Source organism: Brevibacillus sp. MCWH (assembly GCF_013096935.1).
Taxonomy (GTDB): domain Bacteria; phylum Bacillota; class Bacilli; order Brevibacillales; family Brevibacillaceae; genus Brevibacillus; species Brevibacillus aydinogluensis.
The window spans coordinates 1-56,403 of record NZ_SDLF01000002.1; the positions used below are offsets into that span (position 1 = coordinate 1).

At 57.0% G+C, this 56,403-nt stretch carries 57 protein-coding genes and 1 pseudogene (1 of these 58 only partly in view); 18 read left to right on the forward strand and 40 right to left on the reverse strand.

Annotation, left to right across the window (positions count from 1 at the left end):
• Window positions 1–224 precede the first annotated feature (224 nt).
• Window positions 225–725 (reverse strand): GNAT family N-acetyltransferase, encoded by a 501-nt coding sequence (locus tag ETC00_RS01535; protein WP_171564209.1) that lies wholly within the window; start codon window positions 723–725, stop codon window positions 225–227.
• Window positions 726–798: 73 nt separating this feature from the next.
• Window positions 799–1,116 carry a hypothetical protein gene (locus ETC00_RS01540; RefSeq protein WP_171564210.1) on the reverse strand — a complete coding sequence of 106 codons (318 nt, stop codon included), beginning with the start codon at window positions 1,114–1,116 and terminating at the stop codon, window positions 799–801.
• Window positions 1,117–1,250: 134 nt separating this feature from the next.
• Between ETC00_RS01540 and ku the strand changes: the two genes are divergently transcribed.
• Together ku and ETC00_RS01550 are read left to right on the forward strand one after the other, a co-directional pair.
• The gene (gene ku / locus ETC00_RS01545; protein ID WP_171564211.1) at window positions 1,251–2,177 is read left to right on the forward strand and encodes a non-homologous end joining protein Ku; all 927 of its coding nucleotides are present in this window, start codon (window positions 1,251–1,253) and stop codon (window positions 2,175–2,177) included.
• A gap of 47 nt (window positions 2,178–2,224) precedes the next feature.
• Window positions 2,225–3,359, forward strand: a pseudogene (locus ETC00_RS01550) (cation:proton antiporter).
• Here the strand turns inward: ETC00_RS01550 and ETC00_RS01555 are convergent.
• Complete coding sequence (locus ETC00_RS01555; protein ID WP_171564212.1) at window positions 3,356–4,837, reverse strand: YcdB/YcdC domain-containing protein; 1,482 nt, start codon at window positions 4,835–4,837, stop codon at window positions 3,356–3,358. The pseudogene ETC00_RS01550 and the gene ETC00_RS01555 overlap by 4 nt on opposite strands.
• A gap of 144 nt (window positions 4,838–4,981) precedes the next feature.
• Window positions 4,982–5,860, reverse strand: a complete 879-nt coding sequence (locus ETC00_RS01560) for a cation diffusion facilitator family transporter (protein WP_171564502.1) — start codon at window positions 5,858–5,860, stop codon at window positions 4,982–4,984.
• Window positions 5,861–6,296: 436 nt separating this feature from the next.
• Here ETC00_RS01560 and thiC point away from each other — a divergent pair, with 436 nt between their 5' ends.
• The 3 genes from thiC to ETC00_RS01575 all read left to right on the forward strand — a co-directional run bounded on the left by thiC (window position 6,297) and on the right by ETC00_RS01575 (window position 9,388).
• Window positions 6,297–8,078 (forward strand): phosphomethylpyrimidine synthase ThiC, encoded by a 1,782-nt coding sequence (gene thiC / locus ETC00_RS01565; RefSeq protein WP_171564213.1) that lies wholly within the window; start codon window positions 6,297–6,299, stop codon window positions 8,076–8,078.
• 51 nt (window positions 8,079–8,129) lie between these two features.
• Window positions 8,130–8,300 carry a hypothetical protein gene (locus tag ETC00_RS01570; RefSeq protein WP_171564214.1) on the forward strand — a complete coding sequence of 57 codons (171 nt, stop codon included), beginning with the start codon at window positions 8,130–8,132 and terminating at the stop codon, window positions 8,298–8,300.
• Between the two features lie 137 nt (window positions 8,301–8,437).
• Window positions 8,438–9,388 (forward strand): ATP-dependent DNA ligase, encoded by a 951-nt coding sequence (locus tag ETC00_RS01575; RefSeq protein WP_171564215.1) that lies wholly within the window; start codon window positions 8,438–8,440, stop codon window positions 9,386–9,388.
• Window positions 9,389–9,392: 4 nt separating this feature from the next.
• Here the strand turns inward: ETC00_RS01575 and ETC00_RS01580 are convergent, their stop codons facing one another.
• The 4 genes from ETC00_RS01580 to ETC00_RS01595 are packed head-to-tail and all read right to left on the reverse strand — an operon-like array spanning window position 9,393 to window position 13,780.
• The gene (locus ETC00_RS01580; protein WP_171564216.1) at window positions 9,393–10,751 is read right to left on the reverse strand and encodes a GerAB/ArcD/ProY family transporter; all 1,359 of its coding nucleotides are present in this window, start codon (window positions 10,749–10,751) and stop codon (window positions 9,393–9,395) included.
• 12 nt (window positions 10,752–10,763) lie between these two features.
• Window positions 10,764–11,000, reverse strand: coding sequence for a hypothetical protein (locus ETC00_RS01585; RefSeq protein WP_171564217.1), 237 nt, complete (start codon window positions 10,998–11,000; stop codon window positions 10,764–10,766).
• Window positions 10,993–12,156, reverse strand: coding sequence for a Ger(x)C family spore germination protein (locus ETC00_RS01590; protein ID WP_171564218.1), 1,164 nt, complete (start codon window positions 12,154–12,156; stop codon window positions 10,993–10,995). Before ETC00_RS01590 ends, ETC00_RS01585 begins: the two co-directional genes overlap by 8 nt.
• 4 nt (window positions 12,157–12,160) lie before the next feature.
• Window positions 12,161–13,780 (reverse strand): spore germination protein, encoded by a 1,620-nt coding sequence (locus ETC00_RS01595; protein WP_171564219.1) that lies wholly within the window; start codon window positions 13,778–13,780, stop codon window positions 12,161–12,163.
• A 161-nt stretch (window positions 13,781–13,941) separates the two neighbouring features.
• Between ETC00_RS01595 and ligD the strand changes: the two genes are divergently transcribed.
• A complete protein-coding gene (ligD, locus tag ETC00_RS01600) occupies window positions 13,942–14,847 on the forward strand; it encodes a non-homologous end-joining DNA ligase (RefSeq protein ID WP_171564220.1) in 906 nt (301 codons plus the stop codon).
• A 116-nt stretch (window positions 14,848–14,963) separates the two neighbouring features.
• Complete coding sequence (gene lgt / locus ETC00_RS01605; protein ID WP_171564221.1) at window positions 14,964–15,764, forward strand: prolipoprotein diacylglyceryl transferase; 801 nt, start codon at window positions 14,964–14,966, stop codon at window positions 15,762–15,764.
• A gap of 266 nt (window positions 15,765–16,030) precedes the next feature.
• Here lgt and ETC00_RS01610 read toward each other — a convergent pair whose 3' ends face one another.
• From ETC00_RS01610 to ETC00_RS01665, 12 genes are all read right to left on the reverse strand, one after another.
• Window positions 16,031–16,816 carry a 2-keto-4-pentenoate hydratase gene (locus ETC00_RS01610; protein ID WP_171564222.1) on the reverse strand — a complete coding sequence of 262 codons (786 nt, stop codon included), beginning with the start codon at window positions 16,814–16,816 and terminating at the stop codon, window positions 16,031–16,033.
• Between the two features lie 13 nt (window positions 16,817–16,829).
• Window positions 16,830–17,858 carry a 4-hydroxy-2-oxovalerate aldolase gene (gene dmpG / locus ETC00_RS01615; protein ID WP_065066727.1) on the reverse strand — a complete coding sequence of 343 codons (1,029 nt, stop codon included), beginning with the start codon at window positions 17,856–17,858 and terminating at the stop codon, window positions 16,830–16,832.
• A gap of 22 nt (window positions 17,859–17,880) precedes the next feature.
• Window positions 17,881–18,768 carry an acetaldehyde dehydrogenase (acetylating) gene (locus ETC00_RS01620; protein WP_171564223.1) on the reverse strand — a complete coding sequence of 296 codons (888 nt, stop codon included), beginning with the start codon at window positions 18,766–18,768 and terminating at the stop codon, window positions 17,881–17,883.
• Window positions 18,761–19,546, reverse strand: a complete 786-nt coding sequence (locus ETC00_RS01625; RefSeq protein ID WP_171564224.1) for a 2-keto-4-pentenoate hydratase — start codon at window positions 19,544–19,546, stop codon at window positions 18,761–18,763. The genes ETC00_RS01620 and ETC00_RS01625 overlap by 8 nt, the downstream gene beginning before the upstream one ends.
• Before the next feature lie 26 nt (window positions 19,547–19,572).
• Entirely contained in the window at window positions 19,573–21,042 is a 1,470-nt protein-coding gene (locus ETC00_RS01630; RefSeq protein WP_171564225.1) for an aldehyde dehydrogenase, read from the reverse strand.
• 11 nt (window positions 21,043–21,053) lie between these two features.
• The gene (locus ETC00_RS01635; protein ID WP_171564226.1) at window positions 21,054–21,515 is read right to left on the reverse strand and encodes a RidA family protein; all 462 of its coding nucleotides are present in this window, start codon (window positions 21,513–21,515) and stop codon (window positions 21,054–21,056) included.
• Window positions 21,516–21,517: 2 nt separating this feature from the next.
• Window positions 21,518–22,528, reverse strand: a complete 1,011-nt coding sequence (locus ETC00_RS01640) for an amidohydrolase family protein (protein WP_171564227.1) — start codon at window positions 22,526–22,528, stop codon at window positions 21,518–21,520.
• Window positions 22,513–23,058: a 3-hydroxyanthranilate 3,4-dioxygenase gene (locus ETC00_RS01645; protein WP_171564228.1), complete on the reverse strand. Its 546-nt coding sequence runs from the start codon at window positions 23,056–23,058 to the stop codon at window positions 22,513–22,515. Before ETC00_RS01645 ends, ETC00_RS01640 begins: the two co-directional genes overlap by 16 nt.
• Window positions 23,055–23,264 carry a tautomerase family protein gene (locus ETC00_RS01650; protein WP_171564229.1) on the reverse strand — a complete coding sequence of 70 codons (210 nt, stop codon included), beginning with the start codon at window positions 23,262–23,264 and terminating at the stop codon, window positions 23,055–23,057. The genes ETC00_RS01645 and ETC00_RS01650 overlap by 4 nt, the downstream gene beginning before the upstream one ends.
• A complete protein-coding gene (locus ETC00_RS01655; protein ID WP_171564230.1) occupies window positions 23,251–23,808 on the reverse strand; it encodes an NADPH-dependent FMN reductase in 558 nt (185 codons plus the stop codon). The genes ETC00_RS01650 and ETC00_RS01655 overlap by 14 nt, the downstream gene beginning before the upstream one ends.
• 36 nt (window positions 23,809–23,844) lie before the next feature.
• Window positions 23,845–25,323 (reverse strand): 4-hydroxyphenylacetate 3-hydroxylase family protein, encoded by a 1,479-nt coding sequence (locus tag ETC00_RS01660; RefSeq protein WP_171564231.1) that lies wholly within the window; start codon window positions 25,321–25,323, stop codon window positions 23,845–23,847.
• 167 nt (window positions 25,324–25,490) lie between these two features.
• Entirely contained in the window at window positions 25,491–26,831 is a 1,341-nt protein-coding gene (locus tag ETC00_RS01665; protein ID WP_249178835.1) for an MFS transporter, read from the reverse strand.
• Between the two features lie 267 nt (window positions 26,832–27,098).
• On the opposite strand from ETC00_RS01665, the gene ETC00_RS01670 reads away from it, so the two are divergent.
• From ETC00_RS01670 to ETC00_RS01685, 4 genes are all read left to right on the forward strand, one after another.
• Window positions 27,099–27,929 (forward strand): methyl-accepting chemotaxis protein, encoded by an 831-nt coding sequence (locus ETC00_RS01670; protein WP_249178834.1) that lies wholly within the window; start codon window positions 27,099–27,101, stop codon window positions 27,927–27,929.
• A gap of 46 nt (window positions 27,930–27,975) precedes the next feature.
• On the forward strand, window positions 27,976–28,623 hold the full coding sequence (locus tag ETC00_RS01675; RefSeq protein WP_171564233.1) for a Crp/Fnr family transcriptional regulator: 648 nt from the start codon (window positions 27,976–27,978) through the stop codon (window positions 28,621–28,623).
• Window positions 28,624–28,688: 65 nt separating this feature from the next.
• Window positions 28,689–29,318, forward strand: coding sequence for a Crp/Fnr family transcriptional regulator (locus ETC00_RS01680; RefSeq protein ID WP_171564234.1), 630 nt, complete (start codon window positions 28,689–28,691; stop codon window positions 29,316–29,318).
• Window positions 29,319–29,499: 181 nt separating this feature from the next.
• Window positions 29,500–29,739, forward strand: coding sequence for a hypothetical protein (locus ETC00_RS01685; protein WP_171564235.1), 240 nt, complete (start codon window positions 29,500–29,502; stop codon window positions 29,737–29,739).
• A 69-nt stretch (window positions 29,740–29,808) separates the two neighbouring features.
• On the opposite strand, the gene ETC00_RS01690 is transcribed toward ETC00_RS01685, so the two are convergent.
• The 3 genes from ETC00_RS01690 to ETC00_RS01700 form a co-directional block, all read right to left on the reverse strand.
• Window positions 29,809–30,828 (reverse strand): inorganic phosphate transporter, encoded by a 1,020-nt coding sequence (locus tag ETC00_RS01690; RefSeq protein ID WP_171564236.1) that lies wholly within the window; start codon window positions 30,826–30,828, stop codon window positions 29,809–29,811.
• A complete protein-coding gene (locus ETC00_RS01695) occupies window positions 30,821–31,438 on the reverse strand; it encodes a DUF47 domain-containing protein (protein WP_171564237.1) in 618 nt (205 codons plus the stop codon). Before ETC00_RS01695 ends, ETC00_RS01690 begins: the two co-directional genes overlap by 8 nt.
• Window positions 31,439–31,642: 204 nt before the next feature.
• Entirely contained in the window at window positions 31,643–32,287 is a 645-nt protein-coding gene (locus ETC00_RS01700; RefSeq protein ID WP_171564238.1) for a GGDEF domain-containing protein, read from the reverse strand.
• A gap of 345 nt (window positions 32,288–32,632) precedes the next feature.
• Here ETC00_RS01700 and ETC00_RS01705 point away from each other — a divergent pair, with 345 nt between their 5' ends.
• From ETC00_RS01705 to ETC00_RS01715, 3 genes are all read left to right on the forward strand, one after another.
• Window positions 32,633–33,886 carry an MDR family MFS transporter gene (locus ETC00_RS01705; protein WP_171564239.1) on the forward strand — a complete coding sequence of 418 codons (1,254 nt, stop codon included), beginning with the start codon at window positions 32,633–32,635 and terminating at the stop codon, window positions 33,884–33,886.
• Between the two features lie 159 nt (window positions 33,887–34,045).
• Window positions 34,046–35,110 (forward strand): type III polyketide synthase, encoded by a 1,065-nt coding sequence (locus ETC00_RS01710; RefSeq protein ID WP_171564240.1) that lies wholly within the window; start codon window positions 34,046–34,048, stop codon window positions 35,108–35,110.
• Between the two features lie 7 nt (window positions 35,111–35,117).
• Window positions 35,118–35,627, forward strand: a complete 510-nt coding sequence (locus tag ETC00_RS01715) for an isoprenylcysteine carboxyl methyltransferase family protein (RefSeq protein WP_171564241.1) — start codon at window positions 35,118–35,120, stop codon at window positions 35,625–35,627.
• A gap of 186 nt (window positions 35,628–35,813) precedes the next feature.
• On the opposite strand, the gene ETC00_RS01720 is transcribed toward ETC00_RS01715, so the two are convergent.
• The 3 genes from ETC00_RS01720 to ETC00_RS01730 all read right to left on the reverse strand — a co-directional run bounded on the left by ETC00_RS01720 (window position 35,814) and on the right by ETC00_RS01730 (window position 37,135).
• On the reverse strand, window positions 35,814–35,987 hold the full coding sequence (locus ETC00_RS01720; protein ID WP_171564242.1) for a DUF4025 domain-containing protein: 174 nt from the start codon (window positions 35,985–35,987) through the stop codon (window positions 35,814–35,816).
• A gap of 123 nt (window positions 35,988–36,110) precedes the next feature.
• Window positions 36,111–36,632 (reverse strand): hypothetical protein, encoded by a 522-nt coding sequence (locus ETC00_RS01725; RefSeq protein WP_171564243.1) that lies wholly within the window; start codon window positions 36,630–36,632, stop codon window positions 36,111–36,113.
• 80 nt (window positions 36,633–36,712) lie between these two features.
• A complete protein-coding gene (locus ETC00_RS01730; RefSeq protein WP_171564504.1) occupies window positions 36,713–37,135 on the reverse strand; it encodes a MarR family winged helix-turn-helix transcriptional regulator in 423 nt (140 codons plus the stop codon).
• Between the two features lie 395 nt (window positions 37,136–37,530).
• Between ETC00_RS01730 and lepB the strand changes: the two genes are divergently transcribed.
• The gene (lepB, locus tag ETC00_RS01735; RefSeq protein ID WP_171564244.1) at window positions 37,531–38,097 is read left to right on the forward strand and encodes a signal peptidase I; all 567 of its coding nucleotides are present in this window, start codon (window positions 37,531–37,533) and stop codon (window positions 38,095–38,097) included.
• Between the two features lie 149 nt (window positions 38,098–38,246).
• On the forward strand, window positions 38,247–38,585 hold the full coding sequence (locus ETC00_RS01740; protein ID WP_171564245.1) for a hypothetical protein: 339 nt from the start codon (window positions 38,247–38,249) through the stop codon (window positions 38,583–38,585).
• Between the two features lie 174 nt (window positions 38,586–38,759).
• Here the strand turns inward: ETC00_RS01740 and ETC00_RS01745 are convergent, their stop codons facing one another.
• From ETC00_RS01745 to ETC00_RS01775, 7 genes are all read right to left on the reverse strand, one after another.
• Window positions 38,760–39,743 (reverse strand): hypothetical protein, encoded by a 984-nt coding sequence (locus tag ETC00_RS01745; protein ID WP_171564246.1) that lies wholly within the window; start codon window positions 39,741–39,743, stop codon window positions 38,760–38,762.
• Window positions 39,734–40,267, reverse strand: coding sequence for an RNA polymerase sigma factor (locus tag ETC00_RS01750; RefSeq protein ID WP_230077118.1), 534 nt, complete (start codon window positions 40,265–40,267; stop codon window positions 39,734–39,736). Before ETC00_RS01750 ends, ETC00_RS01745 begins: the two co-directional genes overlap by 10 nt.
• A gap of 216 nt (window positions 40,268–40,483) precedes the next feature.
• Entirely contained in the window at window positions 40,484–41,491 is a 1,008-nt protein-coding gene (locus ETC00_RS01755) for a M15 family metallopeptidase (protein ID WP_249178833.1), read from the reverse strand.
• A 269-nt stretch (window positions 41,492–41,760) separates the two neighbouring features.
• Complete coding sequence (gene ggt, locus ETC00_RS01760) at window positions 41,761–43,791, reverse strand: gamma-glutamyltransferase (RefSeq protein WP_171564247.1); 2,031 nt, start codon at window positions 43,789–43,791, stop codon at window positions 41,761–41,763.
• Window positions 43,792–43,992: 201 nt separating this feature from the next.
• On the reverse strand, window positions 43,993–45,072 hold the full coding sequence (locus tag ETC00_RS01765; protein WP_171564248.1) for a phosphodiester glycosidase family protein: 1,080 nt from the start codon (window positions 45,070–45,072) through the stop codon (window positions 43,993–43,995).
• Complete coding sequence (locus ETC00_RS01770; RefSeq protein ID WP_171564249.1) at window positions 45,053–45,568, reverse strand: coiled-coil domain-containing protein; 516 nt, start codon at window positions 45,566–45,568, stop codon at window positions 45,053–45,055. The genes ETC00_RS01765 and ETC00_RS01770 overlap by 20 nt, the downstream gene beginning before the upstream one ends.
• Window positions 45,569–45,674: 106 nt before the next feature.
• Window positions 45,675–46,496 (reverse strand): RDD family protein, encoded by an 822-nt coding sequence (locus ETC00_RS01775; RefSeq protein ID WP_171564250.1) that lies wholly within the window; start codon window positions 46,494–46,496, stop codon window positions 45,675–45,677.
• 89 nt (window positions 46,497–46,585) lie between these two features.
• Between ETC00_RS01775 and ETC00_RS01780 the strand changes: the two genes are divergently transcribed.
• Complete coding sequence (locus ETC00_RS01780) at window positions 46,586–47,566, forward strand: stage II sporulation protein M (RefSeq protein WP_171564251.1); 981 nt, start codon at window positions 46,586–46,588, stop codon at window positions 47,564–47,566.
• Here the strand turns inward: ETC00_RS01780 and ETC00_RS01785 are convergent.
• Genes ETC00_RS01785 through ETC00_RS01805 form a run of 5 tightly spaced genes read right to left on the reverse strand, consistent with a single transcriptional unit; the run spans window position 47,533 to window position 52,378 of the window.
• Window positions 47,533–48,903 (reverse strand): DUF58 domain-containing protein, encoded by a 1,371-nt coding sequence (locus tag ETC00_RS01785; RefSeq protein ID WP_171564252.1) that lies wholly within the window; start codon window positions 48,901–48,903, stop codon window positions 47,533–47,535. The genes ETC00_RS01780 and ETC00_RS01785 overlap by 34 nt on opposite strands.
• The gene (locus ETC00_RS01790; protein WP_171564253.1) at window positions 48,854–49,774 is read right to left on the reverse strand and encodes an AAA family ATPase; all 921 of its coding nucleotides are present in this window, start codon (window positions 49,772–49,774) and stop codon (window positions 48,854–48,856) included. The genes ETC00_RS01785 and ETC00_RS01790 overlap by 50 nt, the downstream gene beginning before the upstream one ends.
• Before the next feature lie 7 nt (window positions 49,775–49,781).
• Window positions 49,782–50,918: a DUF4350 domain-containing protein gene (locus tag ETC00_RS01795; RefSeq protein WP_171564254.1), complete on the reverse strand. Its 1,137-nt coding sequence runs from the start codon at window positions 50,916–50,918 to the stop codon at window positions 49,782–49,784.
• The gene (locus ETC00_RS01800; protein WP_171564255.1) at window positions 50,902–51,546 is read right to left on the reverse strand and encodes a DUF4129 domain-containing protein; all 645 of its coding nucleotides are present in this window, start codon (window positions 51,544–51,546) and stop codon (window positions 50,902–50,904) included. The genes ETC00_RS01795 and ETC00_RS01800 overlap by 17 nt, the downstream gene beginning before the upstream one ends.
• Window positions 51,530–52,378, reverse strand: coding sequence for a DUF7847 domain-containing protein (locus ETC00_RS01805; protein WP_249178832.1), 849 nt, complete (start codon window positions 52,376–52,378; stop codon window positions 51,530–51,532). Before ETC00_RS01805 ends, ETC00_RS01800 begins: the two co-directional genes overlap by 17 nt.
• Before the next feature lie 343 nt (window positions 52,379–52,721).
• Between ETC00_RS01805 and ETC00_RS01810 the strand changes: the two genes are divergently transcribed.
• A complete protein-coding gene (locus ETC00_RS01810; protein WP_171564257.1) occupies window positions 52,722–53,219 on the forward strand; it encodes a hypothetical protein in 498 nt (165 codons plus the stop codon).
• 292 nt (window positions 53,220–53,511) lie between these two features.
• On the opposite strand, the gene ETC00_RS01815 is transcribed toward ETC00_RS01810, so the two are convergent.
• Both ETC00_RS01815 and ETC00_RS01820 read right to left on the reverse strand, forming a co-directional pair.
• Entirely contained in the window at window positions 53,512–54,651 is a 1,140-nt protein-coding gene (locus ETC00_RS01815) for a glycosyltransferase family 4 protein (RefSeq protein WP_171564258.1), read from the reverse strand.
• A 135-nt stretch (window positions 54,652–54,786) separates the two neighbouring features.
• Window positions 54,787–56,403, reverse strand: partial view of a CotS family spore coat protein gene (locus ETC00_RS01820; protein WP_171564259.1) — the 3' portion only. Its footprint extends 363 nt past the window's final position; only the last 1,617 of its 1,980 coding nucleotides appear in the window; its start codon lies beyond the right edge, outside the window; its stop codon occupies window positions 54,787–54,789.

Consider the following 56,403-nt stretch of genomic DNA (forward strand, 5'->3'; position numbering starts at 1 on the left):
ATCTGATAACGACCTTCGGCCTGTTGCTTGTTCAGCATGCTTCCACCTCTACAAAGTGTTGAATGTCATGTTTATTCGACAAAAAAGCGTGTAGACCTTGTACCTTTGGTACTTTGTCTACACGCTGAGCCAGCCGTACGTAAGAAACGGCTGGCTTTGTATTGAAAATCGGATGGGTGATGATGCTCCGCTGCCTGGGAAATGTTCCTTTCGTAAAGCGTTTGTCAGGTTTGTTCCCACGCGTATACGTGCACCAGTTTCTCCTTGAAGACAGTCTCTTTTTCCCGGAACATTCCGATCTTTTGGGCAACTCGTGCGGATGCAGCGTTTCCCGGTTGAATCAGGCAGATCAATCTCCTCAGCCCTTTCGCCGCTGCTCCGTACTCGCGAAACGCCACCGCCGCTTCGGACGCGTAGCCGTTTCCCCAGTATTCCTTCGCCATCCAGTAACCGATCTCTGTCTCCGGCTTCCCGTCCACCGTCTGCGGCACCAGTCCCGCATGGCCGATGGGCCGCATATCCTGTTTCCGCACCGCCACCATCAGCCCCAGGCCGGAAGCGTAGGACCGCTGCACCCAATCGTAAAAGCGGGCGACCTCTTCATCCGTTCTCGGCCTGCCGTGCCCGATGAAGCGGACCACGTCCGGGTCTTTCAGCAGACGAGCAAGAAAAGGAAGATCGTCCGGACAATACGGGCGAAAAAACAATCGGTCGGTTTCCAGCATGCGAAATAACACTCCTCCTGTTATGGCCGGGCGTGCACCTCCCCTGCTCACCGCGATGTACAGGTGGGCGCTGTTACTGGTTGGCCACCGCTTTTTTGAGCAGGCGAATATCCGTGTCGTGCTCTTTCACCAATTCCTGCAAATCGCGAATAACGCCCTCCGACTCCGTGTTACGAGCGACCTGCGCTTTGATCAGCACCACCTGGTCCTTGATCTCGCGCACGTCGCTTTCGATGATGTCCAAGCGGTGCTCAAACCGGTCCATTCGCTGCTCAAGCCCGCCCATTCGCTTCTCAAGCCCGCCGATCCGCTGCTCAAGCCCGCCGATCCGTTCGTCCAGCCCTCTCAACTGCTGCCCCAATCCCGCGATCATGCTTTTCAGCTCGTCCATCGCTCTTCCCCCTTTTGCTTTCACTGTACAAAAAGAAAGCATGCCTTGTCGAGTAAAATGACCTGCATTTTCCTCCCGCTCGCTGACTCGTAGTGCAAATACTACGGACAGCAAACCCTGACAGGAGGACTGCCATGCACACGGTCTGGAAAGGTTCGATCAGCTTTGGCCTGGTCAATATCCCGGTGCGGATGCATACCGCGACGGAAGAGCGGGACATCCGCTTTCGCCAGCTTCACAGCGAGTGCCACACGCCGATCAAGTACGCCAAAATGTGCCCGCACTGCCAGCGGGAAGTGGACGCGTCGGAGATCGTGCGGGGATTTGAATACGAAAAGGGCAACTTCGTGATCATTCGCGACGAGGATCTGGAAGCGATTGCCCCGGAAACGCGGAAAGCGATCGAGATCCTCGATTTTGTCGATCTGAACGAAATCGACCCGGTTTACTTTGACAAAAGCTATTTTCTCTCCCCCCAGGACACCGGAGAAAAAGCGTACGCCCTGCTCCGGGCAGCGATGGAGGAAACGGGGAAAATTGCCGTTGCCCGCGTGACGATGCGCAACCGCCAAAGTCTGGCGGTGGTCCGGCTGTACGAACACTGCATCATGCTGGAAACCATCTTTTATCCCGACGAGGTTCGCCCCGTCTCACAGGTGCCGTCGCTTCCCGAAGCGGACGTCTCGCTGGCTGACAACGAGCTGAAGATGGCAGCGGAGTTGATCCGCAACATGACGACGCCGTTTGATCCGGCCAAGTACAAAGACGAATACCGCAGCCAACTGCAGGCGGTGATCGAGAGCAAGCGGAAAGGAGAGGAAGTGGCTGTCGCTCCGGCGGCTCCACGCGCCAACGTGATCGATTTGATGCAGGCGTTGAAGGAGAGTCTCGCCGCAACCGGCGGCGCGTCTGCTCCCGCCAAGCTGGAGCCGGAGCCGACGCCGGCCGCGCCCGCCAAAAAAAGGACGGCGGCGGGCAAAGAGCCCTCTCAGGATCCGGCTGCCGGCGCCACCACGACGACCACCAAGAAACTGAGGCGCAAAAAGGCGAAGTCGTCCTGATCCGCCGCATGTCCGTCCGTATTCCCTTGGAGAAAGGATGAGCGAACGTGCTCTTCTCCCTTCAAGTGTTCATCATCCTGCTGGTGACCAAGCTGGCCGGCGAGTACAGTGTGCGCCTGGGGCAGCCGGCCGTCCTCGGCAAGCTGCTCAGCGGCATCCTGATTGGTCCGGCCGTGCTGGGGGTAATCGAGCGTACGGAAGTGCTGCATGAGCTGAGCCAGGTAGGCGTCCTGCTTCTCATGTTCCTCGCTGGACTGGAAACCAATCTGGACGATTTGCACAAAAACCGGAACGCCTCCGTGGCCGTTGCCGTCGGCGGGATGCTGGTGCCGTTTGCAGGCAGCTATCTGACTGCCCGTTTTTTTGGCCTGGAGCCAATCAACGCCGTCTTTCTCGGCCTGCTGCTGTCGGCCACATCGGTAAGCATCTCGGTCCAAACCATAAAGGAGCTGGGCAAGCTGCACACGCGCGAAAGCACGACCATTCTCGGCGCGGCGATTGTGGACGACATTCTGGTGGTCGCAGCCCTGGCGATCCTGATGAGTGTTCTCGGCGGCGCGGAAACGCCGCTGCTTCTCGTCCTCGGCAAGAAAGCGGCGTTTTTTGCCGTCATCATCCTGCTGGGCTGGAAGGTTGTCCCCTGGGTGATGAAAAAGCTGGCCCCATTGCGCGTGGAAGAGGCGGTAATCAGCGCCGGGTTGATCGTGTGCTTCTTTTTTGCCTGGCTGGCCGAATCCCTGGGTGTAGCCGGCATTATCGGCGCGTTTGCCGCCGGGCGGTCCATCTCCCGGACCGATTTCAAGGAGGCGGTGGAACACAAGCTGGAACCGATCGCCTACGCGATCTTCGTGCCCGTCTTTTTCGTCAGCATCGGGCTGTCCGTATCGTTTGCAGGCATCGGCGGCCAGGTGTGGCAGATCGTCATCCTCTCCGTCATCGCCGTCCTGACGAAACTGGTCGGCGCCGGAGCGGGCGCACGTCTTACCGGTTTTTCCCGGCCGTCCGCCTTCGCCGTCGGCAGCGGCATGGTGTCGCGCGGGGAGGTGGCCCTGATTCTGGCCGCCATCGGTCTGGACAAAGCTGCTGCCGGCCGGCCAGTTTACGGCGCTGTTGATTGTGGTGATTGTGACGACCATGGTGACGCCGCCGATGTTGAAGCGCGCCTTTGCCAAAGCGCTCTAACCGTGCCGCCTTTCGCAAATCACCTCACCGCTGCAGGCGTCAACGAGGCGGACCGGCAGTCCCGACTCCTTGTGAACGGCCGCATACTGCAGGCGGTAGAGGGACTGGCCGCCATCTCGGCACCGCTCCCACTGCAGGCGAAATACGGTTTCCTCCCGGAGACGACGCAGGGCTTCTCGAGGCGGCAGGGCGGGAATGATCGGCGCCTGAATCAAGCCGTTTGGAGGCGCATCGAGCCCGGAAAAACGTTCGATCCGCCCTGTTGAGGAATGAACCGTGACGAAGAGGAACCCCGGTTCGCAGGGGATGCCGCCTCTTCGGACGCGAAACCGAAAATGTTCCCGTTCGCGGCGCTCGTCCCCTCCCTCGTCCGGGACATCCGATGCCAGTTCCAGCAGGGGCAGCAGTTCCGGCACCGCCCGCCGCAGGAAGGAAACGGCCCGCTCCAAACACTCCTCACGGGACAGGCGGAGCGTACCTGCTTCCTCTTCCCACCACCAAAAGCTCATCAAACGTTCCGTGTTCGCATCAATGCGGGCCATTACCGCACGTTCTTCCTGCCGCCTGCGGAAAAACTCCTCAATCGAGCGCTCCTGGCGATCGGGCTCCTGCGAGACACGGTCGCTACGGCCCCAAACCACAGCCGTCTGGTTCTCCGCGGCGAACAACGCGGTCTGCTGAATGCGTTCGTAGTGGACAGGGTCAATCCCGATCAGTTCCTCCAGCGATTCGACGCCTTGTTCACAAGCTGAAACGGCTTCAGCCGACAGGGGGAGCCAGTTCACATTCTCTTCGTCCGCCGCCGCTTTTGCCTGCGGGCCTGTTTCCGCCGAAAAAGTCAGGCAGACCGGCTCCGGTTCATACACCAGCCGCCACGTTCCTCCCCCGCCAGCGAATACGCTCTCCGGAAGCAGCTTCAGCACGAGCGTAAGCGTTACGTCGTTTTCCAGGAAACGCTCGCACACCGCCTCCTCCACCAACCGCGCGGGCGTTTCCGGCAGCGGCTGCACGCCGAAATAGGTAAAATCGGTCACCGCGCCGCTCCGATGCACCTTGACGCGGCAGCCTGACAGCGGCAGCGGCAATCCCAGCGCCTCCTGGCGAAAGTGAACCCAGATGCCGTTTTTTTCTGTGGTCACCGTCACGTGAGAGAATGCTTCCAGCGCCTTGGGATCGTGACTGGAAACGAACTGTTCCGCCCGCCGCCGTAATTCATCAACCGGCAGCACCGGGCGATGATCCCACTCATCGGGAACATCCTGCGTAAATTCAAGCAGCTTTCCCTCCGAACTGAACGTGACCGCAATCCCTTCCTCACTGTCGGGCTTGACCCAGAGAAACGTGGCGTTCCCTTTTTTATGACGCTCCCCGTCTTCGATCATGAGCCGGTACGACGATGGGATATTAAACAGAGACATCGCCCGCTTCCTGAGTCTGTCCAGCGCTGTCTCCACGCCTGCCGCATCCTGTTTCCGCACGGTGCACAACCTCCTGAACCCTTTCAATTTTTCTCCCTGATTGCCGAGTACATCTTGTTGCATCCACATTATACCAAAGCCAAAAAGATGAAAAATACCTGTCCCATGCCCTCCTTGCGGGCACAAGACAGGTTTGTCGTGTCGTCAGTGCTCGGACTGTCCTTCCGGTTCTATGTGGATGTGCACGGCTTTGACATTGTGAACGGCCTTCATCCGCGCCTCGATTTCCTCGGTGATCGTGTGGCTCTCCGTCACGTTCAGAGTGGGGTCCACGTGAATCACGACATCGACCAGCACGTTGCTTCCGTGGTAGCGCGCCTTGATATCTGTAACGTCCTTGACCCCGGGGATTTCGGCGATGGTGGAGCGCAGCGCAACCAGTTCGCTGCGGTCAAACCCGTCTGTTAATCGGTGGGCCGCCTCGCGGAAAATGGACCACGCCGTCCTCAGGATGATCCCGCCCACCACGAGCGCTGTCAACGGGTCCAGCCAATGCAGTTGAAACTGGGAGCCGGCCACTCCCACAAATGTGCCGACGCTGACCAGCGCATCGGAGCGGTTGTCTGCTGCCGCAGCCATCAAGCCCTGGCTTTGGGTTACCTGCGCCAGCCGCCGGTTGTAGCGGTAAACGCCGAACATGACGGCAGCGGTTGCCAGGGCGGTCCAGCCGGCCAGCATGTCAGGCGCGTTCATCTCCGGGGTGAACAACGCAGAGATTGCCCGGCTGAGGACTTCGATCCCGACCGCCAACATGATGAAGGATGCGACAAGAGCTGAGATGCTTTCTGCGCGTAAGTGGCCATAGGGATGGTCGTGATCAGGCGGTTTGCGAGAGATGCGCAGGCCGATCAGTACGGCGACGGACGCGACCACGTCAGTTGTGTTGTTCAGTCCGTCCGCCAGCAGCGCTTCCGAGCCTGCCAGCAGCGCCACCCCCACTTTCACCAGGGAGCAGCAGACATAGGCGATGATGCTGACCCACACCCCGCGTTCTCCCTGCTTCAGATTCGCGTACACATCCACCTGCATCACCTCAAAATTCCTTCTCACACGACCTTCATCGTACCAGACGACTCCCGAGTGGGTCTACGGAAACAGTTTTTGTCCGGGTCAGCATGATAGGCAGAGGGAAAATAAGTTGGACACTGCCAAAACCTCTTGCCGGATAGAATTGGAAATGGTAAGCTGGTGCTGTACAACAATACAGATATGCACGGGAGCTTGGGGAACCAGGCTGAGAGGATGGCTGATCCGCCGTCGACCGTTGAACCTGAACTGGGTAATGCCAGCGGAGGAATGTTGTTGACACCAAGAAATGCGGTGTGCGTCTGTTCGCGCACGCTCTTTCTTCGTCTGCGTCTGGCGTCGCATGGGTTCATGCGGCGTTTTTTCGTGACGCAGTTTCTCCGCCTCCCGCAGGGTTCACGACACGTGCAACCGTGACAAGGAGGTTTTTTTCATGTCCACTTCCCCCTTCCCCTTTATCTCCACAGCGGCCGTCCCGCCGTTTCCGGGCAGCCGCAAAACGTACGTCCAGGGCTCCAGACCGGACATCCGCGTGCCGATGCGGGAGATTTCCCAGCAGCCTACTATTACCCCGAACGGCGAAGTGCCCAACCCGCCGCTGCGCGTTTACGACACCAGCGGAGAGTATACGGCACCCGATTACATCGCCGACATCACCAAGGGACTGCCCGCCCTGCGCCGCAACTGGATCGCGGAAAGAAGCGACACCGAGGAATACGAGGGCCGCGAGCCCAAGCCGGAGGACGACGGCTACCGGAACTTCCCGCAGGAACCATCCGTCCCTATCTTTCCCGCCAAAAGACAGAAGCCGCTGCGCGCCCGCCAGGGGAAAAACGTCACCCAACTGCATTACGCCCGCCGCGGCATCATAACGCCGGAGATGGAATTTGTGGCGATCCGCGAGGGCGTCTCGCCGGAATTTGTGCGTCAGGAAGTGGCCAGCGGCCGGGCGATCATCCCTGCCAACATCAACCATCCGGAGAGCGAACCGATGATCATTGGCCGCCATTTTCACGTCAAGGTAAACGCCAACATCGGCACCTCCGCCGTCACCTCCTCCATCGGCGAGGAAGTGGAAAAAATGATCTGGGCCGTCCGCTGGGGGGCAGACACGATCATGGACCTGTCTACGGGCAAACACATCCACACCACCCGGGAATGGATCATCCGCAACAGCCCGGTTCCGGTCGGCACCGTCCCGATCTACCAGGCACTGGAAAAGGTGAACGGCAAGGCGGAGGAGCTGTCCTGGGAGGTGTACCGCGACACGCTGATCGAACAGGCCGAACAGGGGGTGGACTACTTCACCATCCACGCCGGCGTGCTGCTGCGCTACATTCCCCTGACGGCCAAACGGGTGACCGGCATCGTCTCGCGCGGCGGTTCCATCATGGCTGCCTGGTGTCTGGCGCATCACCAGGAAAACTTTTTGTATACCCATTTTGAAGAGATTTGCGAAATTCTGAAGACGTACGACATCGCCGTATCGCTGGGAGACGGCCTCCGCCCCGGTTCCATCGCCGATGCCAACGACGAGGCACAGTTTGCCGAGTTGGAAACGCTGGGAGAGCTGACCAAGATCGCCTGGAAACACGATGTCCAGGTGATGATCGAAGGCCCCGGTCACGTGCCGATGCACCTGATCCGTGAGAACATGGAACGGCAGCTCACCGTGTGTCAGGAAGCCCCCTTCTATACATTGGGGCCGCTTACCACTGACATCGCTCCCGGTTACGACCACATCACCTCCGCGATCGGAGCAGCCATGATCGGCTGGCTTGGCACGGCGATGCTGTGCTACGTGACGCCCAAGGAGCACCTTGGCCTGCCGAACAAGGAAGACGTCCGCAACGGGCTGATCGCCTACAAGATTGCCGCACATGCCGCCGACCTGGCCAAAGGTCACCCGCGCGCCCAAGAACGGGACGACGCCCTGTCCAAAGCGCGGTTTGAATTTCGCTGGAACGACCAGTTCAACCTGTCGCTTGACCCGGAACGGGCCCGTGAATACCACGACGAGACACTCCCGGCGGAAGGGGCGAAAACAGCGCACTTCTGCTCGATGTGCGGCCCCAAATTTTGCAGCATGAACATCACGCAGGAAATCCGCGCGTACGCGCAGCAGAACAACCTGACTGTAGAGAAAGCCGTGGAACAAGGGATGAAAAAGCAGGCGAACGCCTTCCGAAAACAGGGGAACCAGCTCTACACGTAAGCGGCGCTCCCTGGCTCCGCTTGCGCACCTGCAAGACGAGGAGGAGATCGCGTGAATCAGGCGGAACAGCTTCTCGCGGAAGCAAAACGACTGGAGGCTGAATGGAAGAAGGTAAAGCAGCAGTTGGCAAAGCTCCAATCCGAATGCGAACACGACTTTGCCCGCGGCCAGCTTTCGATGACCTGCCGCAAATGCCTGTACACGGAGAGTACGTACTACTAAACAGCCCGAGGCGATGAGACGGATGCCGCTCATCGCCTCTTCTTCGTCCTAATGGGGAACAATCATTGATGAGGCTGATTCGGACGGCTCCTTTCTTCCGTCTGACGGCCAATTCCGTTACCTGGACGAGGTGGAACATGAAACCGATCATCCCGATGGAGCCAGTGGCGAGCGACACCATCCCCCAGGAGCCGGGCTGGATTGCCCAGGTGAAATGGGACGGCGTTCGCATCCTTACCTATTATGACGGCAAACACGTGCAGCTGTTCAATCGAAAGGGAAACGAGCGCACCCATCACTACCCTGAACTAGCAGATATTGAAACGTACTGCCGAGCCGACTCCGTGATCCTGGATGGTGAAGTGATCGCGCTGGGGAGCGACGGCAAACCGTCCTTTCATGAAGTGATGCGCCGGGACGGGATTCGCCGCATGCAGAACGTGCCCCGGATGCAGCAGACTGTGCCGGTTACCTACATGATTTTTGACTGTCTGTACCTAAACGGGGAATGGATCAACCAACGCTCCTTGCAGGACAGGCTCAAACTGCTGTCCGAAACAATCGAACCGAACAGCCACGTGCAAGTGGTGTCGTCCCATGATAACGGTTCCGCCCTGTTTGAGGTGATCCGGCAGCACGGCATGGAAGGCATCGTCATGAAGCGGCTGGATGCCCCCTATCTCATCGGTGCGAAAAAAGCCGTGTGGCTGAAGATCAAACACTACCGGGATGTGATTGCCGCCATTGGCGGTTTCACCTTGAACGGCGGAGTCGTCAACGCGGTGCTGTTGGGCCTCTACGATGAGCAGGGCCGGTTTTGGTACATCGGTCATGCGGGAACGGGCAAACTGTCCCGCCAGGAGTGGCGGGAGCTGACCGACAGGCTGATGCCTGCAGTTATCCGGGAAAAACCCTTCGTAAACAGGCCCGATCGTCACCATGGCGTATTCTGGGTGACCCCCACGCTGACGGCCAAAATCAAGTACGCGGAATGGACGGAAGGGCGATCACTTCGCCAGCCATCCATTCAGGCAATCGTGGACGTACCGCCGCACACCTGCAGGCTGGACAGGGAGATGATGAGATGATCTTCTAGTGGTCCGCAGAGGCTGTATCATTCCCCTGCGACTGCTTGTGTTTCAGGTGATTGACCGCCTGCATTTCCAGATAGGAGCTCACCAGCGCCACCAGAAAGCTAAGAAAGTACGCTACGCCGCTGATCAGGCCGGCCACTCTGTACTGATTCTCCAGCAAGGCCCCGCCGACGATCGACACGAGACACACACCTAACGCCAGTTTGTTGATCCAGGCCCAGATCTGACAGCGCCTATACTCTCTCGTATGGGCGGAATGCGAGTCACGTCCGCTTCCCCGTTCTCGCAGAAGGGCTGCGGCAAACAGGAAGGCCAGCAGGGGAAGTTGGAAGATAAGCGTGATTGCCGGTATGCCGTAGCTGAAGAAGCGCAGCACGTCATCCGTATTGGGAAACGACAGTAGCGAGGAGACCACGATGAACAAGCCGCACGGCCCATTGGAGGCGGCGTAGTGTTGCTGGCCGGCGAACGATCCGACGCCGACAAGAAAGGCGATGTAGGTGACGACTGCCTTGATTGTAAAGGCCGGAAACCAGATGCTGAACACGATCACTTCCACGCGGTCCAGGAAGTCGGTAATGTGGATCTGCTGCACTAGCGCGTAAACAGGGAAAGTCAACCTGCTGGTGATCAGATACCCCATCACGCCCAACTGAACCACCATCAACAGCGTCAGCGAGAACCCGGCAATGATCGCCCCGTGTTTCATTGCGGAATACAGGAGCCGGGGATGGGAAATGGCATGCAGAAACGCACCGAACAAAAAGATGCTGCCAAACACCCCTGACGGGAGGAGATTACCGAGACCGACGGCCGCGATGTTGCTCTCCAGCACCGGCTCCAGCCGTTCAACCGCATACTCGTTGCTCAGTGTGAAGTACAGCATGATGGTGATGAGAAAAAATACGGGAAAGTACATTTCATTGACGCGGGCAGCCACTTCCGTGCTTGTTCGGCCGTAGTACACCAGCATCAGGACGAATACCAACAAAATGATTTCAAGCGGCGTCCGGGGCAGCAGCATCACTTGCAGGAACAAGCTGACCCCCTTGATGTCCGCCACCAACAACAGCCAGAGGTAAAACAGAACGAGGGCGTTTACGAAGCCACCGATCCACCTGCCCCCTGCCAGAAAGATGATTTCAAACAGGTTTTTTCCGGGGTAGGCCCGGGACAGCCTCGCGAAGACCAGGGCTACCAGTATTGCGTAAAACGTCGGGAGGATGAAGGCAAACCACGCATCATTCTTGGCGATCTGGGCCAGTGTTTTCGGCTGGCTGAACAACGCCCCCGTAATCAGGACGCTGCCGATCAGCCAGGCAATCTGCCGATGATTGATCACCTGTTTATGGATCATGACAGGCCCTCCTTACCAGATGTTTTCCATCCACTGCTGCAGGCCAACGGAAAAGACGTCGGCCAGGTAATTGGTTGGCATGATCACGTGGAGTTGAAACTGCAGTGCTATGAACAACCCGATCGTGAGCAGGTAAAAGAAACCCATCACTCGCCTTTGCTTGACTGGCATGCTTTTTCGCTTCATGAAAAACTGGACCAGGGACGCTAGCAGCAAGAGCACGTACAAAACCAGGGCGACACTATTCATGGCGATCTTCCTTTGTGATGTTCTCTGTTGTCTGGCCGATATTGGTGATCTCGGCTTTGGTCCGGACGTGGAATTCCGCCTGCGCAAGGCGCTCGTTCCAATTATCCCGCAAATGGCTTCGCCACTCGCGGGGATACTCTCGAGCCAACACCAGGCCCAGCCCGATGGTGTCCGTCCGCTGCCGTTTCATCTGAGCCAACGTCTTCTTTACTGTTTCGGTAATATGATTGGACAGTTTTCGCTCCAGCGCAGCCAGGTTGTCCGCCCTGCCCAGATCGGCATCGGTCAAGTTTTCGATAACGGACGCCGACGCGTCCACATTGATCATAAACTGGATACGGCCCTGCTTGATTACAGGCTTGATTTCCGCCTTTCCCTTGTCGAACCGGACGTTGACGGTTTCCTTTTCTGTCAGGGAAACCTTTGTGGAAAAGGGCGTAAACTGACGGTGAAACCACCGCAGTCCCCCTGCCGCTTCCTGGTTGAACACCCCCACCATCTTGTCGCGGAGAAATTGGGCCACCCCAAGTACTTGAATCTCCTTCGACTTTCCTTTGGGATGGGAATTGACGGCCGCCACGTACGGCAGATAGGGGTCCACACCAGGTGTGCTCAGCGTCTGTGCCATGTCCTTGACGGTGACGGGAACCGATTCCATTTTGATCAGTTCCCGCATCGCCTCACCGGAGAAGCGTTCAAAGCTGGGCTGCACCTGCAGCATGTTAAACCCCTTCCCCTTGGCCAGCACCAGGTAGGCAGTCAGCCGGTTCTCAGGGAAACGGGCCACCACATCCAGCACCTCGCTCAGTCCATCTCGGGCCAACGCCTCCCCAATGACGATCACGCGATGGTGGGCGTAGTACAACTGCCGGCTCATCCTGGCCTGAATCAGGCTGTGTGCTTCCCGCAGCGTCTTGCCAGTGGCCGAGTCGACGTAATAGACATTGTCCCCGCTGGTACCTCCTCCGCCACCGGTCGGTCCGCCCAAACTGCTTACCAGCGGAACCTGAACGGACAAACGATATTCACCATTGGCCTCCTTGTCGATGGAAAACGCAATCACGATGGCAATGTCGTTCACTTCCGTCCGGTCCCAACATCCGCTCATCAGCAGTCCGCAGAGAGCGACGACACAACCCTTCATCCACCGTCTCATTCGTTCATCCCTCTCCTTTGGTGCGGCCTTTGTCGCCATGCCCGCCTCCGCCTTGGCGAACAGCCCCGGATTGGCCTTTGCGCTGCTGTTGGCCGGTTTGGCCGGTTCGCATCCGCCGGGCGTCCTGCACGCCGAGAAAGCTGGGCCGTTTTTTCATGAACGGCCACGGAGCACGAATCAGCACGTCCTTCAGGTCACTCACTGACATCGGCGCGATCGGGGACAAGTAGGGAACGCCCATCGAACGCAGGTTGGCCAAGTGTCCCATAATCAGCACGATGCCGACGAGAATGCCGTATATGCCCAAAATCGAGGCGGCGATCATCAGCGGAAAACGCAGCATCCTAAGCGCAATGGAAGCGTTGAAATGAGGTATGGTAAAGGAAGCGATCCCTGTGATGGACACGACAATCACCATCGGCGCTGACACAATCCCAGCCTCCACGGCCGCCTGTCCCACGACAAGCGCCCCCAGGATGCTGACCGCCTGGCCGACTGTCTTGGGCAGACGCACCCCGGCCTCCCGCAGGGCTTCAAAGGAGATTTCCATGATCAGCGCCTCCACGATCGCCGGAAACGGGATCGACTCCCGCGCCGCCGCGATGCTGAGCAGCAGGGTGGTGGGCAGCATCTGCTGATGAAACGTGGTGATGGCTACATAGGCGGCGGGCGTGAGCAGCGAAATGAGCAGGAACAAATAACGCAGCCAGCGGATCAGGGTTGCCGGCATGAATCGTTCGTAGTAGTCTTCGTTCGCCTGCAGCATGATCCAGAACGTGGTGGGCACGATCAGCACCATAGGCGTACCGTCGACCATAATGGCGACACGCCCTTCCAACAGTGCTCCCGCCACCGTATCCGGACGCTCGGTATACTGGACCTGGGGAAAAGGAGAATAGATGTTGTCCTGAATCAATTCTTCGATGTAGCCCGACTCCAAAATTCCGTCGGTTTCGATCACACTGATGCGCCGCGTCACTTCTTCCACCAATTGCGGGTCGGCGATCCCCTCCAGGTACGCGAGCGCCACGTTGGTATTGGTTTCCCTGCCAATCACCAACGATTTCATTTTCAACCGGGGGGTCTTGAGTCTGCGCCGCAGCAGGGAGGTGTTGGTCCGAATGTTTTCGATGAAGCCCTCCCGCGGGCCGCGCACCACCGCCTCCCCCTCCGGTTCATCGACGGAGCGCTTTTCCGGGCCGCGCATGCCCATGGTGAGCGCCTCCGTGTTTCCGTCCACCACGATGCCGGTGTCTCCCGACAGCACGGCCTGTAAAAACTCTTTGTAATCCTTTACCTTGGCGATTTGCGAAACCGGCAGCAGTTTCTTTTGGATCACATCGACGTCGCGATCGCCGCTCTCCAGGATCATCAACGCCTCCAGCGCCTGGTTGACCTCTCTCGTATCAACCAGGCCGTCGACGAATACAGCCACCGCCGCGACGCCGTTTTTCATGTTGAACTCGCGGATGACAAAGTCGGAGCAGTCGGAAAACAGCTGTTTTAACACGTGCACATTTTCCTGCAGGGTGGGGTAAAGAGGAACCCCTTCCATCTCGGTCAAACTGCAGGTATTGATCGTATGTATCAATTCTTCCTTGCTTGACTTTCCGTTCTTAGCCATCGCATTCACCAACCGTTGGCAAGCTATCCGTATTATGGGTGCCGAACCGGAAAAATATGCAGCCCGCTTTAGCCCGCATAACCGTCATGCACCGGGGCATAGTAGTGGCAAACCATCGGATGCAATCCCGAACATTTTTCCGGAAAGAGGGTAGCAAAGCGATGCCGACAGCCGCGACCGATCTCGTATTGAGCGTCGAAGGCAGGGAACTGACCATCACCAACCCGCACAAACTGCTATGGCCGGAAGCAAATGTCACCAAATGGGACTATATCCGCTACCTGTTGGAGGTGGCGCCTCCCCTGCTGCGCTACGCCCAAAACCGCCTGTTGACCGTGATCCGCTATCCGCACGGCGTTGGCGACAAGCATTTTTACCAGAAAAACCTGCCCGCGTACGCGCCGGACTGGATTGCCACGAGCCGCTGGGAAAACACGCGGTATCCGCTGTGCAACGACACCGCCACACTGGTCTGGATGGCCAATCAGGCTGCATTGGAGTGGCACGTGTCATTTCATCTCGCCCATGATGAAACGCCGACCGAGCTGGTGTTCGACCTGGACCCTTCCACCCCCGAGTTCGCACCGGCAGCCGAGACGGCGCTGCTGTTGAAAGAAGTGCTGGACGGGTTGAATCTGCCCTCATTCGTCAAGACATCGGGGGCCAGCGGCCTGCAGGTCTACATCCCGATCGAGCGTCGCTACAGCTTTGACGAAACCCGTCAAGTCAGTCAATTCGTCGCCACCTATCTGGCGGAAAAACACCCCAGCCTGGTCACGATCGAACGCCTGGTGAAAAACCGGGGAACCAAGTTGTACATTGATTATTTGCAGCACTGGCGCGGCAAAACACTGCCTGCTCCCTACTCCACGCGCGCCCGCCCGCAAGCGACGGTCTCCACTCCGATCACGTGGGACGAAGTGCCCCGGATTCATCCGACCGACTTTACCGTCCATACCGTGCCACAGCGGCTAAAGGAACGAGGAGACTTGTTCGCGCCGGTCCACGATCCCAACCGGCGGGCATCCCTGGACCCGATTCTCGCCTTTCTCGCCAGGCGGAGATGATCACGTTGAGAACGCGGCCTCGCCCCTCCTTGCTTCTGCCTTCCCTGTAATGGAACTGTCTGTGCCGGTTGTGCTATACTGTGCATCAGATGGTTGATGGCAAGGAGGAATTCATCATGATTGATCCGATTGCGTTGACGCTCGGCCCCATCAAGATTCACTGGTACGGCGTAATCATGGGGCTGGCGTTTTTTCTGGGCACGTATTTGGCCCGCTACAACGCCAAACGGGCCGGGATCGATCCCGACCACGTGCTGAACATGGTCGTGCTGATCATCCCGGCCGCGATTATTTGTGCCCGTTTGTATTACGTTATTTTTGAGTGGGAGCAGTACAAAGACAATCTGTTTGACGTCATTGCCGTATGGAAGGGCGGATTGGCCATCCACGGCGGGTTGATCGGCGGTTTTCTTGCCGGTGTCTGGTACGTCCGCAAGCACAATCTTCCGCTGCGCAAGCTGGGAGATGTGCTGATGCCCAGCGTCATTTTGGGACAGGCGCTCGGCCGCTGGGGCAACTTCATCAACCAGGAAGCCCACGGCGGGCCGGCCACCGAGGAGTTCATGTCGCATTTTCCTGCGTTTATCCGCGAACAGATGTACATAGGCGGCCAGTACTACCACCCCACATTTCTGTACGAATCGCTGTGGAACCTCGTGGTCTTCGCCATCCTGATGGTCATGCTGTACCGGTTGAAACGCTTTGACGGACAGGTGCTGTTCAGCTACATGATCCTCTACTCGCTCGGCCGCTTCTTTATTGAGGGCATGCGCACTGACAGCCTGATGCTCGGCCAAACGCTGCGCGTCGCCCAGCTTGTCAGCCTCAGCCTGATCGTCGTCGGGGTTGTGCTCATGCTGGTGTATGCCCGCGCGAGCAGACAGCCGTCCGATCACTCCGAGCAAACGCCGAAATGACGAATACATACGCCCAAAAAACCGATCCGTGTAGTATGAACCCCTTAAACGTAGACGTTGGAACCCCTATGGTTGACCGATCAATACGTTAGGGGTTCATTCTTTTCAAACAGTCAACGGCCAAACGTTCCCACAGCTCTTGTCCCTGAGACGCCCGGAAAGCAGTTGAAATCCATAAGGACGTGTCTGGACTGATCGGAACAGATACGGTTGAAACAAAATAAGCCGACCCCGGTCGCGTACCGGGGCCATCTAGCAGATTACGGTCATTCCTTGACGGTAAACTCAATGGAGCCCAGTCCGTCCCATTTGGCAGAAACGACATCGCCGACAGCAAGTGGCTGCGCTCCGGTAATGCCGCCGGTCAAGATCAGTTGACCGGCGTGCAGCTTGCGCCCTCTGCGAGACAGCATGTTGGCCAACATGGCGACGGAATGGGCCGGATGTCCCAGCACTGCCGCCCCTGCGCCCAAATCTTTCAATTCCCCGTTGATGGAGAGGGTAACTCCGACCAGATCCAGTTCCAGCTCATCCGGTCTGCGCTGCCTCGATCCGATGAACACACGGGAAGCGGACGTGTTGTCCGCGATCACGTCGGGGAGGGTGAACTGAAAATTCAGGTAGCGGCTGTCGATAATCTCCAGGGCGGGAACGACGTATTCCGTGGCGGCCAACACGTGAGCGCCCGTCACTCCCGGTCCTTCGATATCCCTGCCGAGGATGAACGCGATTTCGGCTTCCACTTTCGGATGAATCAATTCACGGAAAGACAGGACGCCGCTGTCAACGGACATGTAATCAAACACATGGCCGTAGATCGGCTCGTTTACGTTCATCTGCTTCATTTTGGCCCGGCTGGTAAAGCCCATTTTCAGCGCGATCACCCGATGGCCCTGCTCGCGCTTGATGGCAACCAGCTCATCCTGGATCCGGTACGCATCCTCTACCGACAAGTCTGGATATTCAGCCGTAAGTTTCACCTCTTCCTGCCGGTTGAACTCCGCATCGACCAGCTTTTGCGCCAATGATCTGTAGGAATGTTCCGCAAGCAAGCTGTCCACCTCCTTATCGCAGTCCCGCTGCACTGCGCTGCTTCAAGATTTCCGCAGCGACATCAATGATCATGTCTTCCTGACCGCCTACCGCCTTTCGCTTCCCGAGCTCAATCAGGATATCGCGGGAATCAATTCCGAACTTCTTCGCGGCACGCTCCGCATGTAGCCGGAAGCTGGAATACACGCCTGCGTATCCGAGGACCAGGCTGTCCCGGGTAATCTCCTGCGGAACCTGAAGGATGGGCGCAACGATCTCTTCCGCCAGATCCATCATTTTGTAAAGATCAATGCCGGTTTCGATGCCCATCCGTTCCAGCACGGCGACCAGTACTTCCGTTTGCGTATTGCCCGCGCCGGCCCCCAAACAGCGGACACTGCCGTCGATGCGCGTTGCCCCTTCCTGAATCGCCGCCAGCGTGTTGGCCATCGCCAGGGACAAATTATTGTGCGCGTGGAACCCTATCTCAACGCCGATGCTTTGCTTTAATGCCCTGATTCGTTCGGCCACTTCATGAGGCAGCAGGGCGCCGGCTGAATCAACCACATACACCGCATCGGCTCCGTAGCTCTCCATCAGTTTCGCCTGCTCGACCAGTTTTTCCGGAGGTGCCATGTGAGACATCATCAAAAAACCGACGGTGAAGAGGCCAAGTTCTTTGGAGCGGGCAATGTGTTGAGCGGAAATATCGGCTTCGGTAACGTGCGTCGCGATCCGGGCCATGCCAACACCCAGCTTCACAGCGGCATTCAAATCCTTGATTGTGCCGATTCCCGGCAGGAGGAGCACACCTACCGTCGCCTGTTTGCAGACGGCAACTGCCGCCTCGATCAGTTCCATCTCATTCGTTCGGGACAGCCCGTACTGCAAGGAAGAACCGGCCAGACCGTCTCCATGGGAAACTTCGATGAAGGGAACATTCGCCTCGTCCAAAGCGCGGGCCACGCTCACCACCTGTTCCACGGTAAATTGATGGTTAATCGCATGGCTGCCGTCGCGAAGCGCCACTTCCGTGATGAGAATATCCCGTTTACCACTCATCTGTTTCGTCTCCTTTCCAGTTTCAGACGGATGCTGCCTTCACGTGGTGCGCGGCAAATTCCTCCGCCACTTTCACCGCCGTCGCTGTCATGATGTCCAAATTGCCGGAGTAGGTGGGCAGGTAATCGCCGGCCCCTTCCACTTCCAAAAAGACGGTGACTTTGTTGCCGTCGAAAATGGGCTCGGTACGGAGACGGTATCCGGGTACGTACGATTGAATATAGCCTGCGGTTTGCTCAATGGATGCAGCAATCGCCTGTTCATCCAGCGTTTCTTCGTCAACCAGCGCATACACCGTGTTCCTCATCAAAATCGGCGGCTCAGCGGGGTTCAGGATGATAATCGCCTTGCCTTTCTTCGCGCCGCCAATGGCTTCGATGCCGTGGGCGGTGGTTTCCGTAAATTCGTCGATGTTGGCGCGGGTGCCCGGACCGGCGCTTTTGCTGGAAATGGTGGCGACAATCTCAGCGTAGTTGACCGGGCTCACGCGGTTAATCGCATGAACGATCGGAATCGTCGCCTGGCCACCGCACGTAATCAGATTGATGTTTGTTTCGTGCAGGTGGGAACCGAGATTTACGGCCGGAACGACATATGGGCCGACTGCGGCCGGAGTCAGGTCGATGGCAAGCTTGCCCGCTTCCCGAAGAGCCTTGGCGTGACGAATATGCGCTTTCGCAGACGTGGCGTCAAACACGATATCGGCAAGCTCCGGACTGTTTTCCAAAAACTGCTTCAGTCCGCCGTCAAACACTTCATAACCGCGCTGCTTCGCCATGCGCAGTCCCTCCGAGTCGGGATCGATGCCGATCATCGCGGTAAGCTCCAGCTTGCTTGACCTGCCCAGCTTCATCATCAAATCGGTACCGATGTTTCCGGAGCCGAGAATGGCAACCTTTACGTTAGACATGAAATCTCACTCCTACTTCCCCGAGATGGGCGATTCGCGCGCTGAAACAGTCTCCGGGGGCCGCATTGACCGCCGCAGACAGGGCGCCGGAGAGAATCACTTCCCCGGCTTTCAGCGTTATCCCAAACTCAAACAGCTTGTTGGCTAGCCATGCCACGCAGTTCGCAGGGTTGCCCAACGCCGCTGCTCCTACACCGGTATTGACCAACTCGCCGTTTTTGTACAGGGCCATGCCAGCCAGTGCGAGGTCGATTTGATCCGGCTTCACGGGGCGTCCGCCCAGCACGTACAAACCGGAGGAGGCATTGTCCGCGACCGTATCCTGCAGCTTGATTTTCCAATCCGCGATCCGGCTGTCCACGATTTCCAGAGCAGGGAGGAGATAATCGGTCACCTGCAGCACATCTGATGCGGTAACGCGCGGCCCCTGCAAGTCGCGCTTTAACACGAAGGCAATTTCCCCTTCCACCTTGGGCTGGATCACGCGCTGAAACGGAATCTCCCCTCCGTTTTCAACGGCCATGCCCGCCAGCAAATGACCGTAATCAGGCTGGTCGACCCCAAGCAGTGTCTGCATGGCTAACGAAGTCAACCCGATTTTCTTTCCGACAACGACGTCGCCGGCCTTCACCTTTCGCTCAATCGTGTGCAGCTGCACGCGGTACGCTTCTTCTGTCGTCAAATTGGGGTCCAGGGCCGTTAACGGCTCTACCCCGCGACCGCTTCGTTCCGCCTCTGCCAAATGGTCGGCAAATTTCGTGATTTTTGCCAAGTCCAACGACGCTACCTCCCTGCGTTCCAATTTCATAGTTTCATGGTAACTGTCTTTGCTTCCGTATAGAATTCGAAGCTGTGCCGCCCGCCTTCACGGCCGATGCCGCTCGCTTTTGCCCCGCCGAACGGCGTGCGCAGGTCGCGCACATACCAGCAGTTGATCCACAGCAGGCCGGACTGCACCTGAGCGGCTACGCGGTGGGCACGTCTCAGGTCGTTCGTCCAGACCACCCCGGCCAATCCGTAGATGGAGTCATTGGCGATGCGAATCGCTTCTTCCTCCGTTTTGAACGGAATGACGACGACAACCGGACCGAAAATTTCCTCCTGGGCCACCCGCATTTTATTGTCTACGTCATAAAAGACGGTCGGCTCGTAAAAGTTTCCGTCACCCAGGCTGGTGATTCGCTTGCCGCCGTAAGCAAGCTTGGCGCCTTCGGCCAGACCGATCTGCACGTAGTCATCGACCGTTTTCAGGTGGCTGCGCGATACGAGCGCCCCCATATCCGTCTCCGGGTCGAGCGGATCGCCCACCTTGATCTGCTGCACCGCCTTCACGAATTTGTCGAGGAACCGGTCGTAAATGCTTTCCTGCACCAGCAGCCGCGACCCGGCCAGGCAAATTTCACCCTGGTTGCGGTAAATCGCTTCGATGGACCCCGTCACCGCTTCATCGAGATCGGCGTCTTCAAACACGATGTTTGCCGACTTTCCTCCCAGTTCGAGAGAGACCGGAATCAGTTGGGAAGCGGCGTTTTTCATGACCGTCTTGCCTGTCGTCGTCTCACCGACAAACGAAATCCGGCGCACGTAGGGATGCGTGGTCATCGCCGTGCCGACGGTTCCTCCCGGGCCGGTCACGATGTTCAACACACCCGGGGGCAGGCCTGCCTCATTGGCGATTTCCCCCAGCATCACGGCGCTCAGGGGAGTATAGGAGGCCGGCTTGACCACCACGGTATTGCCGGCTGCCAGGGCCGCGGAAGCTTTCCAGGTCATCTGCATGAACGGCAGATTCCACGGAATGATCAGGCTGGTCACCCCTGCTGGAGCGTATTTCGTGTACGACATGAATTTGCGCATCTCGTAGTTTTCATGAATCAGGTATTTGGCCATCTCTGCAAAAAAGCGCAGGTTCCAGGCGGCTCTGGGAATGTCAAAACCGCGGCTCTCCTTGATCGGCTTGCCGACATCGAGCGTTTCCACCCAGGCCAAATCGTTCACCCGTTCCATGACGAGATCGGACATTTTGCAGAGAATCTTCGCCCGTTCTTCGACAGGCATATCGCTCCAGACGCCGCTTTCAAAGGTGCGCTGCGCCACTTCAATCGCCTTGTTCACATCTTCCTCGCCGGCATTGGCCACCGAAGCAAGCTTGACATTGGTCGCCGGGTTGAGCGTGTCGAACGTCTCGCCGGAGATGGCGTCGGTGTATTCGCCGTTGATGAACAGCTTGGCGTCCTTCAACTTTCTTTCTCTTTCCTGTGCAGTCTGGCTCATCGGAATCCCCCCTACTCCTCAATTTCCACGATCATCTCTACTTCGACCGCGTTGTTGTGCGGAAGCTGCGCCATGCCTACCGCAGAACGGGCGTGTTTGCCTTTCTCTCCGAAAATCTGCACCAGCAAATCGGAGGCGCCGTTCATCACCTTGGGTTGATCCGTAAAATCAGGAGCGCTGTTGACAAAGCCCAGGAGTTTGACAATCCGTTTCACTTTGCTCAATTCGCCGATCTCCCGTTTGACGACCGCCAGGAGATTCAGCATGCACTGTCTTGCCGCCAGATAGCCTACTTCCACCGTGACGTCTTCGCCCAGTTTGCCGCGGTACTCGTCCGTCCCTTGACCGGCCAGAAACAGGAGATTGCCGGTGCGAACGCAGCCCACGTAATTTCCCGCCGCCTGCCGCGGCGCAGGCAGCGTCAGGCCCAGATCCTGCAATCGTTGTTCGGGTGTCGCCGCATGTATCGTCATCGTTACCTCACCTTCACCTGGCTCATATTCAGGAAGCGAAGCGCGTTTTCCCCGAGCATCGCCCGCTTCTGTTCTTCCGTAACCGTCAGCATCTGGTCAATGACTTCGCCCGGGGGAATTTCCCGCAGCAGGAACGGGTAATCGGAGCCCATTAGGATCCGCTCATAGCCAAAGCGGTCAATCATGTACTGGATGTTCGCCGGATCATAGACCAACGAATCAAAATAGAAATTCTTGGCGTAATGGCTGGGCGGCTGTTCCAGCAGCCGGAGATGGGGCCATACCTTCCAGCCCTGGTCCAGCCGGGGAAGAATGTAAGGGAATGATCCCCCGCCGTGGGCCAAACAAATCCGCAGGCGAGGGAATTTCTCGATCACGCCGCCAAGGATCAGGCTGGCTGCAGCGAGGGCCGTCTCGCTCGGCATCCCCACGGTGTACATGAGATTGTGGCGAGGCATCCGCTCTCTGCCCAACGTCTCCCACGGGTGGACAAACAGCGGCACGTCCCACTTCTCGCACATCTCGAAAAATTCCAGGAATGCAGGGTCATCCAGATTGTTTCCGTTCACGTTGGTACCGATTTCGATCCCTTTCAGGCCCAGTTCGTGAACGCAGCGATCCATTTCACGGATGGCGACGGCCGTGTTCTGCAGAGGAACCGTTCCCAGGCCGATAAACCGGTCGGGATGCTGTTTCACGGTTTGCGCAATGAAATCGTTTTGGATGCGGGCCATCACTTCCGCTTCTTCAGCGGGCGCCCAATAGGAGAATGTGACTGGAATCGGAGACAGCACCTGGATGTCCACCTTTTCCCGGTCCATATCCTGGAGCCGCTTCGCAGGGTCCCATACCTGGTCGGTCACTTCGCGGAACACCTTTCCCCCGACCAGGATATTGGCTCCGCATGCGCATGTCCGGTGCAGGACAGGCCAGCGCTCTCCCTTGAATGTTTCGGCGAAGTTCGGCAGGTCTTCCGGGATGATGTGGGTATGAAAATCTACTCGCATTTCCATTCGCTCGCTTCCGGCGGCATGACGTATCCGCAGTTTTTGCAAGTCCGCAGCTCCAGGCTGCCGTTGAATCCTTCGATCGCTTGCTTTACCTGCGTTTCGATATTGGTCAGCTGAACGGTGACGCGGTGCATTTCATGGTCGCATTGATCGCAGAACCAGACGAAGTCCTCCAGCTCTCCCTGGGCCCTGTTTCGCTCGATGACAATGCCGATGGTATCGGCCACCCGGTGCGGCGAGTGCGGAACATTGGCCGGAAGCAGGAACATTTCTCCTTCCCGCACGGTAATCACTTCGCGTTTGCCTTCCTGGTTGATGATCTCTACATAACAATCTCCCTTCAGCTGATAGAAAATTTCTTCGGAGGGATCGACGTGGAAGTCACGCCGTTTGTTCGGTCCGCCCAGCACCATCACCATCAGCTCCGCGTCTTTCCAGATCACCTTGTTGTTGACCGGAGGTTTCAGCTGGTCCTTGTTTTCCTCGATAAATTTCCACAAATTGATCGGTGCGAACATGCTCGTCGTACTCATGTCAATCGCTCCTTTTCCTCTTGGTTTTCTTTCACCGTCTTTCCGCCAATCGCCCAATGGTTCAACGGAATCTCGTAAAGGATGATCCTGACCCGTTCGGGTGCGACCTGCAGGGTTTCGGAGACCGTTTTCGTTACATCGGCAATCAAACGCTCCTTCACCTCTTGATCTCGTCCCTCCAGCAGCTTGATCTCAAGAATAGGCATGAATATCACCGGCTTTTAACGCTTTTTGCATATGGACCACTTCTTCGGCCAGATTCCTGATCCGCTGCAGCACGTCTTCGTCCACCAGTTCATTCTGCCGGTTGAAGTGGTCGGCATGCGCGTACACATAGCCGGGTGCGACGTACGCCCGGAAGTATCCGGCGATGGGTTTCAGCTGATTTTCAATCACCAGATAATGCTGATACGTGCCCCCGTTGGCGACAAAACCCATCACTTTATGGCGAAGCGCCTGCGGATGCACCAGGTCGAACAGGTTCTTCAGCACCCCGGTGATCGATCCCTGAAAGATCGGCGTGCCGATGATGTAGAAATCAGCGGAAGAGACGATGTCGATCACCGTTTTCGTGTCACCGGTGTAGGTGGACGGGTCACGCCCGTCACAGAACTGGACATCGTACTGCTTCATATCCAGCAGTTCCACTTCCAGCTCAGGGTCCAGCTTCTTCGCTTCCTCGAGAACCTTTTCCACGAGTATGCGCGTTTTTGCCCCCACAATCGTTCCTGATATGCCTAACAGCTTCATCCCGTTTCCTCCTTTGTCCGAAGCGCCGTCCGTTCCTCACGCTTTCACGACCGGTTCATTAAGATCAAGCACGCTCAACGCGTCATCGACCAGGTCAAACGAGCGCTCCCGTTTGTAATTGTTGAAAAAGATCGCCCGCTTGCGGATCGGATCGCCGGTATAGTAGCGTTCGTATTGCAGAAGCCGCTGACCGAACGCTTCTCCGCACAGATCCCAGGCCAGCTTGAACAAACGGACGCGTTCCTTCCCGGAGACACCCGCTCGACCGGCGAAATACTTCTCCATGTCTTCCACCAATTCCGGATTGGCAAAATCGGCCCCCGTCGGAGACATCAGCAGACCGCCTGCTCCGATGATTTGCAGCACTTCCACGGCGCGCGGGTACATCTTCGGCAGCAGTCCGCGTATCGTTTCCAGCGGCACCCATCCCGGCATGATTTCGCCGGACGGCAATACGTCGCACTCCTGTTCGGCGATCCGCAACAGCGCCCTGATCGATTCCACCGCCTGGATCAACTCACCCAGGTCGTTCTGGACATTCAGGTAGACATCCACGCCGATGGAGTCGGCCAGACGGACCGCTACTTCCGTGGCAAACTGCAGTTTGATCAGCCCGCGTACTCCGGTTTGATGCGCCGGCTGCTGCGCGATACCCGTTTTCGGATACAGCAGGTTGGCCGCTTCCACGTTGTTGTACAGGAAGACCCGGTCCCACGGCACCAATACATCGTGGAAGACCAGCACCGCATCCATTTCTTCAAAGCGTGACGCCAGCGGATGGTCAAACAGCGAGCGGGTTCCGTCCTGCATCGGTTCACGGCAGAGAATGCGCAGTCCCGGCGTGTCAATCGGAACGGCAAAGGCAAGCGCGTAGCGCTCATCGCCGGGCTTGAATCCCGGGAACGTGTAGATGATCACTTCATCCGTGATCGGCGCCAGGGTGGCGAGCATTTTCGCGCCTCGGACGATCAGTCCTTGCGGCGTTTCCTTCACCGTGCCCAAATGGATAAAGGGATCCTGCTGTTCATGCGATGACTTGCTGCGATCGTTTTGCGGGTTGATAATCGCGTGCGTCAAGAACAAATCGTTGTCACGGATGTACCGGTAATACGCGCGGATATTTTCCGCCCACTGCGGATTGTATTTTTCCAAAAAGGAAGCGTTGCTGAACAACGATGTAAGCACAACATTGAGAAAATCCGGAGTTCTGCCCATCAAGCCGAACGTGGCTTTGGCATACGCTTCAAACAGCGCCCGGCGAGCCTGCAAATCCTCGTGGGTTTTCGGGACCAGAAACGCATTGTTCACCCGTTCCCCGGTTTCTGTACAGATGTGCGTAATCTTGTCCTGGTACTCCGGATCGTGCTGCATATCGTACAGCTTTGCGATTTCACGTATTGGCTGCTGGAACACAACCTCGTCGCATACATGGGTCACTTTTCGTCCGGACAGCCAAATCTCCGGCTGCCGGGATTTCAATCCGTTGATGTACTGGGCACCTGTTCGGATTCCCATGGTAATTCCTCCCTACTTTCTTGGTTAGGATGAGTTCCTGTCTTGTGATTGCATTATAATATTGAACAATTTTGAAAATTGTAGTGCGGTTAACGTTTTCACCCGATTTTTGAAGTGACGTCAGAAAAAAAGGCTGCCGATAGTATCGACAGCCTCCCACGCGTTGGTTAGATGTTCCCGTCGCGGTGCTTCGGAATAAACAGCACCATGACCGAAGCGATGATTCCCGCGATGGCAAAGGTATAGAAGTTCCAGGAGGGCCCCATGTTCCAGGACATGAACAATCCGATCAGCACCGGGCCGGAAATCGCCCCGATCCGACCGAACCCGATCGCCCATCCCAGCGCGGTCGCCCGGTTATCTGCGGAGAAGTACTTGGAAATGTAGGCGTTCATGATCAACGTGGTACCGATCGTCCCGAAACCGGCGAGGCCGACCAGGGCGTACACCACCGGCATCGACGATTTTACACTCAAGAGGGCCATCGAGACCCCAGCGAGGAGGTAGGAGATGCTGATGATCTTCTGCGATCCCCACCGGTCTGCCGCCCTGCCCGCCAACAGCGCGCCCACCGCAGCCGACAGGTTCAGCATGAACAGGAATCCCAGACTGGATCCGAGCGGGTACCCGGCCTCCTTCATCATTTTCGGCAGCCATGTGCTCAACCCGTAAATCATCAGCAGGCCCATGAAAAAGGCGATCCAGAAACAGATGGTCGCGCGGATGTTTTGTTTGGCGAACAGCGCGGCGACCGAGGCGAATTTACCCTTTCCCTCGTTCGCTTGATCCGGTTGGTACGCTCCGATGGTATCAAGCGGAATGTTGTACCGGGCGGCAATTTGCTCCGCCTCTTCGCGTCTGTTCTTCGCCAGCAGGAAGCTGATCGATTCGGGCAAATACGTGAGAATGAACGGCACGAGGAGAATCGGGACGGCGCCGAGCCAGAACAAGAACCGCCATCCGAAATCCTGCAGGAAATACATCGACAGCAGCGCACCGAGCAGACCGCCGACCGGGTACCCTGTGTACATCACGGCGTACATCAACGACCGCCGTTCCACCGGCGAATACTCGATGGTGAGGGCGGACGCCGTGGGAATCACGCCGCCCAGCGCGATACCTCCAAGAAAACGAAACAAACCGAACATGTCAGGCGAGGGTGCCATCGCGGCAAACCCCATCATGATGGAAAACAACGATACGCAAAAAGCCAATGTCTTTTTGCGCCCGATCATGTCCGTGACAGTTCCGACACAGATGGCTCCCACCAACATGCCGACCAGCGCATAGCTTCCAATGGCGCCCGCTTTCGCCGGAGACAGCGACCAATCCTTGTACTCCATCAACGAAGGCAGCACAGCGCCGTAGATGCCGAGATCATACCCGTCTGCCAGCATGCTGAACCAACAGATGACAACAACGAGCAGCGTGATGGCTGGCATTGTCCTGGTTGCCGGTTTCGACGACGGATCGAGAACGGGCGCATCCATTTGCAGATTCCCTTTCATCATATCCTCCCCCTGATAATTGTTTAAATATTTAAAATTGTCGTGAACTGATTGTACTAAAAGGGAGGACCTCCCTGTGTAAATCGCTTAACGTTCCAATCCCTTTTTCGAACCCTTCCGTCACGCCGGTTGTAAACCAGTTAACATTTTTTCAGACTTTTTTTCGCGACGAGAATGATTACGTTGTACATATGCTCTTCGCCCATTTATAATTGTGCTGATAGTTTCTGAAAATTTAGATTTATGAAACATAGGAGCTTGAAGGGTATGATCATGCTGGAAAGTGTCGTGCACGTATCTTCCATCATGCACAGGATGGTTTTGTGCTTTGAAGATGATTTTACGCTCGGGATCACGGATAGGGAGAAATTTTTAACCTACCTGCCCGTAAAGACCTTGCAATTCGGATTATCGCCGCATGATCCAATCAAGAAAGGCAGTCTGGCCAATACGATTATCAAGCAGGGAAGACCGATGACAAAGCTGATGGATTCCTCGGTGTACGAAATCGCTTACATTGCCGACGGACTGCCGATTGAGGAAGACGGCAGGATTTCCGGTGCGCTCGTCTTCGGAGTCAGTCTGGATCGCCAAAATAAGCTAGTACAGATTGCCGAACACCTGTCGGCCATTGTGGAAGAGGTTTCCGCCCAGTCCGTGGTGATGCAGTCAAGCGCTGAGACGTTGTCGTCACACAGCGAGAAGCTTCATCAGGTCATGACCGGAATGCTGCAGCAAGTAGAAACAACCTTTTCCGTATTGAAATCAATTTCAGACATCGCCAAGCAGTCGGGCATACTCGGGTTGAACGCCTCGATTGAAGCCGCCCGTGCAGGGGAGCAGGGCAGAGGCTTTGCGATCGTTGCGGGAGAAATGCGTCGTTTGGCTTCGACGTCCGGCGGTTTGGCAAAGGAAATCTCCAAGCGCCTTTCTTCGCTGCAGGAGGAGATCACCTCTCTTTCACAAATGGTGCTTGCATCAAAAAATCTCGCAAAGGCACAGACAGAAGGGATTATGGAACTGGCTTCCGCCATTCAAGACGTTACCAAGGAGGCATGCCTGCTGCAGCAGATGTCGCAGATCCAAGCCGGCCACTAACCACAGCCGTTAATCGTTTACAACCATATTGAAAGGAGTGTTCGATATGGTATCCCCTTTTGAAACCGACCTGAAGTGGGAGACGTTTCTGAAGTACGGGAAGAGGCAATTCGTGAAAGGAAAATCCGTCATTTACTACCAGGGAAGTCTGGGAGACGGGTTTTATTACCTTCACAAGGGCTTGGTGAAAATCGTCACCTCCACGGTAAAAGGAAAAGACCGGTTGTTGAACATCGTGGTGCCTGGCCAACTGCTCGGGATTCAAACCATGGACCGGCAAACGCACTTTACCACCGCGATCGCCGTTAAGGACTCGGGGGTCTATCATTTTTCCTGCGAACAGTTTGCGAAACTGATGAAGGAGCGGCCGGAATTACTGCCCCTGTTTGCTCAAACCGTCAATCAAAAAATGCGGATTCTTCTTTATGCGATTAATATGAAAGCGCTTTCTTCCGAAGAGCAGATCGCCGCGCTGCTCCTCAACATCTGCGATGAGTTTAAAAACTATGAAGTCCCCCTCACCCAACAGGACCTGGCGCACTGCACCGGATTAACCCGAATCACCGTATACAAAATCCTGAAACAGTGGAAAGAAGACGGACTGATCGACATCGAGCAGCGCAAATTTGTGATCAAGCGTCCGGATGTGTTGCGGAAGTTGAATCTGTCTGCACCGACAGCGAAAACGGTTTAGTCTGGGGCGCTCATTCCCTGTCCAATGTTGCACAGAGAATGATGTTGGGAAGGAAAGGTGATCGTATGGTAAACCTTCGCTACAAGTGGACTCCGTTCTTATCATATGGACAAAAACTGGAACTGAAAAAGAATACGTTCGTGTATCGCCAGGGAGAAAACGGCAGAGGCTTTTATTACCTTGGGCAGGGCGGGGTGAAAATCAGCCTGCTATCCGATAACGGCCACGAGCGTGTCATTGACTACGTCCCGATCGGGACCTTGCTAGGGGAACACGGGGCTCACAGAGGAACCTATTTGACAACCGCGGTGACCACTACACCTTCGATTCTCTATCATTTCTCCGATGAAGCCTTGTCAAGAGTGTGCAAGGATCATCCCCATGCGGCGATGATCTTCACCAACTCCCATATCTATAAAGTACGACTCCTCGCCGAAATCATTTCCTATCTGGACAGCCCGGTCGAACACCAAATGGCTCACTTTTTGTTGAAATTGATTCAAATTCATGAGAATGAAAACATTCCCATCAACCAGACGTCGTTCGCCCGATACATCGGCACGTCCCGGATCACGGTCAACAAGATCATCCAGAAATGGCGCCAGCAAGGCTTTATCCAATTCTCCAACGGCGTGATTCAGGTGATTCAGATCGAGCGGATTCGAGAGATACTGACCCAAATGGAAAGTGTGTAGTTTGAGCAAAGTACGTCCTTGTAACCCCCTCCGCAGTGGGAGGGGGTTTCCCTTTTTTGAAGAATCGAGACTGCTCAACGGGGGCTTGACCGGTGGGTCGGGTGGTTTTTTTCTGGTCTGAATTGTCGCAAAGGTGGGCATAACTGAAAGAAAACGACGAAAGGAACAGGAGGAGGATCACATGGATGACGACATGTTGGAGGCGTATCTGGACCGGAACGTGCGCGTTCACTTCGCTCCGGGCATGATCGGGCCAGGCCTGTCTGCTTATGAGGAAGGAAAGCTGCACGACTACGGCACGGCGGGGCTGCTGCTGGAAGCAGCGGACGGCTCGCTCACCTACATCCCGTATACGTCGGTCCGGATGGTGCAGATCAAACCGCGTCCCGGCTTTTGGGAGCGGTTGACCGGCACTTCCTGATCCGCTTTCCCCGTAAAACAAAAAAGCCCCTCTCCCCGTTAGGAGAGAAAGGCGGGAACCTCAATTCCGTTACAAAAAGACGTCGAATACCACGTAACAGGCAGCTGCGAGCAATCCTGTCGCCGGCAATGTAATGACCCATGTCACCAGGATCCGGCCGGCCAATCCCCACTTTACTGCGGAGAATTTTTGCGACGCTCCCACGCCCAGAATGGACGAGGTGATCACGTGCGTCGTGCTGACGGGCAGTTTCAGCATGGTAAAAATGGTAATAATCAGGGCAGACGACAAGTCGGCGGAGAAGCCGCTGATCGGCTTGATCTTCATGATCTTGCCACCCATCGTTTTAATGATCCGCCAGCCGCCAAACGACGTGCCAAGCGCCATTGCGATCGCCGCCGAGATTTTCACCCAGATCGGAATCGTGATTTCACCCGTCTCCGAGGTCATAAAGCCGCCGGAGATCAACGCGAAAGTGATGATCCCCATGGTCTTCTGAGCGTCGTTGGCCCCGTGGCTGAACGATTGCCAGGACGCCGACAGCACCTGCAACAAGCGAAAGCCTCTGTTCGTACGATGATACGGCATGTTGGCCACCAGTGCGGAGACCAGCTTGATAATGACAAACCCGACTACAAACGCAACGATCGGTGAGAAAATCAGCGCCTGGACAATGCTGATAAAGCCTGCCATGTTAATGGAGTCGAAACCGGCTGCACCGACAACCGCACCGGCCACCCCGCCGATCAGGGCGTGTGACGACGAACTGGGAATCCCGAACCACCAGGTGATCAGGTTCCACAGAATGGCGGACGTAAGCGCGGCCAGGACGATGACCAGACCGTTCTCCAGCTTGAACGGGTCGGCGATGCTTCCCCCGATCGTTTTGGCCACGCCGGTATAGGTAAGCGCACCGATCAGGTTCAGTACCGACGCAATCAGAATGGCCGTGCGGGGACTCAGCGCCCGGGTGGACACGGACGTGGCGATCGCGTTGGCCGTGTCGTGAAAGCCGTTGATAAAGTCAAAGCTGAGCGCCATGATGACGACAAGGATGAGTATGATTATGTCAGGCGAAAGACTAAGCATTCTTCAGCACAATCCCTTCTACCAGGTTGGAAACATCCTCGGCGAAGTCCGCACAGTCTTCCAGCTTGTCGTAAATCTCCTTCAGCTTGATCGCCTCGATCGGATTGGCGTCGGGTGCGTTGAGCAGGTCGGACACCATTTTCCGGTAGTTGGAGTCGGACTCATGCTCCAATTCCTTGATCTCGGAAGCGTATTGGGACACCACCTTGTGATCCAGTTTGCGCAGGGTGCGAATCAGCTCGATCAGTTTGGCCGAGCATTTCACCAGAATGTTGGCCTGAGCCAGAACGCGAGGATCGGGCTGGTGCACTTGATAGAGGTACATCCGATCCGCTACCCCGTCGATATAGTCAATCATTTCGTCCATCGTATGCGCGAGCTGGTGAATGTCCTCCCGCTCCAGCGGGGTGATGAACGTGGAGTTCAGCTCGTTCATGATCCGACGAACGATTTCATCCCCTTCTTTTTCAACCGCTTTAATCGCTTTCACTTTGGCTTCCACATCCTGATAGTTGCCAATCATCTCGTAAAACAGATGGGTGCCTTTGTGAACATTGGCGATTTGCTGTTCAAACAGGTCAAAGAAGATGTCCTTGTTGGATTTCCACATATGTTCCGTCGTCACTCCTTTGGAAAAATAGCGCCTCAACGATTATAACCGAACAACTTTCGAAAGGTAAATTTAAAAACAAGGACAAACGCGTATTTTTTTCATTAAGATATTGTAAAGGTTTTGTAAAGACGCATGACAAGCGAAAAACACCCGCCCTATTCCGGATGCGGGTGTTCAATTATCTCCAAATGTTTCCTTCCCTCAATGGTGCGCTACCAAAATGCAGTCTTTCTTTTTTTTCGCTTCGTACATCAGGGTGTCTGCCTTCGCCGCCAGTTCCGTTGCCGTGGACGCGTGCGCGGGAAACGAGGCAATGCCGATGCTGACCGTTACGCCCCCAAGATCCTCCCGAACATTGCGCTGGATTCTCTCCCCCACGGCTACACCGTGCGGCGTTTCCGCATGAGGGAGCATGATGACAAACTCCTCGCCGCCCCATCGGCCGACCGCATCCTGCGCGCGGATGCTGCGTTTCAGAATGTCGGCAAAGCGGCACAGCAGCTCGTCTCCCGCCAAGTGACCATGGCTGTCATTGAATATCTTAAAATTGTCCAGGTCGATAAACAGCAAGGTAACCGGATAGTCGTGGCGGCGGGCCCGCTCTATCTCCTTTTCCAGCAATGCAAAAAAGCGGCGGTTGACAAGAGCACCTGTCAGCGAGTCCAGACTGGCCTCCTCTCTCAGTCTCTCGGCATACAATCCCATCTGGTAACCCGCTGCTGCCTGCATCACCGCGACCACTGCGGCCAGTACGGCCGTCAGCTGATGGGACGGCAGTCCGTATACAACCGTCCACAGCAGGCTAAACAGGCAGGATATCCCCAACCCTATCCAACGTAAGTCCAACGATATCCCCTCCGACGTAGTTCGCACAAAAACGCGTTGGATATGATACAAAAGACCTAAATAACCACGGAAAATATAGGACTTTTATCTTATTCATAGGAATATTTTACCTGTCTGTTCCAGTGAGTTCAAGGAAAAAAATCGTCAGCGCAGTGTCGGGACAACGTGTAAACCGACTCGCGTATCGCTCGCTCCGTTCGCGACCCCTCTCATGGAAGCCGTGCTCACGCAAACGGCATTAACGAAAAACTCAGTATTCAGATATGTGTAAACCTTCTTTTTCATTTCACAAAAAATTCGTATACTACTAAAAAATTCTTTTATCAGAAGCGAGGAATTTACCACATGGCATGGCTTCAATCCGTCTTTGCACGTTATGACTCGACCATCTGGATCCGCGTAATCGGGACGATTCTGACCACATTTGCCGGATTCATGCTCCGACCCTTCCTGGCCTTTTATCTATATGAGAGAATGGACAACAATCTGGTGGTGGCGGCCATGGTGACCAGTCTGCAGCCGCTGACCAGCATGATCGCCGGACTTTATTCTGGAGGATTGGCTGACCGTTACGGACGAAAGCCGTTGATGGTGGCCGCCCTGGCGATCGAAGCGATCTCCATGGCTGGTTACATCTGGGCGGAGTCCCTCTATGACTTTGCGGCTTTAACCATTCTGAACGGAATCGGCTCGTCCCTGTTCTGGCCGGCAGCCAGCGCACAGGTGACGGACGTAGTTCCGGAGGAAAAGCGCAGTGAGGTGTTCGCCCTGCTGCATACCGCCCTCAACCTGGGCGCGGCGGCGGGACCGCTGATCGGGGTTACGCTGTACAAAATCAACCCGGCAATCGTCTTCGGCATTTGTTCGGCCGCACTCTTCACCTATATGCTGCTGATCGTGTGGAAAGTACCGGAGACACTCCCCCGTGAGAAACGGAAGCAGGGCAGCCAAGGCCAAGCAGACAAGCCAAAAGCGCCCAAGCTGCGGCTGCACGAGCACACCACCCTGTTGTGGATGACGCTGGCGGCCGTTCCGGTCTCGCTCCTGTACTCCCAGGTGGAGATCATCCTGCCGCAGCACCTGCGGACGCGCTTTGATGATTTCCTGACCGTGTTTGCCACCTTGATCACGATCAACGGCCTGCTCGTCGTATGCTGCCAGATCGTGATCGCCAAGTTTGCCGAACGTTTTCCGGCCCATCGCGTCATCCTGCTGGCCTACCTGCTCCTCGCCTGTGTCGGCATCGGCTACGGCTGGGCCCCCACCTTTTTCCTGCTGGTGGTGGCGGAGGCCATCTTTACACTGGGCGAGATGCTGTACGGCCCGCAAATCCAAAAGGCAATTTCCGTCATGGCGCCGGAAGCGTACCGCGGCCGTTACTTTTCCATTTTCGGGGCCAACTGGAGCATCACTGGCGCGATCGGCCCGTCGCTTGGCGCCGTGTCGTTCCGCAGCATCGGCGGCGCCTACTGGTTTTCCCTGCTCGCCGTCCTCCTGCTCGTCGCCGGCCTGTTCCAGTACCGGCTGGTGAAGCGGGCCATGAGCCAGCGGCAGCCGGCTCCTTTTGACGGTTCCAAGCCTCCGATTGCCGCGTCATAAAGGGCGGCTGGCGATTTCCCGCCAACGACCGCCTGCAGCTCAAGCGATTCTGTTCTCGCTCCCTTCCGCTTTCGTTTTGTTTTCCCGTGTGTCACGAATCGGACAACTGCGTTTAGGGAAAACTGGAACTACTTACCTGACGAAAAGGAAGGGATTGCGATGCCCCGCATCGAAGCCACGGCGACCGCTGTTCCTGAACATGTAATCACTCAGGACGATTCCATGGCGGTCGCCCGTGCGTTTTTCCAACAAGCCTTCCCCGACATTGATCGCCTGCTCGCCGTCTTTGCCAACAGCCAAATTCGCAAGCGCCACTTCTGCATGCCGCTCGACTGGTTTACAACAGAACACGGGTTTGCTGAAAAAAACCGGCTGTACGTGGAGCATGCCGTCTCCCTCGGTGCCGAATCCGCCCGGCGCTGCCTGAACAAGGCCAACACGGCGGCTTCGGAGATTGACTGCCTGATCTTCGTCTCCAGCACGGGCATCGCCACCCCAAGCATCGACGCCCATCTAATCAACCGCTTGGGCCTGCGGCCGGACATCGCCCGCGTGCCGCTGTGGGGACTGGGATGCGTCGGCGGGGCGATGGGTCTTACACGGGCATTTGAATACGCCCGGGCGTACCCCAGAAGCCGCGTCCTGGTGGTGGCAGTAGAACTGTGCGGATTGACATTTATCCGACAAGACCTGTCCAAAAGCAACCTGGTCGCCACCTGCCTGTTTGCTGACGGAGCCGCTGCCGTGCTGGTGGAAGGTGATGAGGTGAAGCGGCCGTCTGCTCCGCCCCGCCTCTGTTTCATGGGGGCACGCACGACAACATGGCCGGATACGCTGGACATCATGGGCTGGGAACTGACCGAACCGGGCCTGAAAGTGATTTTTTCCCGCGACATTCCCAGCCTGGTTCGGCAGTCGATGCGGGCCAACGTCGAGGGATTTCTCGGACCGTTTGGCGTATCTGTCCCGGACGTGCAGCGATTTATCTTCCATCCCGGCGGGGCGAAGGTGCTGGCCGCCTACCGGCAGGCGTTGGGGATTCCGGCAGAAGCCACGCGGTTGGCCGAGGACGTCCTCCGCGACTTTGGCAACATGTCGTCGCCCACCGTTTTGTTTGTGCTGGAAAAGTGCATGGAAGAGGACTGGCAGCCGGGCGAAAAGGGACTGCTGGCCGCCCTCGGACCTGGCTTCAGTTCGGAGTTGATCCTGTTGGAAGCGAGGTGAGCAGAGCGTGGGCTTTTTTGTCACCGTCTATACCGTCGTCGTCGCCCAACGCTTTCTGGAACTGGCCCTCGCGCGGCGCAACGCCCGCCACATCCTCGCCGCGGGCGGACGGGAAGTAGGGGCCGAACACTACAAGTACATCGTCACCCTGCATGTGCTGTTTCTTGTCAGCCTGCTCGCGGAGGGACTCCTCCATGAGGGCAGGACCGCGCCGTGGTGGGCCTGGACATTTTCCGTATTTGCACTGGCCCAAGGACTGCGGTACTGGTGCATCGTCAGCCTGGGAAAACGCTGGAACACGCGCATCTACATCCTTCCCGGCAGCGAACCCGTGCGGCGCGGCCCGTACCGCTTCCTGCGCCATCCCAACTACCTGGTGGTGTCGATTGAACTGCTCGTCCTGCCGCTCACTTTTTCCGCCGTCGTGACCGCCGTCGTCTTTTCCCTGGCCAACTTTTGGCTGCTGTGGCGCGTCCGGATACCCACGGAAGAGCGGGCTGTCTACGACCGGCCGTAAGCGGTACGCATTGTGATCAGGGGAAAGGACGACTGCCGCTTTGACATAACAAACAACCCGGACAAATATGCAGTCCGGGTTGTTGCTGTTTGATGGAGACGGATCAGAGGAGATGGATCAGACGATCAAGCCTGCCGTCTGCTGTACCCGCCCGGCAGGCAAGCGGGGACGGTCGAGATCAGGACATCAGTTCAGTCCTTGGGCATCGTCGATCGTCCCCATTTTGTACATATCGCTCACCTGCTCTTGGGTGATGTTCACCTCCTGGGATTGCTCCGCATCTGCTTCGGACTCTGACGCAAATGTCCTGATCGATGTGTCAGCAGTGCGGTCCAATTCATTTTGGCGCTCATCTGCCATGTCAGTTCCTCCTTCCTGATTTAGGTCAATTCGTAGTGTGTGCGGCTTCCCTGCCATTTAGCCAAAGCGAGCGCGTCAAAAAACCCCTTCTGCATCGAGAAGGGGTTAGGGGCAAGAGCGTGTTTACTTGTCGTTGTTCGCATACGGCACCGACCAACTCCAGCCGTGAGCCTGAGTGATATCGTTGGTGCTGGCAGCCGGTTTCACCACGATCACGCTGTCCTCTACCGGAGCAGCCACCCAACCGTGAGCCACGCCGGTGGGTTGCTCGCTTTTGGGCGACAGGATGATCGTTTGATCTTCTACCGGCATGGCAATCCAGCCGTTTTGCGTGGTTACTTGTGCTGTAACGCTCGACTGAACTACGAACTGATCCTCAACCGGCATGTTGATCCAGCCGCTTTGGTTGGTGACAGTCGCGTTGCTTCCCGGCAGGACCACCCACTGATCCTCTGTCGGTATGTTGATCCAGCCGCTTTGGTTGGTGACAGTCGCGTTGTTTCCCGGCTGGACTACCCATTGATCCTCTGCCGGCATGTTGATCCAACCGTGAGCCTGAACAGCTTCGTTTGCATAAGCAGCGTTCGCGAACAGAGTGGCGCCGAGAACCATGGTTCCCATCAACAGTGTTGTCGATTTTTTCATTTTCGTACACTCCCATCTTCTGTTGGTTCACGCTGTCCTGTGAAATATCCCCCGCCCGCTGCTCCGATACGGCAAGTAGGTTACTGCAAGCCTTGCTTCAGTTTTCGGAGATAGAGTGTAAACTGTTCCAGTTCGCTGTCGGTCAGGTTTTCCAGCAGTTTGGTGAGGAGTTCCCTCCGTCTGGACAACAATCGCTCCATCAGCGGAACCGCTTTGTCCGAGAGCGTAACCCAGACGACCCGCCGGTCCTGTTCATCACGGAGCCGATTGACGTAGCCCGACTTGACCAGTCGATTCAGTGCGATGGTGGTGGCGCTGTTCGACTGCTTCAAGAGAGCGGCCAATTCGGACACCGTGCTGCGCTCTCTGTCATAGAGCACCCGCAGCAAGATGAACTGCTTGGGGCTAATTACTTCTTCTTCCAGCAGCCAATGGCTGATGAAGAAGCGAGCCAACTCAACAAACACCTGATCCAGTTCCTCGATTTTACCGGCGCGGGACATTTCGCTCACATCATCACCCTTTTTCAAAAATTCATACTTTTACTATAAAAATATATCGGCTGTTAACAGTCTGCGCAAGCGTTATTCAGTCGGCCTCTGAAAAAGGGGATGTGAGTAGGACAATACGTTTACCGTTTAATATTTTTACTGTAAAACTTTTTACATTGACATCTTACCGCAAAATGGCAAACGATGCAAGGGGCGAGTTCCGTGACAAATTCGTGACGGACAATTGGCGAAATACAGCCTATTTTCCACCTATTTCCACGAAACAACTTCCGTTTCCGTCCGTATCGTATGTATAATATATGTATAATAATAGATACGGCAGCGCCTCCTGTTTTCGAAACCAACCGGCGGCCTCCCGACAAACCTGATACATAGGAGATTGGCATATGGAACATACGCAAAGCACGGCAAAGGCAAAATGGAAAACGGAATTGGCAGACTGGTTGAAATCGTTCGTCTTGATTGGCGGCTTGACCGCCTTTATCTATGTGTTTGTGATGGCCCCTTACGTCGTTCAAGGGCGTTCCATGGAGAGCACCCTGCACGACCGCGAACGGGTGATCGTCAACAAGGCAATCTATTACCTGCAGCAGCCGAAAAGAGGCGAAATCGTGATCATCCACCCCGACGCGAGCGGGGAAAACTGGATCAAGCGAGTCGTCGCCGTCGCGGGTGATACCGTGGAGGCGAAAGACGATCAGCTGTATGTCAACGGCCAGCCTGTACAAGAGGAATACCTCACCGCCAACAAGTTGAAAGCGGCAGCGAACGGCATCACACTCACCGAAGACTTTGGCCCGATCACCGTCCCCCCCGGCCACGTCTTCGTCATGGGCGACAACCGGAACAACAGCATGGACAGCCGGGTCATCGGCCCCGTCAGCCTGGAGCACGTGGTCGGCCGGGCGGAACTGGTCTACTGGCCGTTGAACAGCATCCGCCTGCCCAAGTAAGTGCAGCCGGGATGCTGGTTTTTGCATGAGAACAACACATGCGGTGTCACGGGCGCATCTGACCAACACGACTGATAATTTTCCGTATGTTGCACAACATAAAAGGGTAATCGCATGCATCAATCCCACAATCAGGAGGTCGTTTTTTCGTGCATACGATCACCCATGCCCAACAAGAATTGTCTCAGTGCAAACAGACCATCCAGCAGTTGATCCAACAGACAATGCAAGCAAGCGCCACCTACCGCCAGCTTCTGCAGCAGGAACAGCAAAACGCCGCCACGCTGCAGCAGTTGGCTGCTCGCGAGCAGCAGGCGGTCCAGATGATTCAGCAGGCTCTGCAAGGTCATGACATGGCGATTCGCCAGATGCAGCACGCGATCACGCTGTGCGAGCAAATGGAGCGGGAGCTGCAGCAGTCAGTCACACAGCAGATTCCCTTGCAGCAGCAGCCGTCACCCCTGCCAACCTACCAGACCCGTCACTGATTCGGCCGCATTCACGGTGCGGCGGACATTGACTGTCGCGAACAGCACACGGCTCTCCGCGTTTCCCGTCCGGATTGCGCGGAGAGCTGTGTTTCGTTTTGGAACAGGTTCCTTAAACCGCACGTATCCCAGATTCCGCCAGACAGCGACGGCAAGGAAACGGGGAATCGTCAGTCATGGGCGTTTCCGGATGGTTTTCCCCTGCTTGCTGCCGTGTGCCGTGAGCACCCACTCGCCCCGCTCTTCCTCCCACGCGTAACGGTATAGGTGATTGACCGCATCGGACGACTTGTAGACAATCAGCGCTTCCTGGCCATCGTGTTTAAGAAACAGGCCAGGGATGATGTCGCCGACCTTTCCGTTTACGGCTACCTGTGTCCAGGCTGCATCCAATCCTTTCCACGCTTTTTCCGACAGGTGAGATGCCTGCTTCCCTTGCTTGATCCCTCGGTCGAATTCATACTCCTCCGGATCGATGCCGAAACTTTCAAACACATCCCGGTACACGTCGTGGAGAAACAACTTGATTTGGAACGAATGCAGGAATCCGCTCTTGTTCGTCAGCAGCAACAGCTTATCATGCGCGTACACATAGGTCGGCCCCGATGCTTTCATCGGAGTAAAGCCCGTCTTTAGCTCAGCGCCAGTGAAGGTTAAGGTAATGTGGCCCGGCACGGAAAAATCCTCGTCGATCTCCACCTTTTCCGCTTGCCCCGGATTGGGGAAAAACACGACGTCCAGCTTCCCTTGGTTGGTGGTCAGCCGAACGGCTTGATTCGTTGCCGCAAAAACGTCTGCAAATGGCGACGGCTCGATTTGAGTGAGCTCCAGGTCGGTATACGACTTCAGGAATCGGATGAATTCCTCAGCAAACGGGAACTGCTCCTCAACAGATGGGTCTGCCGGCTCCACGACAGGAACGCGGCCGCCTCCCGCATCGCGCTGCCAGTCCATAACAACAGGCGTCAGGAGGAACGCGCCCGCCCCGCAGGCTGTCGCCACGGCCGCGATGGAGACTGCGGCACGACGGAACCTCCCCTGTTTTTGTCCGATCCTTTCGCGGATGTTCCGTTCGATCCGCTCCATGTCCGCCCTGGACGGTTGAAATGCCATCCGCTTCGCCGCTGCCAGCTCGCGCAGCCTTTTGTCTAAATCCATCGCTCCTCCTCCTTGCGCATCAATGCTTTCAGCTTTTCCCGCGCCCTGTGCAGGCGGGTGTAGACTGCTCCGGGTGTAATGCCCAGGATTTCGGCGATCGTTTCCACTCTCAGTTCTTCGTAGTAGTGGAGAATGAGTACCTGTTTGTGCCGAAACGGCAGCGTGTCGATCAGCCGTGACAACGCGGCCTGTTCGTCCTTCCGCATGACCTCCTTCTCGATGTCGGCGCACGCTACACGGTTTGCCTGGGAGGCGGAAAACCGTTTGCGAAACACCCCAGAGCGCAGGTACCGTTTGGACTCATTGACCGCAATCCGATAGAGCCATGTCTCAATCCGGCTGTCTCCCCGAAACGCAGACAGATGCTTGTACACCTTGAGGAAAACCTCCTGGGTAATGTCCTCCGCAGCCGTCCGGTCGTTGACCAACCAGCAGCACAGCCGGTACACCCGAGCCATCTGCGTCTGCATCAGTTGTTCGAATGCGGCATCCCTGGTCTGGTTCAGTACGGCACCGTCCGTCAACAGATGGTTCTGTTCCAGCGTTCTCCCTCCTTTCTCTCTATTTAGTTAGATACAAGCGGCCATTTTTTTCTTACAGAATAAAAAACCGCCGGGATTCGTTCCAGGCGGTCGTCTCACTCCGGCAGCCGCACGAACCGACGACGAAAGAAGCGGCTGTCCGTCGTCCCCTATCCGGGGCGGAAAGCCGCTTCGTCAATCTGTCAGTATATCGGATGCCTAACGAGCCTGCACCTGACCGCTGTCCTGGAAGTACTCTTCCAACGTAACACCAGAGGACATGATCTCCTTGGCCACTTCTTTTCCGACATAGCGGATATGCCACGGTTCGTAGGCGTAGCCGGTGATTTCTTCTTTCCCTTTCAGATAGCGGATGATGAACCCGAATTCGGCGCAGTGCTCCGCCAGCCATTTGCCTTCACGGGTATCGGCAAACGGCTCCTCCAGCAAGGTGCTGGGATCGGTGCCTGCTACGTCGATAGCCAGGCCGGTCTGATGCTCGCTTTTCCCCGGCTGGGCGCTGTAGCGGTTCGCGTGCTCAGCTCCCTGCGTTTTCACGTAACCTTCGAACAGTCCCTTTTGCGTTTGATACGAACGGTAACCGGAGACACCGTACAACTGAATACCATCCTGTTTCGCCTTGGCGAACAGCTCCTCCAGGGCACGGGCCGCTTCTTCGCGCAACAGGCGCTTCTCCGCCTTGCCGGAAAACGTGAACGGCACGTTGGGTTCGACCAGACGAGGCGGCACGTAATCGGCGGGCAGGGCCCGTTCCTTGTTGACCACCACGACCAAATCGTCCGGATTGGTAACGGTCGGAATGCCGTTCACCATCGTCACGGTCGCAGCGAGAGAGGGTTTGACTGTGATCGTCACGTCTTTGCGTTCGCCCTGATACTCCACGGTAACGGTCGCTGTGGAACCGGCCTTTGCCTGGGAAGATACGGAAAGCTCCCCGTTGGAACCGACTGTCACGACATCGGGCGCAGAAGAATGATACGTGACGCCATCCCCGTACGGCAAGGTCTTTTTGGCCCCCGGTGCCAGCACCATGCTGTCCGGAACGGCGGCCAGGCTGATCGATGAGGATGACGGAGCGTTAGCCCCATCCGTCGAAGTCGGCTGCGAGTCCGCCGGAGCGGTCGGCTGCAGCCCTTCACATCCTCCCAACAGCACGGCGGAGAGTACGGCTGCAACTGCTAGACCGGCGGGTTTTCGTGTTTTCATGCGATATACCTCCTGGTTCCTTGCACACACATGTGTATTGTTCTACCTTACCATGTAGAATGACGGAATCATAGCCTTAAATGTTACGCTTTTTGCCAGGTTTGCTCCCTCAACCGTACAAAACGGGAAACAGCCTGCCGACGATGCGCGCATAATCTCCCCTATTATACACCCCTGCCTGACCAATACGTCATACCGTTTCTTCCCACATGTGCAAACAACCAAAAGACCCTGCCATGTTCGGCAGGGCCTCGAAGGGAATAATCTGTTTACGGTTTTTTGAGGAGGACGGCTGCTTCTTTCGCGTCCCAGCTAATCGTGTAACCGAGCGCTTCGGCCACTTTTTTCACCGGCAGAAACGCTTTGCCGCCCACTGTGACGACGTCCTGTTGGAAGCGGGAGGGGTCGCCGCCCAGTCCGAGCAGGAGTTTTTTCGCCTCGACGTACGCGGTACCGTTGATCAACGCCTTCTGGTCAGCCGTGTACGGGTAGACGTGGCCGTTCACTTTCAGCACGAACGGTCCTTTTTCCACCGGGGGAAGCGGCTCCGGCTCCGCCGACGTATACGCCACCGCGTCCACCCCAAGCACGGTTCCTTCCCGCGTGTTGTCGGCTCCTCCGTACATTTTGCCGGTCTCAAAGTCGTATATGATTGCCTGCACGTTTCCGATGTCTTCCGGATGCTCGTTGAACACGTGCCCCTTGGCCATCAGTTGGAGGATGACGTCCTGGTCGATGCCCGCCTCCCAGGTGACGTTGGGATAGCTGCTGGTAAAGATGCGCGGTGCGAGGATGGCGTCCTGGATCTCCATGCCGTGCTCGATCACGTTCAAAATGGTCTGCGACACGGAGGCGATAATCGTGGAGCCTCCGGGCGATCCCACTGCCATGAACGGCTTGCCGTCCTTCAGCACGATGGTCGGGCTCATGCTGGAGCGCGGACGCTTACCCGGTTCCACCTGGTTGGCTCCGCCCGGCACGGCGTCAAAGTCGGTCAGCTCGTTGTTCAGCATAAATCCGTATCCGGGGACCATGATGCCGCTGCCGAAGACGTCTTCGATCGTCGTCGTGTAGGAGACGAGGTTGCCCCATTTGTCCATCACGGCAAAGTGGGTCGTCTGCTTGACGGGTTGGGGGTCGGTCAGATTCAGGGCCGGCACCGGCTTCTTGTCTGTTTCGTACTTCCAGGGATCGCCGGCAGTAATCTCAGGGTTGGCCGCATCCGGCCGGATCAATGAGCGCCGCTCCTTTATGTAGTCGTCGTGGATCAGGCCCTGTTTGGGCACGGGGTAATAGTCTTCGTCCGCCATGTACGCGGCCCGGTCCGCGTAAGCCAGACGGTTGGCCTCGATCAGATTGTGCAGGTATTCCACCGAGCCAAACCCGGCCTTTTTGTTGTCAAAGCCCTCCATCAGCTTGAGAATCTGGATCACCGTCAATCCGCCGGAGCTGGGGGGAGACATGGAGACCACTTCGTAGCCGCGGAACTTGGCGCGCACCGGCTCGCGTTCCTTGACCTCGTACCGCTGCAAATCGTCCATGGTCATGGAACCGCCGGTCCGCTGTACTTCGCGCACGAGTGCCTCACCGATTTCTCCCTTGTAAAAGGCGTCCGTCCCCTTTTCCTTGATGAGTCGGAAGGTCTTTGCCAAATCGGGCTGGATCAGCAGATCGCCTTTTTTCAAGGGCGTACCGCCTGGCACAAACACTTCTCCGGCCGTCTTGTGCTTCAGCAGTTTGTCCTTCGTGGCGGCGATATATCGGGCGGTCACCCCGTTTACCTCAACGCCCTTCTCTGCCAGCTCGATCGCCGGCTCGATTACCTCGGCGAGCGACATCGTGCCGTATGATGTCAGCGCCTTATCCACACCGAGCAGCGTGCCGGGCACCCCGACCGCCTTGCCGTTGGTGTGCCGTTCGGCAAACGGGATTGGCTCACCCTTTTCATCCAGAAACATCCGGGCGTCTGCTCCCTGAGGAGCCATTTCCCGGCTGTCAATGACCGTGATTTTGTCCTGATCCTTGAGGTAAATCATCATGAAACCGCCGCCGCCAATCCCCGACATGTGCGGCTCCACCACGTTGAGGGCAAATTGGATCGCCGCTGCGGCGTCCACTGCATTGCCGCCTTTTTGCAGAATGTCCCGGCCCACCTGTGCCGCCGCCGGGTGGGAAACTGCCACAATGCCCTGTGTCGCTCCGTCCGCACCTGCAGGAATTCCCGGCACGGCCGCCTGCACCGGCGCTGCCAGCGACACCAGCGCCGCCAAGGACGCGAGAAGCACTTTTGCCTTTTTCATTGAATCCCTCCTCATCCTCCGGTGATCTATGAAAATTATTATATTTCTGAATATTAGGCCCGGTCAACGTGAGAAAGGCGCGAGTGCATCTGGGACAAAAGGACTGAACCCAACGAAAAAAGCCACCCGCATGACGAGTGACTGTTCTTCGAAGCGATGTTCAATCAGGCTGTTTTCGGCATCCGCTGCCGAGCTGTCCAGCTACGGCATGATCACCAGATTGCTGACCACTGGACGCTCCCTGCCGTCGGAAGGCTTGTTCAGAATCTTGCCATTGTAGTAGAAGGCGCTGGAACCGCCGCCGTCCAGATTGTAGGCGTCCACCACGTGGAATTCCTGCAGTTTGCGCTGCGCTTCTTCCAGCGTGACGCCGTTGCTCCACCCCTTGCGCCGCCCGTCGATGACGATCAGCAAGAGGTCGCCGTTGTCAAAGTGGCCGATCAGCGTACGCGGCTGCCGGGCATTGGCCCATTCGCGCGGAATCGGCATGCGCTTGCCGTCCTTGAGGAGCGTCGGCAGGAAGCTGGCCCCCTGCAAAATCCCCTGCTGGGTGATTTGCTGCTGCGAGGTGATTTTGCCGCCGACCAGCCGCCCTTGCTTGTTGAATCCGACGAAGCTCAGATTGGTGTTCGTCGAAAAGGTGCGAATCTTGCCGTCAACGACAGTAATCCCAAGCGGGGTCAGATAGCCGTTTTTATCCTTCATGAAGCCGCCGGCGTTGATCGCCAGCACCGCTCCCGTGCGTTTGCCGGCGCTGCTGGTCGTCTCTCCCTTGCTTTTGACCGCGTCATGCGCCAGCACCATCCGCAGCGCGTTGGGGTTTTTCAGCCGTACTTTGGCCATGTAACCGCGGTATCCGGCTTCTTCCAAGGAATACACTTTGACGATGGAGTTGGGGCCAAAGCTCTGCCCGACCGGATTGCCCAGCATGCTGGACAAGATCGTGTCCAGCACGTCGGCTGACTTTTGCGTCTGCGTTTTGCTCGTCTCCAACAGGTTGTTGATTGATTTGTGCTGTTCCTCGTACTCCCGTTTCTCCTTGTCCGCCCGGCTGCGAAGCTCTTCCATGATGGATGACGCCTCGCGCAGTTGGTCATTTGTGTCATCGAGCTGCTTCATCAGCGCCGCCACCTGATTGCCGGTCGCCTCCACCGGCGGCGTCAACTGCTCCACCGGCAGCTTGTCCACCGGGTTGGCCTGGGAAAACGCCAGCAGGAACCCCACCGCCGGTGCCAAAAGAAACGCGAAGAAGCGGTGAATCTTACCAGGCACGGGCCGCATCCTCCAGTTTTTTCAGCGACGCCTTCAGCTCACCCAACTGCTTGTTGAGCTGATCGATCCGATCCTGCAGGGCTTGTTTGGTCTTGTTGGTGCCGCCGATGGTTTCGCCTGTCAGCTGCAGATCTTCCTGGAGCGTCGCCAATCCGCTCTGCACCTGTTTCATTTCGTTTTGGACGAGCGCCAGTTGTTCTTCTACCTGCTTCATCTGCTGCTCGTTCTGAGCCTGCACCTCTTGAAGGCGCTGGGTCACGAACTGCTGCTGCTTGTCCAGCGTGTGAACGGCAAACGCGTATCCGACGCCGGCCAGTCCCAGCCACAACAGCACAGCGATGACTGTGGGCACAAGCGAGCGCTTATCGTCCGTCCCGGGAGCGACCGCCCGCACCAAACTGGTGAACAGGCCGTTTCTCCTGCGCTTTCCTCCCTGCTTCCCCTGTTCCGGGAGGCGCAGTGTGGTCGATGAAGTCGATGAAGCGGTAACGTACTTGTCGCTCATCTGCTCTCCCTCCTCTTGTGCGACATGAGTTGACATTTTATTATAACACAATCACGGCAGGCGACACCGCATTGCAAAAAAGATCGGAACGCTCCGATCTTTCTGATTACGGCCCAATCTTCCACTCATGTTGAAGCTGCTCGTGCAGTTGCAGCAAAAATCCGATCGGAAAAGCCATCGCCGTCTTCCGGTCAGGCCAATCCAACCTGTCGCACAGCCGTCGTGTGATTTCCAGGGCCAGTATCATTCGCCTGTCCTCCGCCATGGTCATCAGGCGATCAACATAGGCGGAGAGAAGCTGCCAGTCTTCCCGGGTGATTGCCTGTTTCTGCTGTTCGGTCAACACAAAGGGCGGTGCATCCGCCATCCAGCGGGCAAGTTTCCGCTTCTTGTGTCTTCGGGATAGACGCATCCCCTCGTCTTCCAACACGACAATCGTTCCGGCCACCATGTCGCCGATCCGTTTGTCCCGGGGATGAAAAAACACGACCAATCCGCCGAGAAAGTAGCCGGCCGGGAGATTGTCAATAATGCGGAACAAGTTGCGAATCACGGCGGACAAAAACGTCAGCGACTGGCCGTTTTCCTGGATGACGCGAAGGCCCATCCACTTCTTTCCCAGCGTCTGTCCGCCGCGGAAGTACTCCATCAGCAAAAAATAGGCGAAATTCAACACAGTCAGGACGATCAGCAGGATAGCCAAGGCGTAGCTATTTTCATCCTGGAAAAATTCCTCTTCACTGCCAAATACGACTATGACAATCAACACAAATACAGTAAGATTAACCAAGAGAAGGAGCAGCGTGTCAATCAGCTGGGCCGCCGCCCTGCTGCCCAACCCGGCCGTTTGAAACCGGAGCTGTACGTGCTCGGGAGTGACGATGGCCGTTTCTCTGTATGGGCGGTCGATGCTTTTCTGATCACTCATGGGTAAAACGTTCTCCCTTCTCCGAAACGAGTAAGTACCATTCATATTCCTATTATTTGTAAATAGACCACGCAAACGGAGGGTTCATCGTGAATGTGACGTCGTTTTGGCACACCCACAAATCCACCTGGGCCGAACTGGAGCGGCTGCTGGATCGTTTTCACAAGCGGCCGCGGGAGATTGGCGCGGCTGACATTGACCGGCTGACGCTGCTGTACAAAAAGACCTCTGCCCATTTGGCCTACATCCGCACCTATCACCCGCACGATGAGGTGACCCGCTACTTGAACCGACTGGTGGCCCGTGCCCACAACATCGCGTACAAGCAGCAGTCGACCAGCGGCGGACAGCTCTCCCGTTTTTTCTGGGTCAACCTGCTGGAGTTGATCCGCAAACGCCTGCCGTTTATCGGCTGGGCGGCCGTCCTGTTTCTGATCGGCGGCGTTTCCGGATTTGCCGCCGTCATGGCCGATCCGCTGAATCTCTACTACGTCCTGCCGGAAGGGATGGCCGAACGGATCGATCCCAGCCAGCTCGGCCAGGGACACGCAGCGATTGACAGTCCGTTGATCTCCACGGAGATCATGCTCAACAACATCAAGGTAGCGATTCTCGCCTTCATCAGCGGTGTGACGCTTGGCCTGGTGCCGCTCTATCTGCTGCTGTTCAACGGCCTGCTGGTCGGAGCGCTGGCCGCGGTCTACTGGCAGGCGAACGCCAGCTACGCGTTCTGGGCCTACATCCTGCCGCACGGCGTGATCGAGCTGACGGCCATTTTCATCGCCGGCGGGGCCGGTCTGCACATGGGCTACCGCATGCTCGTACCTGGACCATACCACCGCAAATACCAGTTCCTGCAGGCGGCCAAGGAATCGGCCCAACTGCTGCTCGGAACGCTGCCGCTGTTTGTCGTCGCCGGTATCATCGAAGGGTACATCACGCCCTCCGCACTCTCCCTCGAGGCGAAATACGCGGTGGCGATTCTCACCCTCATCGTCATTGTCGGCTGGTACATATACGGGCTGAAGCGGCAGCGTCACAGCGCTTCTCTCGCCTTGATCTCCAAGTAGCGGTTCACTACCGCCAGCGTGAGCTGATCGGCCGGGACGTCCAGCACCTGGATGCCCGCGCCGATCATGTTTTGCTGAAACGCTTTCCGATCAAGCTGGAAGCGCTGGGCCAAGGCCTTGATATACGCCAGGCGGCTGCTGACAGTCTCCGCCTTGTTCCAGGCGTGCAGCAGCGGGTCGGCCAGGGAGAGCAATAACAACAGGTGACTGCGCCGAAACCGCCTGAGGTACGCAGCCATCTGATCTTCAAGCAGGTAGTTTTCCATGTCGGAAAACAGCACCGTCAGGCTGCGCCGCTTCTGCTGCCGAAACAGGTACTCCAGCGCCTGCAGCGGATTGGATTCGACGAAGTCGCTCTGCAGGTCAAAGACCGCGTCCAGCAAGGTGTGCAGGTGGGCAAGCCCTCTGCCCGGCGGCACGTACACCTTGGTTTCATGGGAAAAGGCGAGCAGCGCCACCTGATCCCCCTGCCGCAGGGCGACGGCGGCCAGCGTCAGCGCCGCTTCCAACGACAAGTCCAGCTTTGTCCGGCCGTTCAGCTCCACGCCCATCATCCGGCCGCAGTCCAGGAGAATTGTCACAACTTTTCCCTGCTCAGGGCGGTACTGGTTGGTCATCAGGCGGCGCGTCCGCGCAGAGGCCGACCAGTTGATGTGGCGGGGATCGTCATCCGGTACGTAGTCGCGGATCGCGTGAAACTCCGAACCCGACGTGGCCCGACGCATCACTTTCCTGCCATCGACGATCAGGCTTTCCTGGAGCGAGTTGAGGTACCCGCGCACGGCGGACAAATCGGGATACACCTTGACCGACTGCTTGCAGGACAGCTTTGCCTGCTTTTGCCACAATCCGATGCTCCCCCTGTAGCGCAGATACAGATGAGACAACGTGTACGTTCCCCGCTCCCTGGCGCGGGTTTCGTAGCGGACCGTGACGGAGCCCGGCGGCAGTTCTCCCGCGAGCAGCTCCAGCCGATCAAATGAGAGCGGCAAATCGTCGAGCAGTTCGTACCAGACGAGTTGGCCGCTCCTGTTTTCCAGGCGGATGCAGACGGGCAGCGCCCGGCCAAGATCAATCTGCTCCGGCAGTTCACGCACCGCGATCAGCTCCCTGCGCCTGGGAAGCGATGCCAGGTCGATTACGCTCGCGATGACGAGCAACCCGTTCACCATCCAGAACACGGCATACCCCCAGCCGAGCAGGTATCCCAGCGCCGCCAGCGGGCAGCCGGACAGCGCCAGGAGAATCAGCCGCCTGGTCGGCAAGATGAAGTCGTCGAAGAAAAACCTAGCGAGGAACCGGAATCGCGGCCAGCGTCTCATCAATGATGTGGTCACTGGTTCCCCCCTCCAATTCCACTTGCGGCGCAAGAATCAGCCGGTGGCGCAGAGCCGGCCGTGCGACTGTCTTGACGTCATCCGGCGTGACGTACGTCCGCTGATCCAAAACAGCCCAGGCCTTGCTCGCCATCAGGACGGCAATGCCTGCTCGCGAACTGGCCCCCAGCAGCAGCCGATTGGTCTCCCGCGTCTTGCGAATCAGTGTGGCGATGTACTCGATGATCGAATCTTCCACCACCACGTCGGCCAGCTTCCGCCGCTCGCGGACGATCTCCTCCATGCTGATGACCGGCTCGCTCCCTTCCGCCGGCTCGGCAAAGAATGGCACGTGCTGCCTGAGAATCTGCGTTTCCTGCTCATGCGACGGATAGGTGACCTGCAGTTTGAACAGAAACCGGTCCAACTGCGCTTCCGGCAGGGCGTACGTGCCTTCGTACTCCACCGGGTTTTGCGTCGCGATGACAAAAAACGGATCAGGCAGCGGATAGGTGACGCCGTGAATCGTCACCTGCCGCTCTTCCATTGCTTCCAGCAGCGCCGCCTGCGTCTTGGGGGGCGTGCGGTTGATCTCGTCAGCCAGAAGCAGGTTGGCAAAGACCGGTCCCTTCACCGTTTCAAACCGGTTTTGCTGCATGTTGAACACGACGTTGCCGATGATGTCGCTCGGCATCATGTCGGGGGTAAACTGAATCCGTCTGTATTCGCCGCCGATCAAGCCGGCCAGGGTGCGGACCATCTTCGTCTTGCCGATCCCGGGCACCCCTTCCAGCAACACGTGACCGCCGGCAAGCAGTGCCGCGAGCAGCAACCGAATGTTGTGCCGCTGTCCCAACACGCGTTTCTCCATTTCTTGCAGCAATTGTTCCACGTCTCATTCACTCCTTTTCCACGCGCTCTGTCATGTCATCCAGCATGCGGCTTTCGGCCACCAACTGCTTGAGCGAGCAGCGCCCCTCCGCCTTTGCCCTCTCGATCCGATCGAGCAGACTGATGAGCGAGGCCGCCTCCGCTTCGCTCCACCTCGCCCTGGCTGCCGCCGCGATTTCACTGAACGAAGCCCGGGTGTGAAGCCCCCAGCGCTCCTGCATGACCTGCCGCAGGTACGCCTCCCGGATCTTCAAGGCATCCAGGGTCAGGCGGCGCCGTTCGTACCAGCTCGCCACGGCCAGCAGCGTTTCATCCCCACGGCGAACCGTCCATTCCCGCAGGGTGTAGACAGGGCCAAATCGTTTGCCCTTCCGCCACAGCCAAAACAGGAGCACTAGCCCCAGTTGGGCCAGAGCCGCCACCAACCAACCCGGGTAGACGGCGAGCATGCCCGGCTGCTGCCGATAGCCGTGATGGTACTCATCCAGCCAGACGACGCTCCAGTCCCCCTGCAGGTACGGCCAGATCAGTTCGAAGTGGGAGTGGTTCATCACCTGCTCGTTCGTCAGCCACTCGGGCACGAGAAACAGCGTGACTGTGCCAGCCCCCACCTGCGTCCGTCCGGCGATGATGCCCAGATCGTCGGAGAGAAGCTTCTCCATGCCCGGCGTGTCGTCCAGCCGCTTGTGCGCATGCACCAGCCCGGTCCCGCTCTGACCGGGGATAGAGGTGTAGATGGGCCTCTCTTTTTTTGCCTCATCTCCTGCCTCCCCCGCGGAAACGGCCGACAGGTCAGCCTCCTCCCATCCGGTCGGATTTTTTTCAAACACGATCAGGTCGTTGCCGCTCTCCACCCAGCGGAGGATATCCTCCCGTTCGATGTCCGTCACCTGGAGCGGTTCGACCACGATCAGCGCCTGACCGCCGCCCGACGGCAAAAAGCGCCACGCTTGGCGCCACTCTTTGACGCCGCTTCGCTTTTCCCCCAGCAGCGTCGCGACTGCCTTGAGACCGGTTGGCTGGGGCGAAAACGAGACGTACGGCGGATACGACGGAGCTGCCGGATTGATGAACAGCCAGCCCAGCACGCTTAGCAGCAGTACGGCGGCGGCGAGAGCCAGACGGTATTTAGCGACGGTCCCCATGCTGTCCCTCCCCGCTCCACTGCTGTTCCAGCTCGCTCACATGCTGCCAAAAGACCGACTCCTCCACGCGCTTCCTGCCGTACCACACCTGTTCAAAGGCGTGTGCATGGCGGCGAAACAGCGGTTCCAAAGCCGGCTGGCGTTCGCGCAGCTCATCCATATACTCCCAGTTGGTCTTCCACTTTTCCACCCGGATCCACGACTGCTCCTGCAGATACAAGAGCAGGGACAGGAACATGAGGCGCATGCCTTCCCGCCACTCGCCCCGCTGTCCCATTTCCTTGGCTTCCCGCAGGCAATCGGCGTGCGTGCGGATGTGTTCCCCTCTCGAAAGCGGCACTGCTTTTCGCTGTACCGTCCGCACCATCCGGCTGATAAGCCAGATGATCAGCACGAACAGGCCGATCAGAGCGGCGATGATGATCACACCCGACAGTGTGCTGACTGCTCCCGGCGACACGTCAGCGTGCTTCAGCAGGCGGCTGATCATCTCCACGATGGGCTCCATCAGCACATCCAGCCAGCTTTTTCCCTCCTCTGCCCGAACGGCATACTCATCGGCAGACAATATCTGCGCCAGCCGCTCCTTGTCGCGGGAGAGTTGATCCGCATCAATCATGGCTGCCATTCAACTCCGCCGCAGCCTGCCGCTTCAGCAGCGCCTCCACGTCTGTTCCTTCATAACGCAGCTTCAGATCCAGATAGGAAAGAGCGTAGACAATCATCATCCACGGCATCAGCAGGCACGAGACCAGCACCTGGATCAGCTTGCTCAGGATGGACGTGCCAAAAACGACGAGCGACAAGGCGGAAATGCCGCCAGAGAAGATGGTGTAGATCACCGTCATCACCAGGTACAGCGCTGCCAGGCGCCAGAAGTTGCCCTTTGTTATCTTCCAGCTCCTTCCAATACCAAGCCCTTCATGATCCAGCAACACTACCGGCAGGTAAAACCCCCAACGAATCACAAAAAAGCTCGATACAAGCACGACTGTGATAATCAGTGCGATGTACCCGCCGATTAGCCAACCGATGAGGGCGAGCGGTGAAAGATCGCTGTCATCCACGGTCGCCATGCCTACGATGCTGATGCCGACCACCATAAAAAGCACAGTCAAAATAACCAGGATGCCTGAAATGAACAGTCCAAATACAAACGTGCTGCCGGCGAGCGGCCACACCCGGCTCAGCGCCTGCTTCAGCGCCGCTTTCATGCTGATCGTCTCCCCTGTCACCCCCGCTCTGGTCATCAGCAGTGTCGCCGAGAGAGTCAGCGGATAGGCAAACAGCAACGTCAGCGGCACAATGACAAGCAGGTTCAACAGCAGGAGCCCCACGTTATCCCCCACGTTGTCGTTCAGGGCGGGGTCGGGCTCAACCAGGCGGTTTTGCCAGATTTCCCAAAAAGTCGACGATTCTTCATCGCTCTTCACCAGAGGCACGCTGTCAAAATCTGTCATTAATACCTCCTGCATCAGGAGACATGGTCCAAGTAGCAGCAACGTCAATAGAAAAAATTGAACAAAGTGATGCCGATAGAGAGAAAAGCTCCGATCCAGCAGGCTTCCCACTCCCATCGGTTTAAACTGCGAGTAATTCATGCACGAGACCTCCACCTATGTATTAGCGATTCCCCGACCATTATACACGAATTTCCTACGTTTTTAAAAAATTCCTCTATGTTTGGAAAAATGTGTCGAGTTCCTCCAGGACTGGCTCATTTTTTCACCTGCTGGATATTTGTCCAATTCCTGCATTCCCGCCGTGCATATACTACACCATGCACAGATGGAGGTGTCAGTAATGAAAGCGGCCAAAGCAGCAAAAAAGAGGATAGCCCGTTCCGCATCCCGCTCCCGTTCTCTCACTGTTAGAACAACGCGGCGCATAAAGAAAAATGACAAGACGCTGCGCGTATATGTCCGACCGCCGCGGGTGAATGTCACCACTCCGACCCCACAGGTGAACGTCACGGCACCCGAGGTTCGTGTGGACGCACCCCCGCCTGCCATCATCCCGGCTCCTGTCGTCAAAGTAGATGTCGACTCTCCGGAGACGGCGGATGCGATCAGCATGAACAGCCTGCGAAAGGAACTGGAACGCTGCATGAAAAACCAAAAAGCCGTTGAAGTCATCCTGTCCGTCGATTGGGGAGCGCAAAGTCGCCGTTACCGGTTCGGGAACCTGGTTCGCGTGGAAGACGGCATCATCGAATTGAAGCCTGCGCCCAGCGAAGAAGCTGTCCCTGGCAGTGTGATTATTCCCATGAATCGGATCGTGGCCGTCATCCCGACCTCCTGAACGTCTGTGGGGAGCAGACGAGTCTGCCTGCCGGCTCGGGCAAATCCCTGGATCGTTTCGCCGTCGCGTGCACGTTCCGCGCCTGGGCCGGTCTTCGTTTTTCCCGATCGTCTCCCATGGCGTGTCTGCTTTCCACAGGTGGACAAGCCTGTTTCGCAACGGATCACGCTCCGCTGAAAAAAGAAACAGGGAGGCGTATTCCGGCACGTACCGGTCATATCCTCCCTGTCTGCTTCCCAAACGGACGCGCTTTTTGGCCTGTCATCTTACAAGGCGAACGAATGAACGGGTGCTATCCGTTCCAGACCTGCAGCACTTCCTTTGCCACCCGGCTCCACGTGAATCGTTCCTCGGCCAAACGCCGGCCGGCGTTGCCCATTCTCCGCTGCAAATCGCGGTTGGAGAGCAGCGTGTGCAGCTTTTCGGCAAATGCCTGCGGATTTTCCGGCTGTTCGACCAACAGGCCGTTGCCGTTGATGATCACCTCTGGATTACCGCCTCGCTGCGTCGTGACAAACGGCAGTCCAGCGGCCATCGCTTCATAGTGGACGCGGGCGAGCGGCTCCTCCCACTGCGAGGGACAGACGAAAATATCGCCGGCCCAAAACCAGTGGTGAATCTGTTCGGCCGGCACGTATCCCGTCGTGATGACCGGAACGGGAGAACGCGCAGCCAGAGCACGGACGTAAGCCACGTAATCGCTCACTTTGTCCACGCTGTACCAGGAACCCCCGACCAGGACGAGCGCAATGTCGGAATGGCGGCGCGACAGTTCGTTCATCGCCCTGACCAGGACGTCGGCCCCTTTCTTCGGAGTGAGCCGTCCGACGAACAAGATGACCTGCTTTCCGTTCAGTTTGTACTCCGAGCGGAGCTGGTTGCGAATTTGCTTGGCCGTCTGCGACCGTTCCCACGGCACGAACACGTCCAGATTTACACCCGAATAGATGGTGCGCACCTTGGACGCCGCCTGCGGATACAACTCGCAGATCACCTTGCCGACGTAATTGCTGATGGTGATGATCCGCTCCGTTTCTTCGATCGCCTTGATAGCGACGTCAGGTTCAATTTTGGCTGGATCAAACATATCGTTATGCATGCTTAAAATGATCCGCGCGCGGGGACACACTTCCCGAATCAGCGGAACCAGGCGCGGTCGGTTGAATACGTGAATGATGTCGTACGAATTGTTGCGCAGATACTGGACCACTTCTTTCGCGTACAGCTCAAAGACGCCCTGTCCGTTGACACGCACGTACCGAACATTCTCCCTTGTTTCTTCTTGCGGAAGCGAGGGATCGGACGTCCCCAATACCGTTACGTTGTGGTGCTTGCCAAGTATATTGACGATACCGGCAATATAGGTTTGAATGGCACCGCCCCGGATTGGCGGTACGGGCAATTTTTCCGTACAGATCAGTAACCCCTTCATCCGAATTCTCCTTTCCCATCTCGCCGCTTGGTTCAAGCTGGCGGCCCGTCTGTCTTGCCTGCAGCCGTACGGCTTTTGGACGGCAGCTGCGGCCGCCTTAATTCAAGTGGTCGATGTTTGGCCGAAGAGGCGTTTTCAGTTTTTGACCGCTTTCTTTTTGACTTTGACCGTTCTTTTTGCCGATGCGGATGACTTCTGCTGTTTTCGTTTGACCTTCACCGTGGAAGCCGCTCGGCGCGCCAACTTTTTCAGCTTGACGACGCCGGTTTTGCTTTTTTGCTTCGCTCTGCGCTTCGCTGCCTGCGAAGCAGACTGTGTCAGTTTGCGCGTGATCGTCGTCCGAGGCGTCTGGACCGATTTGCGCTTCGTCGTCCGAGCCTTCTCCGGTTTGCGCCGGCTCACGCTCCTCACCGCTTTCACAGGCTTACGTTTTTTCTGCGGGCGGCTCTCATCTCGTTTCACAACGCGAACACGCTTGCGGTAGACGCGTTTGGCGTCTGCGGCTTTGAGTTTTATCCGCACTTTATCCCGCACGACAGGCACCAATGAGACGGCGGGCTCCTTCGCTTCCGCTTCGGATGGCGCAGCACCGACTGGTTCCTTTACCTTTGTCGCGACTGCAGGCTCTTCTGCCGCACGCCGTTTTCCTTGCTTCATAGCAACTGCAGGCTCTTCTGCCGCACGTTGTTTTCCTTGCTTCGTAGCAACTGCAGGCTCTTCTGCCGCACGTTGTTTTCCTTGCTTCGTAGCAACTGCAGGCTCTTCTGCCGCACGTTGTTTTCCTTGCTTCGTAGCAACTGCAGGCTCTTCTGCCGCACGCTGTTTTCCTTGTGCGAGCGGTTCAGGCACAGCAGCCATATCCCGTTTGCCTTCCATAGCCGATTCTGGCTGCATCTCTGCTTGTGCCGGCTGCTGCAGAACCCATTTGTCTGCATCCGGAACACTTTCCCTGGCCGGCCGGCTCGGTTGGCGCAGCGCCGCCAACTGTTCGTAATTCTCTGCCTTGTATTTGGCTCTGTCCTTGGCCAGTTCCGCCAGCGCCTGCCACTTGGACTGGTCCGCGGCGACAATCCGCTGCTGGATAGCTTCCACTCCTCCCGTGCTCAAAAACGTCACCGGATCGTAAAATATTTCTTTGAGATGCTTGTAAAACTCGTTGGGGAGGGCCATGTCAATCAGCAGGACGTCGAAACTTTCCGCACTGAGCGGATTTGCCTCGTGGTACGCCTCGATCATTCCGCGCATCCAGGTAATATCCCAGACGCCCATGTCATCCATCGTGCTCGTAATCAACTTGCGCAGGTCGCGAAAAGGGAGATCGTACGCGACCCCATCCAGGTCGATCACCCACAGACCGCCTGGCCCCATCTGTCCGTTTGACCATCCGTAATCCTGGTGAACCAGTCCCCAATACGGTTCGCCCATCGCCACCATGTGTCGGTAGGGAGACTCGTTCAGCTTTTGCAGCGCATCCCAGGCCTGCCGCTCAAACTCGTCGACTACGGAGAGTATCGCTTGGCTGGCAGGAATGTCGTTGTACACTTTGGCAACTTCGCGCAGCCACCCGATCTTTTTGGCCACCTTCCTGTAGTAGTTGGGCCATTTGTGCAGCCGCGACGCGTTCTTCGCCCCTTGCGGAGGGACGTACCCCTTGGAGTAGCGATGAAACTCACCCAATCCGTAGCACAATTGCTGGGCTCCAGCGAGGTCAATTTTGGTCGCCGGCGTGAGGGGTTCCACCCATTCGGTGAC

Excerpts from the sequence above, each read along its gene's own strand:
- ETC00_RS01535 (WP_171564209.1), bottom strand. The coding sequence starts at position 725 with ATGCTGGAAACCGACCGATTGTTTTTTCGCCCGTATTGTCCGGACGAT.
- ETC00_RS01540 (WP_171564210.1), bottom strand. The coding sequence starts at position 1,116 with ATGGACGAGCTGAAAAGCATGATCGCGGGATTGGGGCAGCAGTTGAGA.
- ku (WP_171564211.1), top strand. The coding sequence starts at position 1,251 with ATGCACACGGTCTGGAAAGGTTCGATCAGCTTTGGCCTGGTCAATATC.
- thiC (WP_171564213.1), top strand. The coding sequence starts at position 6,297 with ATGTCCACTTCCCCCTTCCCCTTTATCTCCACAGCGGCCGTCCCGCCG.
- ETC00_RS01575 (WP_171564215.1), top strand. The coding sequence starts at position 8,438 with ATGAAACCGATCATCCCGATGGAGCCAGTGGCGAGCGACACCATCCCC.
- ETC00_RS01580 (WP_171564216.1), bottom strand. The coding sequence starts at position 10,751 with ATGATCCATAAACAGGTGATCAATCATCGGCAGATTGCCTGGCTGATC.
- ETC00_RS01585 (WP_171564217.1), bottom strand. The coding sequence starts at position 11,000 with ATGAATAGTGTCGCCCTGGTTTTGTACGTGCTCTTGCTGCTAGCGTCC.
- ETC00_RS01590 (WP_171564218.1), bottom strand. The coding sequence starts at position 12,156 with ATGAGACGGTGGATGAAGGGTTGTGTCGTCGCTCTCTGCGGACTGCTG.
- ETC00_RS01595 (WP_171564219.1), bottom strand. The coding sequence starts at position 13,780 with ATGGCTAAGAACGGAAAGTCAAGCAAGGAAGAATTGATACATACGATC.
- ligD (WP_171564220.1), top strand. The coding sequence starts at position 13,942 with ATGCCGACAGCCGCGACCGATCTCGTATTGAGCGTCGAAGGCAGGGAA.
- lgt (WP_171564221.1), top strand. The coding sequence starts at position 14,964 with ATGATTGATCCGATTGCGTTGACGCTCGGCCCCATCAAGATTCACTGG.
- dmpG (WP_065066727.1), bottom strand. The coding sequence starts at position 17,858 with ATGAGTGGTAAACGGGATATTCTCATCACGGAAGTGGCGCTTCGCGAC.
- ETC00_RS01620 (WP_171564223.1), bottom strand. The coding sequence starts at position 18,768 with ATGTCTAACGTAAAGGTTGCCATTCTCGGCTCCGGAAACATCGGTACC.
- ETC00_RS01630 (WP_171564225.1), bottom strand. The coding sequence starts at position 21,042 with ATGAGCCAGACTGCACAGGAAAGAGAAAGAAAGTTGAAGGACGCCAAG.
- ETC00_RS01635 (WP_171564226.1), bottom strand. The coding sequence starts at position 21,515 with ATGACGATACATGCGGCGACACCCGAACAACGATTGCAGGATCTGGGC.
- ETC00_RS01640 (WP_171564227.1), bottom strand. The coding sequence starts at position 22,528 with ATGGAAATGCGAGTAGATTTTCATACCCACATCATCCCGGAAGACCTG.
- ETC00_RS01645 (WP_171564228.1), bottom strand. The coding sequence starts at position 23,058 with ATGAGTACGACGAGCATGTTCGCACCGATCAATTTGTGGAAATTTATC.
- ETC00_RS01650 (WP_171564229.1), bottom strand. The coding sequence starts at position 23,264 with ATGCCTATTCTTGAGATCAAGCTGCTGGAGGGACGAGATCAAGAGGTG.
- ETC00_RS01655 (WP_171564230.1), bottom strand. The coding sequence starts at position 23,808 with ATGAAGCTGTTAGGCATATCAGGAACGATTGTGGGGGCAAAAACGCGC.
- ETC00_RS01660 (WP_171564231.1), bottom strand. The coding sequence starts at position 25,323 with ATGGGAATCCGAACAGGTGCCCAGTACATCAACGGATTGAAATCCCGG.
- ETC00_RS01665 (WP_249178835.1), bottom strand. The coding sequence starts at position 26,831 with ATGAAAGGGAATCTGCAAATGGATGCGCCCGTTCTCGATCCGTCGTCG.
- ETC00_RS01670 (WP_249178834.1), top strand. The coding sequence starts at position 27,099 with ATGATCATGCTGGAAAGTGTCGTGCACGTATCTTCCATCATGCACAGG.
- ETC00_RS01675 (WP_171564233.1), top strand. The coding sequence starts at position 27,976 with ATGGTATCCCCTTTTGAAACCGACCTGAAGTGGGAGACGTTTCTGAAG.
- ETC00_RS01680 (WP_171564234.1), top strand. The coding sequence starts at position 28,689 with ATGGTAAACCTTCGCTACAAGTGGACTCCGTTCTTATCATATGGACAA.
- ETC00_RS01685 (WP_171564235.1), top strand. The coding sequence starts at position 29,500 with ATGGATGACGACATGTTGGAGGCGTATCTGGACCGGAACGTGCGCGTT.
- ETC00_RS01690 (WP_171564236.1), bottom strand. The coding sequence starts at position 30,828 with ATGCTTAGTCTTTCGCCTGACATAATCATACTCATCCTTGTCGTCATC.
- ETC00_RS01695 (WP_171564237.1), bottom strand. The coding sequence starts at position 31,438 with ATGTGGAAATCCAACAAGGACATCTTCTTTGACCTGTTTGAACAGCAA.
- ETC00_RS01705 (WP_171564239.1), top strand. The coding sequence starts at position 32,633 with ATGGCATGGCTTCAATCCGTCTTTGCACGTTATGACTCGACCATCTGG.
- ETC00_RS01710 (WP_171564240.1), top strand. The coding sequence starts at position 34,046 with ATGCCCCGCATCGAAGCCACGGCGACCGCTGTTCCTGAACATGTAATC.
- ETC00_RS01720 (WP_171564242.1), bottom strand. The coding sequence starts at position 35,987 with ATGGCAGATGAGCGCCAAAATGAATTGGACCGCACTGCTGACACATCG.
- ETC00_RS01725 (WP_171564243.1), bottom strand. The coding sequence starts at position 36,632 with ATGAAAAAATCGACAACACTGTTGATGGGAACCATGGTTCTCGGCGCC.
- ETC00_RS01730 (WP_171564504.1), bottom strand. The coding sequence starts at position 37,135 with ATGTCCCGCGCCGGTAAAATCGAGGAACTGGATCAGGTGTTTGTTGAG.
- lepB (WP_171564244.1), top strand. The coding sequence starts at position 37,531 with ATGGAACATACGCAAAGCACGGCAAAGGCAAAATGGAAAACGGAATTG.
- ETC00_RS01745 (WP_171564246.1), bottom strand. The coding sequence starts at position 39,743 with ATGGATTTAGACAAAAGGCTGCGCGAGCTGGCAGCGGCGAAGCGGATG.
- ETC00_RS01755 (WP_249178833.1), bottom strand. The coding sequence starts at position 41,491 with ATGAAAACACGAAAACCCGCCGGTCTAGCAGTTGCAGCCGTACTCTCC.
- ggt (WP_171564247.1), bottom strand. The coding sequence starts at position 43,791 with ATGAAAAAGGCAAAAGTGCTTCTCGCGTCCTTGGCGGCGCTGGTGTCG.
- ETC00_RS01765 (WP_171564248.1), bottom strand. The coding sequence starts at position 45,072 with ATGCGGCCCGTGCCTGGTAAGATTCACCGCTTCTTCGCGTTTCTTTTG.
- ETC00_RS01770 (WP_171564249.1), bottom strand. The coding sequence starts at position 45,568 with ATGAGCGACAAGTACGTTACCGCTTCATCGACTTCATCGACCACACTG.
- ETC00_RS01775 (WP_171564250.1), bottom strand. The coding sequence starts at position 46,496 with ATGAGTGATCAGAAAAGCATCGACCGCCCATACAGAGAAACGGCCATC.
- ETC00_RS01795 (WP_171564254.1), bottom strand. The coding sequence starts at position 50,918 with ATGGGGACCGTCGCTAAATACCGTCTGGCTCTCGCCGCCGCCGTACTG.
- ETC00_RS01800 (WP_171564255.1), bottom strand. The coding sequence starts at position 51,546 with ATGGCAGCCATGATTGATGCGGATCAACTCTCCCGCGACAAGGAGCGG.
- ETC00_RS01805 (WP_249178832.1), bottom strand. The coding sequence starts at position 52,378 with ATGACAGATTTTGACAGCGTGCCTCTGGTGAAGAGCGATGAAGAATCG.
- ETC00_RS01810 (WP_171564257.1), top strand. The coding sequence starts at position 52,722 with ATGAAAGCGGCCAAAGCAGCAAAAAAGAGGATAGCCCGTTCCGCATCC.
- ETC00_RS01815 (WP_171564258.1), bottom strand. The coding sequence starts at position 54,651 with ATGAAGGGGTTACTGATCTGTACGGAAAAATTGCCCGTACCGCCAATC.